Annotated in this window: 39 protein-coding genes and 1 pseudogene (1 of these 40 running past the window's edge); 16 read left to right on the plus strand and 24 right to left on the minus strand. The window is 66.7% G+C overall.

The window, feature by feature from the left end:
• Window positions 1-377 precede the first annotated feature (377 nt).
• Window positions 378-6,527, plus strand: coding sequence for a hypothetical protein (locus BLEFHOIH_RS26015; protein ID WP_125461535.1), 6,150 nt, complete (start codon window positions 378-380; stop codon window positions 6,525-6,527).
• A 306-nt stretch (window positions 6,528-6,833) separates the two neighbouring features.
• On the opposite strand, the gene BLEFHOIH_RS01235 is transcribed toward BLEFHOIH_RS26015, so the two are convergent.
• Window positions 6,834-7,874 (minus strand): alpha/beta fold hydrolase, encoded by a 1,041-nt coding sequence (locus BLEFHOIH_RS01235; protein ID WP_245296822.1) that lies wholly within the window; start codon window positions 7,872-7,874, stop codon window positions 6,834-6,836.
• A gap of 250 nt (window positions 7,875-8,124) precedes the next feature.
• On the opposite strand from BLEFHOIH_RS01235, the gene BLEFHOIH_RS01240 reads away from it, so the two are divergent.
• The 9 genes from BLEFHOIH_RS01240 to BLEFHOIH_RS01280 all read left to right on the plus strand — a co-directional run bounded on the left by BLEFHOIH_RS01240 (window position 8,125) and on the right by BLEFHOIH_RS01280 (window position 17,290).
• On the plus strand, window positions 8,125-9,084 hold the full coding sequence (locus tag BLEFHOIH_RS01240) for a sugar-binding transcriptional regulator (protein ID WP_088342686.1): 960 nt from the start codon (window positions 8,125-8,127) through the stop codon (window positions 9,082-9,084).
• Between the two features lie 157 nt (window positions 9,085-9,241).
• Window positions 9,242-10,555, plus strand: a complete 1,314-nt coding sequence (locus BLEFHOIH_RS01245) for a sugar ABC transporter substrate-binding protein (RefSeq protein WP_088342687.1) — start codon at window positions 9,242-9,244, stop codon at window positions 10,553-10,555.
• Between the two features lie 180 nt (window positions 10,556-10,735).
• Complete coding sequence (locus BLEFHOIH_RS01250; protein WP_088342688.1) at window positions 10,736-11,608, plus strand: sugar ABC transporter permease; 873 nt, start codon at window positions 10,736-10,738, stop codon at window positions 11,606-11,608.
• A gap of 3 nt (window positions 11,609-11,611) precedes the next feature.
• Window positions 11,612-12,442 (plus strand): carbohydrate ABC transporter permease, encoded by an 831-nt coding sequence (locus BLEFHOIH_RS01255; RefSeq protein WP_088342689.1) that lies wholly within the window; start codon window positions 11,612-11,614, stop codon window positions 12,440-12,442.
• 10 nt (window positions 12,443-12,452) lie between these two features.
• A complete protein-coding gene (locus tag BLEFHOIH_RS01260; RefSeq protein WP_088342690.1) occupies window positions 12,453-13,451 on the plus strand; it encodes an ABC transporter ATP-binding protein in 999 nt (332 codons plus the stop codon).
• Window positions 13,448-14,224, plus strand: a complete 777-nt coding sequence (locus tag BLEFHOIH_RS01265) for an L-iditol 2-dehydrogenase (protein WP_088342691.1) — start codon at window positions 13,448-13,450, stop codon at window positions 14,222-14,224. Before BLEFHOIH_RS01260 ends, BLEFHOIH_RS01265 begins: the two co-directional genes overlap by 4 nt.
• 13 nt (window positions 14,225-14,237) lie before the next feature.
• Window positions 14,238-15,014 carry a glucose 1-dehydrogenase gene (locus BLEFHOIH_RS01270; protein ID WP_088342692.1) on the plus strand — a complete coding sequence of 259 codons (777 nt, stop codon included), beginning with the start codon at window positions 14,238-14,240 and terminating at the stop codon, window positions 15,012-15,014.
• Window positions 15,014-15,691, plus strand: coding sequence for an HAD family hydrolase (locus BLEFHOIH_RS01275; protein ID WP_088342693.1), 678 nt, complete (start codon window positions 15,014-15,016; stop codon window positions 15,689-15,691). The genes BLEFHOIH_RS01270 and BLEFHOIH_RS01275 overlap by 1 nt, the downstream gene beginning before the upstream one ends.
• A gap of 12 nt (window positions 15,692-15,703) precedes the next feature.
• On the plus strand, window positions 15,704-17,290 hold the full coding sequence (locus tag BLEFHOIH_RS01280) for an FGGY-family carbohydrate kinase (RefSeq protein ID WP_088342694.1): 1,587 nt from the start codon (window positions 15,704-15,706) through the stop codon (window positions 17,288-17,290).
• A gap of 49 nt (window positions 17,291-17,339) precedes the next feature.
• Here BLEFHOIH_RS01280 and BLEFHOIH_RS01285 read toward each other — a convergent pair whose 3' ends face one another.
• Both BLEFHOIH_RS01285 and BLEFHOIH_RS01290 read right to left on the minus strand, forming a co-directional pair.
• Window positions 17,340-17,648: a putative quinol monooxygenase gene (locus tag BLEFHOIH_RS01285; RefSeq protein WP_088342695.1), complete on the minus strand. Its 309-nt coding sequence runs from the start codon at window positions 17,646-17,648 to the stop codon at window positions 17,340-17,342.
• A 92-nt stretch (window positions 17,649-17,740) separates the two neighbouring features.
• Complete coding sequence (locus tag BLEFHOIH_RS01290; RefSeq protein ID WP_088342696.1) at window positions 17,741-19,192, minus strand: acetamidase/formamidase family protein; 1,452 nt, start codon at window positions 19,190-19,192, stop codon at window positions 17,741-17,743.
• Between the two features lie 267 nt (window positions 19,193-19,459).
• Here BLEFHOIH_RS01290 and BLEFHOIH_RS01295 point away from each other — a divergent pair, with 267 nt between their 5' ends.
• Together BLEFHOIH_RS01295 and BLEFHOIH_RS01300 are read left to right on the plus strand one after the other, a co-directional pair.
• Complete coding sequence (locus BLEFHOIH_RS01295; protein ID WP_088342697.1) at window positions 19,460-20,650, plus strand: efflux RND transporter periplasmic adaptor subunit; 1,191 nt, start codon at window positions 19,460-19,462, stop codon at window positions 20,648-20,650.
• A gap of 24 nt (window positions 20,651-20,674) precedes the next feature.
• Window positions 20,675-23,854, plus strand: coding sequence for a multidrug efflux RND transporter permease subunit (locus BLEFHOIH_RS01300; protein ID WP_088342698.1), 3,180 nt, complete (start codon window positions 20,675-20,677; stop codon window positions 23,852-23,854).
• Between the two features lie 46 nt (window positions 23,855-23,900).
• Here BLEFHOIH_RS01300 and BLEFHOIH_RS01305 read toward each other — a convergent pair whose 3' ends face one another.
• From BLEFHOIH_RS01305 to BLEFHOIH_RS01315, 3 genes are all read right to left on the minus strand, one after another.
• Entirely contained in the window at window positions 23,901-30,806 is a 6,906-nt protein-coding gene (locus BLEFHOIH_RS01305) for a peroxidase family protein (RefSeq protein WP_088342699.1), read from the minus strand.
• Between the two features lie 475 nt (window positions 30,807-31,281).
• Window positions 31,282-33,423 (minus strand): TRAP transporter permease, encoded by a 2,142-nt coding sequence (locus BLEFHOIH_RS01310; protein WP_245296818.1) that lies wholly within the window; start codon window positions 33,421-33,423, stop codon window positions 31,282-31,284.
• Between the two features lie 74 nt (window positions 33,424-33,497).
• Window positions 33,498-34,439, minus strand: coding sequence for a TAXI family TRAP transporter solute-binding subunit (locus tag BLEFHOIH_RS01315; RefSeq protein ID WP_088342700.1), 942 nt, complete (start codon window positions 34,437-34,439; stop codon window positions 33,498-33,500).
• A 173-nt stretch (window positions 34,440-34,612) separates the two neighbouring features.
• Here BLEFHOIH_RS01315 and BLEFHOIH_RS01320 point away from each other — a divergent pair.
• Window positions 34,613-35,190 (plus strand): annotated as a pseudogene (locus BLEFHOIH_RS01320) (RNA 2'-phosphotransferase).
• On the opposite strand, the gene gcvA reads toward BLEFHOIH_RS01320, so the two are convergent.
• The gene (gene gcvA / locus BLEFHOIH_RS01325) at window positions 35,111-36,031 is read right to left on the minus strand and encodes a transcriptional regulator GcvA (RefSeq protein ID WP_088342701.1); all 921 of its coding nucleotides are present in this window, start codon (window positions 36,029-36,031) and stop codon (window positions 35,111-35,113) included. The pseudogene BLEFHOIH_RS01320 and the gene gcvA overlap by 80 nt on opposite strands.
• A 70-nt stretch (window positions 36,032-36,101) precedes the next feature.
• Between gcvA and BLEFHOIH_RS01330 the strand changes: the two genes are divergently transcribed.
• Entirely contained in the window at window positions 36,102-37,334 is a 1,233-nt protein-coding gene (locus BLEFHOIH_RS01330) for an MFS transporter (RefSeq protein ID WP_245296819.1), read from the plus strand.
• Between the two features lie 233 nt (window positions 37,335-37,567).
• On the opposite strand, the gene BLEFHOIH_RS01335 is transcribed toward BLEFHOIH_RS01330, so the two are convergent.
• Entirely contained in the window at window positions 37,568-37,942 is a 375-nt protein-coding gene (locus tag BLEFHOIH_RS01335; RefSeq protein ID WP_125461536.1) for a hypothetical protein, read from the minus strand.
• 197 nt (window positions 37,943-38,139) lie between these two features.
• Here BLEFHOIH_RS01335 and BLEFHOIH_RS01340 point away from each other — a divergent pair, with 197 nt between their 5' ends.
• Window positions 38,140-40,524 carry a glycoside hydrolase family 31 protein gene (locus tag BLEFHOIH_RS01340; protein ID WP_088342703.1) on the plus strand — a complete coding sequence of 795 codons (2,385 nt, stop codon included), beginning with the start codon at window positions 38,140-38,142 and terminating at the stop codon, window positions 40,522-40,524.
• 15 nt (window positions 40,525-40,539) lie between these two features.
• On the opposite strand, the gene BLEFHOIH_RS01345 is transcribed toward BLEFHOIH_RS01340, so the two are convergent.
• The 15 genes from BLEFHOIH_RS01345 to BLEFHOIH_RS01415 all read right to left on the minus strand — a co-directional run bounded on the left by BLEFHOIH_RS01345 (window position 40,540) and on the right by BLEFHOIH_RS01415 (window position 56,756).
• Entirely contained in the window at window positions 40,540-41,550 is a 1,011-nt protein-coding gene (locus tag BLEFHOIH_RS01345) for an ABC transporter substrate-binding protein (protein ID WP_088342704.1), read from the minus strand.
• Between the two features lie 22 nt (window positions 41,551-41,572).
• Window positions 41,573-42,367, minus strand: a complete 795-nt coding sequence (locus tag BLEFHOIH_RS01350; protein WP_088342705.1) for an ABC transporter permease — start codon at window positions 42,365-42,367, stop codon at window positions 41,573-41,575.
• Complete coding sequence (locus tag BLEFHOIH_RS01355; protein ID WP_245296820.1) at window positions 42,367-43,191, minus strand: ABC transporter ATP-binding protein; 825 nt, start codon at window positions 43,189-43,191, stop codon at window positions 42,367-42,369. The genes BLEFHOIH_RS01350 and BLEFHOIH_RS01355 overlap by 1 nt, the downstream gene beginning before the upstream one ends.
• A gap of 583 nt (window positions 43,192-43,774) precedes the next feature.
• On the minus strand, window positions 43,775-44,839 hold the full coding sequence (locus tag BLEFHOIH_RS01360) for an amidohydrolase family protein (protein ID WP_088342707.1): 1,065 nt from the start codon (window positions 44,837-44,839) through the stop codon (window positions 43,775-43,777).
• Between the two features lie 12 nt (window positions 44,840-44,851).
• Window positions 44,852-45,742 (minus strand): NAD(P)-dependent oxidoreductase, encoded by an 891-nt coding sequence (locus BLEFHOIH_RS01365; RefSeq protein WP_088342708.1) that lies wholly within the window; start codon window positions 45,740-45,742, stop codon window positions 44,852-44,854.
• Entirely contained in the window at window positions 45,739-47,859 is a 2,121-nt protein-coding gene (locus BLEFHOIH_RS01370; protein WP_088342709.1) for a molybdopterin cofactor-binding domain-containing protein, read from the minus strand. The genes BLEFHOIH_RS01365 and BLEFHOIH_RS01370 overlap by 4 nt, the downstream gene beginning before the upstream one ends.
• Window positions 47,856-48,350 (minus strand): (2Fe-2S)-binding protein, encoded by a 495-nt coding sequence (locus BLEFHOIH_RS01375; protein ID WP_088342710.1) that lies wholly within the window; start codon window positions 48,348-48,350, stop codon window positions 47,856-47,858. Before BLEFHOIH_RS01375 ends, BLEFHOIH_RS01370 begins: the two co-directional genes overlap by 4 nt.
• 8 nt (window positions 48,351-48,358) lie before the next feature.
• Entirely contained in the window at window positions 48,359-49,093 is a 735-nt protein-coding gene (locus tag BLEFHOIH_RS01380) for an ABC transporter ATP-binding protein (protein WP_348626020.1), read from the minus strand.
• Window positions 49,083-49,826 (minus strand): ABC transporter ATP-binding protein, encoded by a 744-nt coding sequence (locus BLEFHOIH_RS01385; RefSeq protein ID WP_088342712.1) that lies wholly within the window; start codon window positions 49,824-49,826, stop codon window positions 49,083-49,085. The genes BLEFHOIH_RS01380 and BLEFHOIH_RS01385 overlap by 11 nt, the downstream gene beginning before the upstream one ends.
• A complete protein-coding gene (locus BLEFHOIH_RS01390) occupies window positions 49,823-50,758 on the minus strand; it encodes a branched-chain amino acid ABC transporter permease (protein ID WP_088342713.1) in 936 nt (311 codons plus the stop codon). The genes BLEFHOIH_RS01385 and BLEFHOIH_RS01390 overlap by 4 nt, the downstream gene beginning before the upstream one ends.
• Window positions 50,758-51,624, minus strand: coding sequence for a branched-chain amino acid ABC transporter permease (locus tag BLEFHOIH_RS01395; RefSeq protein WP_088342714.1), 867 nt, complete (start codon window positions 51,622-51,624; stop codon window positions 50,758-50,760). Before BLEFHOIH_RS01395 ends, BLEFHOIH_RS01390 begins: the two co-directional genes overlap by 1 nt.
• 207 nt (window positions 51,625-51,831) lie before the next feature.
• Window positions 51,832-53,076 carry an ABC transporter substrate-binding protein gene (locus BLEFHOIH_RS01400; RefSeq protein WP_088342715.1) on the minus strand — a complete coding sequence of 415 codons (1,245 nt, stop codon included), beginning with the start codon at window positions 53,074-53,076 and terminating at the stop codon, window positions 51,832-51,834.
• A 67-nt stretch (window positions 53,077-53,143) separates the two neighbouring features.
• Complete coding sequence (locus BLEFHOIH_RS01405) at window positions 53,144-54,874, minus strand: CocE/NonD family hydrolase (protein WP_210191612.1); 1,731 nt, start codon at window positions 54,872-54,874, stop codon at window positions 53,144-53,146.
• Window positions 54,875-54,943: 69 nt separating this feature from the next.
• Window positions 54,944-55,747: an alpha/beta fold hydrolase gene (locus BLEFHOIH_RS01410; protein WP_088342717.1), complete on the minus strand. Its 804-nt coding sequence runs from the start codon at window positions 55,745-55,747 to the stop codon at window positions 54,944-54,946.
• A 130-nt stretch (window positions 55,748-55,877) separates the two neighbouring features.
• Window positions 55,878-56,756, minus strand: a complete 879-nt coding sequence (locus BLEFHOIH_RS01415; RefSeq protein WP_088342718.1) for an NAD(P)-dependent oxidoreductase — start codon at window positions 56,754-56,756, stop codon at window positions 55,878-55,880.
• A gap of 125 nt (window positions 56,757-56,881) precedes the next feature.
• On the opposite strand from BLEFHOIH_RS01415, the gene BLEFHOIH_RS01420 reads away from it, so the two are divergent.
• Complete coding sequence (locus BLEFHOIH_RS01420; protein ID WP_088342719.1) at window positions 56,882-57,325, plus strand: heme-binding protein; 444 nt, start codon at window positions 56,882-56,884, stop codon at window positions 57,323-57,325.
• A gap of 3 nt (window positions 57,326-57,328) precedes the next feature.
• Here the strand turns inward: BLEFHOIH_RS01420 and BLEFHOIH_RS01425 are convergent, their stop codons facing one another.
• Window positions 57,329-57,671, minus strand: partial view of a fused MFS/spermidine synthase gene (locus tag BLEFHOIH_RS01425; protein WP_088342720.1) — the end only. The gene runs 1,964 nt beyond the window's last position; 343 of the gene's 2,307 nt are visible here — the last part of the coding sequence; its start codon lies beyond the right edge, outside the window — the gene reads right to left on this strand; it ends in the stop codon at window positions 57,329-57,331.

Raw genomic sequence — 57,671 nt, forward strand, 5'->3', positions numbered from 1 at the left:
GCAAGTGGAGAGGCGAGTGGGCCCCGGCTCTAACGGCCGGGGCGAAGGAATCGAAGTTTTGCAAAGGTCTTCCATGGGAGAGGGGACTGGGCTGCGGAGTGGGTCGCTTGCGTCCAAACCGACCGTGCGCGTCCGCGCCGATCATTTGCACACGTCCTTTTCCCGGACCGGCCCGGAGGCCGTGCCGGCGGCCGCGCCCGGACCAAATCTTGGCGCGGGGTAGCCGACTGGATATGGGCCGCGCGACCTAGGTATCCGACCCTTCGTCACTTGTGGCCGGCGCGGCCCGAATGCTTCCATAACCTCGGATAGGACAAGCGGCGACGCTGCCCGGAGGCCCCCGCCTCCCGTGGCGTCAAGGTCACTGGGGATAGAACATGGTCACGAACATCACCGGCTGGGGCAACGACAACACGTTCGATTTCGTCATCGAACCGGGCGTCACGCCAGAAGGCACGCCGCAGCACAATTCGATCCCGATCGCCTCGGGCTCGGCTGAAGGCGGCCCGCTGGTCGCGTGGCTGTCCGACACCGGCGTCGAAGTGCAGTTCCTCGACATTCTCGGCGAGCCGCTGGTCGCCGCCGCCGAAGTCGCCAGCCGCGTCGTCGTCAGCGAGGGCGCCGAAGGCAAGAGCAACGTCCAGGTGGCCGATGGCGTCGCGGGCTTCGGCGTCGCCTGGGAGGATTCATCGAGCGGGCTCGGGCAGCTCAAGCTGCAAGGGCTGGGGGCAGAGGGCGGCGTCGCCTTCGGCACCCTGGTGACGGTCGGCGCGGAGGCCGGCGACGGCTTCGACAACACCGCCTTCAACAATCACTCCATGTCGGTCGCCGGTTATGATTTCTCGACCAATGTGCAGGTGACCGCGCCAAACGGCAATCTGGTCGATGCGGCGGCCTCCGGCGTCAACGTGGCCTGGGTCGCCTCGGTGCCGGGCGACACGTCCGGTTTCGGCCAGATCATGCTGCAGCGCTACCAGATCGTGCCCGACGCCGATGGCCAGGCGACCAGCCTGACCGCCGCCGGCATCGACGGGCAGGTCGAGGACCCGGTGACGCTGATCCGCGATCCGCTCGACCAGGCCGCCATCGACGCGCAGGGCGGGGCGACCGACGCCGCGATCCAGCTCACCGACCGCGACGGCAATCCCGCCATCGGCCGCGATCCCGTCGTCACCGGCCTGCATACCGGCGATACGCTGGTCTCCTGGATCGATCAGGCCGGCAACGTCCAGGCGCATCTGTTCCCGCCGAACGGCGTCGTCGTGCCTTCGGACAACACGCTGAACGGCCTCACCCAGGTCGAATATGACGCGGCCAACGCCGCGCTCGCAACCGAGCTTGGCATCGTCACCCATCCGGCGGGCGCCGTCGCCGATGCGCATGACATGCAGGTGGTCCAGCTCGGCGCGGGCAATTTCGCCATCGTCTGGGTCGCCACGGCGGCGGATGGCAGCCTCGAACTCGACGGCACCTATTTCTCGCTGCCGCCGGATGCCGGCGTCGGCGACGTGGTGCTGCCGGGCGGCAATGGGTGGACGCCGATCCCGCTCGACCCGATCCCGCTGCCCGACAGCTTCACCGGCCAGTTCAGCCTCGGCGGCATGGGCGAGGACAATCCCGATATCGTCATCACCTATACGGCGGGCGACCAGGACGGCACGGGCGTGTTCGCGGTGCATGTCGACGGCAATGCGACCGGCGTCGCCAACGAGACCTTTGGCCATAGCGACGCCTTCGCGGTCAACACCACGACCGAGGGCAATCAGAGCGGCGGCTCCGTCACCGGCACCATTAGCGACCGCGCCATCATCACCTATCTCGACGAGGCGACCGGCGATATCGTCGCCCGCATGGTCGATCTGCGCGAGCCCGGCCAGTTCCTGCAGGGCGACCGCATCCGCGACATCAACGGCAATGGCATCCTCGACGCCGGCGACCGCATCCAGGTGCGCGCCGACATCATCGTCGGCACCAATGGCGACGACCATATCATCGGCGACCTGCCCGATCCGGCGCTCGGCGGCATCACCGGCGTGCGCTACGACAAGGGCGAGGGGCTGGAGGACCAGCTTTTCGGCGGTCTCGGCAATGACGTCATCTTCGGCGGCGGCGCCAACGACATCATCGATGGCGGCCGCGATCTGACGACGCCCGGCGATATCGACGACCCGACGCTCGGCGCTTCGCCGCAGCATTATACCGACATGGCGGTCTACCAGGGCAATGCGCTCGACTACGCCATCTGGATCAATGGCGACGGCTCCTATTCCATCGTCGACGCCCATTTCGATGACGGCGACAACATCGTCGACCAGCTCGGCGGCGGGGGTGGCGGCGGAGGCGGTGGTGGTGGTGGCAATGGCGGCCCCGGCGGCGGCAATGGCGGCGGCGGCGCGGGCGGCGCGCTCAATCTCGACGGCCTCGACCTCGTCTCGAATGTCGAGAAATTCCTGTTCCTGAACGGCGACACCACCGCGCTGTTCAATCTCGGCTATAATGGCACGACGCCGTCGACGGACACCCATGTCACCATCGACTCCGTAAATTTCTACCATCTGCCCGATCAGGACGCCCGGGTGACCGGCAATGTCTCGATCGATCCCGCCAACCCGCTCGATCCCGGCACGCCGGAGACCACGCCCATCAATCCGGCGGGCGTCGAAACGGTTTTGACGCCGGTCGGCTGGGGCCTGACGCAGGAGACGGCCGATAATGGCTTCGCCGTCGCCGGCGCGGCAAGCCTGCTCGACGGCGTGCAGGACAACCCGATCGCGGCCAAGACGGAGGATTCCTTCGTCACCGCCTGGCAGACGCATAATGCCGACGGCACGGTCGGGCTGCATCTGACCATTTACGATCAGTTCATGGACCCGATCCCCACGGCGGCGGGGGCGGCGGTGATCGACGTCGTGAACAATGCGCTCGCCGATGTCAGCCCGGCCATCAACGCGGCCGGCGCTGGTCCCGTCATCGCCTGGGTGTCCGAGGATGCCGGCGGCCAGCAGCATCTCTTCGCCCAGGCCTATGACGCGGTCGGCTTGCCGCTCGGCACGCCCGGCGGCTTCGAGGTGCATCCGGATGCCGCGGCCGGCACCGAATATTCCTCGCTCTCCATCCTGGTGACCGGCCTGCGCGACGCCGTCGCCGACAATCCGGTCGATCCCACCGATCCGATCGAGCTCGACGACCAGTTCGCCATGGTCTGGATCGAGAATGCCGACGCCTCCGGCTACGGCAATATCTCGCTGCAGCGCTGGGTGCTGCCGCTCGCCGCCGACGGGCGGACGGTCGAGGCGCCGGTGGCGCTCGGCCTCGACGGCCTGCCGGACGGCAATGACGGCCCCGCCGTGCTCACCGATCCCACGACGCTCGCCCCGATCGTCGGCCGCAATGTCCACGCGGCGGGCCTCGAAGACGGCCATCTGATGGTGACCTGGGTGCAGGGCGATGGCGCGGGCCATGAGATCGTGCGCGGCACGGTGATCTCCGCCGTCGACGGCCATCAGGAAATGGCCATCGACCTGACCGGCCTCATGTCGCCCGACGGCATCGTCGCGGGCACCAACCCGACGATCCTGTCCGCCGGCGAAGCCGACATTCTGGTGAGCTGGGTGCAGGCGGACGCGGATGGCGGCTTCGACATCATGGCCGCCTATTACAAGACCACCGGCCCGGTCACCTGGGCCGCGCCCGAAAGCTTCGAGCTGAAGCATTTCGACACCCTGCCGAGCGAGTACAGCGTCGTCACGGTCGGCGAGACCACCGAGGACATCATCGTCACCTGGCGCGGCGATGACGGCACCGGCTTCAGCGCGAACGACATGCATGGCCAGCGCTATGCCATCACCGGCGAGGCGGTCGGCCATAGCTTCGACATCACGACGGGGCAGACGGCGGGCGACACCTCCGCCACGGTCGGCCTGCTCGACGGCCGGTTCGTGGTGGTCCACACCGCCCAGGACGGCACCACGGATGTCGATATCCGCGCCCGCGTGCTCGACACCAACAACGCCATCGATCCGGTGATCGAGCGCGACGCGGGCGGCGCCGCCGGCGCCGAACCCGGCACCGTCTTCGACGACATCATCGACGGGCGCGACCGGGCCGACATCATGCATGGCGGTCTGGGCAACGACGTGCTGATCGGCGGCGTCAATGACGACACGCTGTTCGGCGACAGCGGCAATGACGTGCTGGTCGGCGGCACCGGCACCGACTTCCTGGTGGGCGATGGCGTCGCCGACGCCGGCAACGACCTGCTGATGGGCGGCTATGGCCGCGACTACATCTCGGGCGGCGACGGCATCGACACCATCTCCTACAAGGGCGAATCGCGCCCCGTCACCATCGACCTGCAATCGGGCATCATCACCAGCGATCCCTTGCACAATGCGGTGGTGCTGCCGGCGGCGGGCGACATTGCCGGACTGCCGGCGGCGGCGCTCACCGACGCCAGCGTCGAGGATCTGATCGGCCGGATCACTATCAACACGCTGACCGAGGTGGTGAGTTTTACCTCCGAAGCGGGGACGATCGAGAACGCCGAGGGCAGCCTCGGCAATGACACCATCCTCGGCACGGCGGGCGCCAACGCGCTTGCCGGTCTCGGCGGCAATGACCTGCTGAACGGGCGCGGCGGCATCGACACCGCGATCTTCGACCAGACGGTCAGCCCGCTGACGGCGGCCAATTTCTCGGTCGTCGGCGGCAATTGGGTGGTGACGACGGGCACCGTCGAAGGCACCGACACGCTGGTCGGCATCGAGATCGTCGATGGCAACCGCTTCATCCTGGTCGGCGCCAGCAGCAATTTCGCCACCGTGCAGGATGCCGTGAACAGCGGCGTGCTGCGGGACGGCGATACCATCCTCCAGTACAACGGCACCAATGTCATCTCCATCGGCGTCCATGCGCCCGATGTGGCGGCGCTGGTCGCCAGCACGCCGGAGGATGGGCCGTTCAGCACCAATCTGCTGGCCGGCGCGACCGATCCGGACGGCGATGCGCTGAGCGTCGTCGGCCTCGCCACCACGGTCGTCACGGCGGGCGGCGTCACCTTGACGCTCGGCACCGACTTCGTGCTGAGCGGCTCGCAATTGACGCTCACCGCCGCAGGGCTGGAGAAGTTCAATCCGCTGAACGAAGGCCAGCACGACACCGCGATCTTCAGCTTCGCCGTGAGCGACGGCGCGCTGACCACGCCGAACACATTGACGCTGACCATCGACGGCGCCAATGAGGGCTTCCCCGGCGTCACCCTGACCGGCACCGCCGCCGCCAACACGCTCACCGGCGGGGAGGGCAACGACACCATCAGCGGCCTCGGCGGCAATGACACGCTGAACGGGTTCGGCGGCCTCGACCTGCTCGATGGCGGCGCCGGCGCCGACACCATCAATGCCGGCGCGGGCGACGACACCCTGCTCGGCGGCGACGGCAACGACATCCTGTTCGGCGATCTCGGCAATGATCTGCTCGACGGCGGCGCCGGTGCCGATACTATGCAGGGCGGCGACGGCAATGACGTCCTGCTCGGCGGCGCGGGCGTCGATACCATGGACGGCGGCAACGGCAACGACATCCTGACCGGAGGGCTCGGCAACGACATCCTTACCGGCGGGGCCGGCGACGACATGTTCATCTTCAATTTCGGCGACGGGGCCGACCAGATCAATGGCGGCCTCGGCACTGACAGCGTGCAGATCACCGGCACCGCCGCCGCCGATGTGCTCGACGTCATCTTCGATGGCATCTCCATCACCGGCTTCGAGGGCGGCACGGTGACGGGCGTGGAATCGATCACGGCCTCGCTCGGCGACGGCGTCGATACGCTGAACTACAGCGCCTCGACCGCCGGCGTCAGCGTCGACCTTGCCGCCGGGACCGCCTCGGGCTTCAGCTCGATCGCGGGCATCGAGAACGTCACCGGCGGCTCGGGCAACGACACGCTGGCGGGCGATGCCGGGGCCAACAGGCTGGCGGGCGGCGCCGGCGACGACACCTACTTTGCCGATAGCGGCGACACCATCGTCGAAACGGCGACCGGCGGCGTCGACACGGTGGTGACGTCAAGCGCCTCCTTCACGCTGGCCGCCAATGTCGAGAACCTGACCTTCAGCGGCACCGGCGCCTTCATCGGCTCCGGCAACAACATCGCCAACGTCATCACCGGCGGCGCCGGGGCGGACGTGCTGAGCGGCGCGGGCGGCGACGACACCATCATCGGCGGCGCGGGCAATGACGTGATGGACGGCGGGGCGGGCAACGACATGTTCGTCTTCGGCCCCGGCCATTTCGGCGCCGATGTCATCACCGGCTTCGACGCCAATGCAGCGAACGGCCAGGATCTCCTGGACCTGCATCTGCTCGGCATCACCGCCGAAAACTTCGACCAGCATGTGCAGATCGTCGATCTGGGGGCGAACACGCAGGTCACCATCGACGGGATGGACACCATCCTTTTGCTGAACGTCACCGGCACCGGCACCAATGTGATTACGGAGTCGGATTTCCACCTGCTGAGCTAAGCGGAGATCAGGAGGCCAAAGCAAGACGGCCTCCGCTTGCCGCAGCTCAACCTCTCCCTTGGGAGAGGTCGGCGCGGAGCGCCGGGTGAGGGGTTCGTGAGCGAGCCGTGAGGCACCAACCCCTCACCCTGACCCTCTCCCCAGGGAGAAGCAATCGGGCTGCGGCATGGCGGGGACACTTGATTAGCCAACGGCCCGCGCCCCGAAATTTCCTCGGCGCGCGGGCGAAAAACCCTTCCACTTCCTCTCTCTCGGAAGGCAGCCTGGGTACCGGCGGCTGACGCGGCGCCGGTACCCTTTTTCCGCCTACATCGCCCCGCGCGGCGCCGTCTGCAGCAGCTCCTGGAGCTGGGCCTTCCAGAATTTGGCGATGCCTGTCGTGCCGTGCCCGCGCGTGTCCTCGCTCGCCGGAATGAGATAGAAACGCGCCGCCTTGATGCGCTTCAGCTCGCGCTCCATGATGCCGAGTTCGGGCGGGTTGCGCTCATCGTCGGCCGAGTTGATCGCCAGCACCGCCGCCTGGATGCGGTCGAGGCCGGGCGCGGGGTTGTAGTCCCGCGAGGCATCCCATTGGTAGAGGAAGTCGTTGGCGTCGGCGGTGAACGGTGCGTTCACCCGCTCATCGACCAGCTTGTCGGCCAGCTCCCGCGTCGGCGCCGCCTTGTAATAGGCCTGCGAGCCGCCGCTGGTGGCGATGCCGAAGACGACATTGGCGGTCTGCACCGCGCGCGGCTGGGTGGTGTAATTGCCGTCCTTCCATTCGGGGTCCTTGCGCACCGAATCGACCAGCATCCGCCGCATCATCCAATTGCGCCCGGCCATTTCGGTCGGCTGCGAGGCCATCGGCACCAGCGCGTCCATGAAACCGGGATAGGTGACGCCCCAGATCCAGGCATGCATCCCGCCCATCGAATTGCCCAGCACCAGACGCAAATGCTTGATGCCGAGCCCTTCCGTCACCAGCCGGTACTGAGCGGCGACCATGTCGTCGTAATTATATTGCGGGAATTTCGCGCGCAGCCCGTCCGATGGCTTGGCGGATTTGCCCGCTCCGATGGCGTCCGGCAGGATGATGTAATATTTGCTGGCGTCGAGCGGCTGGCCGGGGCCGAACAGCTCGCCCGCGAAGGCCGGCGTCAGCATGTTGGTGCCGGAGCCCGCCGTACCGTGCAGGATCAGCACCGGCTCGCCCGTCGGCTCCCCGACCGTGGTGTAATGCAGCCGCAGCTCGGGCGCGACCTCGCCGGTGTGGAAGCGGAAATCGCGCGCCGTCCAATCGGCTTGCTTGGGCGCGGGGTATTCCGCCGCCGAGGCGGAGAATCCGAAGAGTGCGACGGCCACGCACATGCCCAGGCGCAAGCGCCTGCTGAAAACTCTCATGCAAACCTCCCTGATGACGTTCCTTGCCGGCCCGGGCCAATCGCTTGAGCGCTGGCCTCTTTTGCCGCCGGCATCCGAAATGATGCCTGCAAGACGGCCGGGCGGCAACGGCATCGTCGCGCGCACGGCATGGTTGCGCGGGGGGCGGAACATATGACAAATGGCCGATGCGGCGCCCTCAAGGCACTCGCGTCACCATCGGCCACGGAGCCCGGCTTTGAGCAGGCGGAAGGAGAACGGCGACAATCGCCTCGACGACGCGGCGCGCGCGGGCTGGCTCTATTACATCGCGGGCAATACGCAGGACGAGATCGCGGCCAAGCTCGGCATCTCGCGGCAATCGGCGCAGCGGCTCGTGGCGCTGGCGGTGTCGGAGGGGCTGGTCAAGGTGCGGCTCGATCACCCGATCGCCAAATGCCTCGACCTCGCCGCCCGGCTGAAGACACGCTTCGGGCTCGACTATGTCGAGGTGGTGCCGACCGATCCCGGCTCGGAGTCCACGGTACTCGGCGTCGCCAATGCGGCGGCGGCGGAGATCGAGCGGCGGCTCAGGTCGCCGGAGGAAACCATCATCGGCATCGGCACCGGGCGGACGCTGAAAGCCGCCATCGAGCTGCTGCCGCCCATCGATGCGCCGCACAAGAAGATCGTCTCGCTGACCGGCAATATCGCGCCGGACGGTTCGGCGGCCTTCTACAGCGTCATCTTCACAATGGCGGACGTCGTGAAGGCCCGGCATTTCCCGATGTCGCTGCCGGTGATCGCCTCCTCGCCCGAGGAGCGCGATTTGCTGCATGGCCAGCCGATGATCCACGCCACGCTCGCCCTCGCTGCGCGCGCCGATATCGCCTTTGTCGGCGTCGGCGATCTCGGGCCGAACGCGCCGCTGCATGAGGACGGTTTCGTCAGCCGCGCCGAGCTGAAGGCGCTGCAGAAGGCGGGCGCGGTCGGCGAGATCACCGGCTGGGCCTTCGACGCCAAGGCGCGGCTGATCCCCGGCCTCACCAATGAGCGCGTCGCCAGCGCGCCGATCCCGAAGGCGGGGCAATGCCTCGTCATCGCCATCGCCAAGGGCCGCGCCAAGCTCCCCGGCATCAAGGCCGCCGTGACCGGCCGTCTGGTCAGCGGCCTGATTACGGATGAGTGGACGGCGGAAAAATTACTCGGCCCGCGTTAACCGTCTGACTTGCTTGCAAAACCCGGCTTTCGCCGCGCCGCGCCATGGCGATCCTTGTGCGCCGCAGCATCGAAACCGGCTTGACGACCGCGCTTTCCTGGTGGGTAATTGCTCTCAACCTAAGCAAATGCTCAAAAAATTAGGTGGGAGGAAGCCGATGCATCTCAGACCCATGATCCTGGGCGCGTGCTCCATTTTGCTGATGGCAGGAAGCGCGCTCGCCCAGACCAAACTGACCGTCGCCACGGTGAACAATGGCGACATGATCCGGATGCAGAAGCTGACGGATGATTTCACCGCCAAGAACCCCGGCGTCACCGTCGAATGGGTGACGATGGAGGAAAACGTCCTGCGCCAGAAGGTGACGACCGACATCGCCACCAAGGGCGGCCAGTACGACATCATGACCATCGGCACCTATGAGGTTCCGATCTGGGCGAAGCAGAAATGGCTGGTCGGCCTCGACAATCTCGGCGCCGATTACGATGTCGACGACCTCATCCCCGCCATCCGCGACGGCCTTTCCAGGGACGGCAAGCTCTATGCCGCGCCCTTCTACGGCGAGAGCTCGATGGTGATGTACCGCAAGGACCTGTTCGAGAAGGCCGGGCTCAAAATGCCCGACGCCCCGACCTGGGATTTCATCGCCGATGCCGCCCGCAAGATCACCGACAAGCCGGGCGAAGTCTACGGCATCTGCCTGCGCGGCAAGGCCGGCTGGGGCGAGAACATGGCCTTCCTGACCGCCACCGCCAATTCCTTCGGCGCGCGCTGGTTCGACGAGAAATGGAAGCCGCAATTCGATCAGCCGGAATGGAAGCAGGTGCTCGATTTCTACATCAAGCTGATGAAGGATGCCGGCCCTCCCGGCGCCTCCTCGAACGGCTTCAACGAAAATCTGGCACTGTTCCAGTCCGGCAAATGCGGCATGTGGATCGATGCGACCGTGGCTGCCTCCTTCGTCAGCAACCCGAAGGAATCCAAGGTCGCGGACAAGGTCGGCTATGCGCTGGCGCCGGATAACGGCCTCGGCAAGCGCGGCAACTGGCTGTGGGCGTGGTCGCTGGCGATCCCGGCCGGCACCAAGAAGCAGGACGTGGCGGAAAAGTTCATCGCCTGGGCGACGGGCAAAGGCTATGCCGAGCTGGTCGCCTCCAAGGAAGGTTGGGCGAACGTGCCGCCCGGCACGCGCAAGTCGCTCTATGCCAACGCGAAATATCAGGAAGCCGCGCCCTTCGCCAAGATGACGCTGGACTCGATCAACGCCGCCGACCCGAACAAGCCGACGGTGAAGCCGGTGCCTTATACCGGCGTGCAGTTCGTCGCCATTCCTGAGTTCCAGGGCATCGGCACGGCGGTGGGCCAGCAATTCTCGGCGGCGCTCGCCGGGACCGCGACTGCGGATGTGGCGCTGAAGAATGCGCAGCAGCTCACCGAGCGCGAAATGACCAAGGGCGGCTATATCAAATAGCGCTCCGCCGAAGGGCCGCCCGGTCCCAGCCCCGGGCGGCCCGCTCACACCTCGATGTCATCCCCGCGAAGGCGGGGACCCAGTACGCCGCAGCGACCGCGTCCAGGCAGAGCCTGACGGCTGATGGCGCCCTTTACTGGGTCCCCGCCTGCGCGGGGATTACGAAAAGCGAGCACTCTCATGGCGACCTTGCACAGCCAGACCACCGCCCGATTCATGATGTCGCCGGCCGTCATCCTGCTGTTCGCCTGGATGATCGTGCCCTTGGCGATGACGCTCTATTTCTCCTTCCTGCGCTACAACCTCCTGATGCCGGGCATGGAGGAATGGGCGGGCCTCTTCAACTACCGCTATTTCCTCACCGACCCGGCCTTCGGCGCGGCGCTGACCAACACGCTGCTGCTGGTCGGCGGTGTCTTGCTCATTACCGTCGGCGGCGGGCTGTTCCTGGCGCTGCTGCTCGACCAGCCCTTTTACGGCCAGGGCATCGTGCGCCTGCTCGTCGTCGCCCCGTTCTTCGTCATGCCGACCGTTTCGGCGCTGGTTTGGAAGAACATGATGATGCACCCGGTCTATGGCCTGTTCGCCTGGCTCGCCCGCAATCTCGGGCTGGAGCCTATCGATTGGCTCGCCTCGGTGCCGCTGCTCTCGATCACGCTGATCGTCGCCTGGCAATGGCTGCCCTTCGCGACGCTGATCCTCTTGACCGCGCTGCAATCGCTCGACGAGGAACAGCGCGAGGCAGCCGAAATGGACGGCGCCAGCGCCCTGTCGCGGCTCGTTTACATCATCCTGCCGCATCTCGCCCGCGCCATCACCGTGGTCATCCTGATCGAGACGATTTTTCTGCTCAGCGTCTTCGCCGAGATCCTCGTCACCACATCGGGCGGGCCGGGCAATGCCAGCACCAACATCACCTATCTGATCTACACCCAGGCGCTGTTGCAATTCGACGTGGGCGGCGCATCGGCGGGCGGCATCGTGGCGGTGATCCTCGCCAATATCGTCGCGATTTTCCTGATCCGCATGATCGGCAAGAACCTGGAGAGCTGAGCCATGGCCCGCGCCGTCACCACCCAAAGGAAGCTCGTGTTCACGGCTATCGGCTGGAGCATCGGCCTCATCATCTTCTTCCCGATCCTGTGGACGTTCCTGACCAGCTTCAAGTCCGAGGGCGAGGCCATCGCCAACCCGCCCTCCTTCCTGTTCTTCCACTGGACCACCGAGAATTACGCCGAAGTGCAAAGCCGCTCGGACTATTTCAAGCACATGGCGAATTCGGTCATCATCTCCTTCGGCTCGACCTTGATCGGCCTCCTGATCGCCATCCCCGCCGCCTGGGCGATGGCCTTCTCGCCGACCCGGCGCACCAAGGACATCCTGATGTGGATGCTCTCGACCAAGATGCTTCCCCCCGTCGGCGTGCTGCTGCCGATCTACCTCATGTACCGCGACACCGGCCTGCTCGACACGCGGCTCGGCCTCGTCATCGTCCTCACCATGATCAACCTGCCGATCATCGTCTGGATGCTCTACACCTATTTCAAGGACATTCCCGCCGACATCCTGGAAGCCGCCCGCATGGACGGCGCCTCGCTCGGCAAGGAGATCGTCTATGTGCTGGTGCCGATGGCCATTCCCGGCATCGCCTCCACGCTCCTGCTCAACATCATCCTCGCCTGGAACGAGGCGTTCTGGACGCTGAACCTGACGGCCGCCAACGCCGCGCCGCTGACGGCGTTCATCGCCTCCTATTCGAGCCCGGAAGGGCTGTTTTGGGCAAAACTGTCCGCCGCCTCGACGCTCGCCATCGCGCCGATCCTGGTGATGGGCTGGTTCTCGCAGCGCCAATTGGTGCGCGGCCTGACCTTTGGCGCGGTCAAGTAGGGAGATCACCATGGGAAGCATCAGCCTCAGGAACGTCGCCAAGCATTTCGCCGGCCATGCCGTGATCAAGGGGGTCGATCTCGACATCGGCGACGGCGAGTTCGTGGTCTTCGTCGGCCCCTCCGGCTGCGGCAAGTCCACGCTTCTGCGCCTGATCGCCGGGCTGGAGGACGTCACCGGCGGCATGATCACCATCGACGGCGCTGACATGACTGGCCAGCCGCCCGCCAAGCGCGGCCTCTCCATGGTGTTCCAGTCCTATGCGCTCTATCCGCATATGAGCGTGTTCGGCAATATCGCCTTTCCGCTGAAGATGGCGGGCGAGGACAAGGCGACGATCGCGCGCAAAGTCGCCGATGCCGCCCGCATCCTCAACCTCACCGACTATCTCGACAGGAAGCCCCGCCAGCTCTCGGGCGGCCAGCGCCAGCGCGTCGCCATCGGCCGCGCCATCGTGCGCGAGCCGAAAGCCTTCCTGTTCGACGAGCCGCTGTCCAATCTCGATGCCGCCTTGCGCGTCAACATGCGGCTCGAGATCAGCGAACTGCATCATCAGCTCAAGACAACCATGATCTACGTCACCCACGATCAGGTCGAGGCGATGACCATGGCCGACCGCATCGTGGTGCTGAATGCGGGGCGCATCGAGCAGGTCGGCTCGCCGCTCGACCTCTACCGCACGCCCGCCAATCTGTTCGTCGCCGGCTTCATCGGCTCGCCGCGCATGAATTTCGTCAATGGCGCGGAGGCGAAGAAGCTCGGCGCGGAAACGGTCGGGGTCCGGCCGGAGCATCTGACGCTGTCGACCGATAGCGGCGCCTGGAAAGGCACGGTCGGCATCGCCGAGCATCTGGGCTCCGACACCTTCCTGCATGTGCGCGCCGACGGCATCGGCCAGATCACCGCGCGCGCCAATGGCGAGTTCGGCCTCAATCACGGCGAGACCGTCTATCTGACGCCGCGGCCGGACAAGATCCACCGCTTCGGCGCGGGAGGGGAGGCGCTATGACCGGGCGGCTGGCAGGCAAATCGGCCCTTATCACCGGCGCGGCGCGCGGCATCGGCGCGGCCTTCGCCAAGGCTTACGTGGCCGAGGGCGCGACCGTCGCCATCGGCGATGTCGACGTGGCGCGCGCCGAGGGAACGGCGGCGCAGATCGGCGCGGGCGCCTATGCCGTCGCGCTCGACGTCACCAGCGAAGCCTCGATCAACGAGGCCGTGCGCAGCGTCGAGGCGCAGGTGGGCGGCATCGACATCCTCGTCAACAACGCCGCCTTGTTCGACCTTGCGCCCATCGCCGACATCACCCGCGCCAGCTACGACAAACTGTTCGCCGTCAATGTCGCCGGCACGCTGTTTACCATGCAGGCCGCCGCCCGCTCGATGATCGCGCGGGGGCGCGGCGGCAAGATCATCAACATGGCGAGCCAGGCGGGCCGCCGCGGCGAGGCGCTGGTCGCGGTCTACTGCGCGACGAAGGCTGCCGTCATCAGCCTCACCCAGTCGGCCGGGCTCAACCTGATCGCCTACGGCATCAATGTGAACGCCATCGCCCCCGGCGTCGTCGACGGCGAGCATTGGGACGGCGTCGATGCGCTTTTCGCAAAATACGAGAACCGCCCGCTCGGCGAGAAGAAGCGCCTCGTCGGCGCGGCGGTGCCCATCGGCCGCATGGCGCGGGCCGAGGATTTGACCGGCATGGCGATCTTCCTCGCCAGCGCCGAGAGCGATTACGTCGTCGCCCAGACCTACAATGTCGATGGCGGCAATTGGATGAGCTGAAAGGCAGAACACCATGTATCTGGACAAGCTGAAACTGGATGGCCGCGTCGCCGTGGTGACGGGCGGAGGGCAGGGGATCGGCGCCGCCTGCGCGCAGGCGCTGGGAGAGGCGGGCGCGAAGGTCGTCGTCGCCGAGCTGATGCCGGATCGGGTCGAGGCGAGCGTCGCCGCGCTGCGGGCCCTCGGCATCGACGCGCATGGCACGGCGCTCGACGTCACCAAATCCGCCGATGTCGACCGGGTCGCCGCCGCCGTGCTGCGCGACCACGGCCGGGTCGATATTCTCGTCAACAATGCCGGCGTGGCGGTGAGCGACGTCCGCGCCGAGGACACCAGCGACGCGCATTGGCGGCATCACATGGATGTCAATGTCGACGGGCTGTTCTGGTGCTGCCGCGCCTTCGGCCGCGAGATGCTGGCGCAAGGCAAGGGCTCGATCGTCAATATCGGCTCGATGTCGGGCTTCATCGTCAACAAGCCGCAGCCGCAGAGCTTTTACAACGCCTCGAAGGCCGCCGTGCATCATCTGACGCGCTCGCTGGCCGCCGAATGGGGCGCGCGCGGCGTGCGCGTGAATGCCGTCGCCCCAACCTATATCGAGACGCCGCTGACCGCCTTCGGCATCAAGGAAAATCCGGAAATGTACAAGACCTGGCTGGAGATGACGCCGATGGGGCGGGTCGGCCAGCCGGACGAGATCGCCTCGGTGGTGCATTTCCTCGCCTCGGACGCCGCCAGCCTGATGACGGGCGCCATCGTGCTCGCCGATGGCGGCTATTGCTGCTGGTGATGGCGCTGCCTCCTGGGCTGATCATCTTCGATTGCGACGGCGTGCTCGTGGACAGCGAGCCGCTGTCCATGCGCGTGCTGCTGGAGACCATCGCCGAAGCCGGCGCGGTGATTGACGTGGCGCAGGGCTATGAAAGCTTCCTCGGCCGCAGCCTCGCCAGCACCACCGATACGCTGCGCGACGATTACGGCGTCGATCTGGGCAGCGATGCGCTCGACCGGATGCGCGAGCGGCTTTACGCGCTGTTCCGGCGGGAATTGCAGCCCGTGCCGGGTGTCGCCGAGACGCTTGCCGGGCTCGCGCTGCCATTCTGCGTCGCCTCATCCAGCCAGCCGGAGCGCATCCGCCTGTCGCTCGACGTGACGGGGCTGCGGCCGTTTTTCGGCGACCATATTTTCAGCGCCTCGATGGTCACGCATGGCAAGCCCGCGCCCGATCTTTTCCTGCACGCCGCGCGGGAGATGCGCATCGCGCCTGCCCGTTGTATCGTGATCGAGGACAGCCCAGCGGGCGTCGATGCGGCGAAGCGGGCAGGGATGCCGGTCTTTGCCTTTACGGGAGGAAGCCACGCGCAGGCGCCGGCCCATCGCCGGTTCATCGAGAGTTTGGGGCCCGATCGGGTCTTCGAGCGGATGGCCGACTTGCCGGAGCTGCTGCGCGGATGGGCGGAAAAATAAAAGGGGTTCGTCATGCGAGACCTCGTCGTGGGAGTGGACGTCGGGACGGGAAGCGCGCGGGCGGGCGTGCTGGATTACTCCGGGCGGTTGCTCGGACGCGCCGAACATCCGATCGACATGCACCAGCCGGAGACCAATCACGCCGAGCATGATTCCGAGCAGATCTGGGCGGCGGTCTGTGCGGCGGTGCGGGGCGCACTGGCGGCGGCCAAGGCGGATGGCGCGCGCATCGCCGGCATCAGCTTCGACGCCACCTGTTCGCTGGTGCTGCGCGACCGCGACGGCGGCCAGCTCAGCGTCTCGCGCGAAGGCGGCAGGCGCTGGGACACCATCGTCTGGCTCGACCACCGCGCGCTTGGCGAAGCGGAGGAATGCACCGCGACCGGCCACCGTGTGCTCGATTTCATCGGCGGCGTGATGTCGCCGGAGATGGAGACGCCGAAGCTGATGTGGCTGCGCCGCCATCTGCCGGAGCGCTGGGCGCAGGCGGGCTATTTCTTCGACCTCGCCGATTTCCTGACCTGGAAGGCGTCCGGGTCGCTTGCCCGCTCCCAATGCACGCTGACCTGCAAATGGGCCTATCTCGGCCATGAGGAGCCCGGCTGGCAGCAGGATTTCTTCGCCAGCGTCGGCATCCCCGACATGGTGGAGCGCGGCCGGCTGCCGGAGCGGCCCAGCCCCATCGGCCAGGACCTCGGCCCCCTGACGCCGCGCGCGGCGGATGAGCTTGGGCTTACCGTCCATGCCCGAGTCGGCGTCGGGCTGATCGACGCCCATGCCGGGGCGCTCGGCGTGCTCGGCGCCTATGCGGACGACCCGCAAGGGCTCGACCGGCATCTGGCGCTGATCGCGGGCACGTCGAGCTGCGTGATGGCGCTCTCCGCCGAGGCGCGTCCGACGCCGGGCGTCTGGGGTCCCTATTACGGCGCGGTGCTGCCGGATTGCTGGCTGAACGAGGGGGGCCAGTCCGCCACCGGCGCGCTCCTCGACCACATCATCCGCTGGCACGGCGCGGGCGGCACGCCCGACGCTGCCATGCATAAGCGCATTGTCGACCGCGTGATGGAATTGCGCCGCGCCGAAGGGCTCGACCTTGGCGGCCGCCTGCATGTGCTGCCCGATTTCCACGGCAACCGCTCGCCACTCGCCGATCCGCAGGCGGTCGGCGTCATCAGCGGGCTAACCCTGGACGCGAGCTTCGACAGCCTGTGCCGTCTATATTGGCGCTCGGCGGTCGGCATCGCGCTCGGCGTGCGGCACATCCTGGAGACGCTGAACGCGCGCGGCTACGGCATCGACACGCTGCACGTCACCGGCGGTCATCTGAAGAACCCGCTGCTGATGGAGCTCTACGCCGATGCCGCCCGCTGCACCGTCATCGAGGCCGATGGCGATGCCGTCCTGCTCGGCACCGGCATGGTCGCCGCGACCGCCGCCGGTTTCTACCCTGGCCTCGGCCAAGCGGCGGGCGGCATGCGTCTGAAGGGCCGCAGCCGCGCCCCGAACCCCGCCGCCAGCGAGCGCTTCGACCGCGACTACCGCATTTTTCTCGAGATGCACGACCAGCGCCGCAGGCTGGACCGGCTCGGGGGCGGCTGACCGTTCACAGCACGATTTTTTTGGCATCCCCGCGAAAGCGGGAATGACATCAAACCGGGGCGAGAACGTGGATGGCGCGGGAGACCACCAAATCCTTCACCCGCGCCGCATAGGCGGCCATGTGCGGGGACGCGGCGTGGGCCATCAGGGTCACCTCGCATTCCCATTTCTCGATCACCATGAAACTGTCGGGGCCGATGCGGGTCAGGTGATCCGGGCCGCCATCGACATCGATCACCGGCACATATTCGATGCAGCCCTTTTCCGCGAGGACGGCGGGAAGGTTTTCCTTGAAGATGGCCAGGACCTCGTCCCGCTTGCCGGGCTTGGTGGTGATGATGGCGACGACATGGAGCATGGACCGTTTCCTCGCGTTCTCAGTTTGCGAGGCATCTTAACGCGGCGCGCCGCCCCGGTGCAGCGGAATTGCGCAGGCACCGGGGCCGCCGTTCAGACGGTGCCGGCGAACAGATCCTTGCGGATGATCGCGTGCACGCCCCAATTGCCGTCGACGACCTGGGTGATGCCGAAATCCACCGCGATCGACATCAGCGAAATCGCCTCGTCCTCGGTGAGCCCCTTCGTCGTCATCAGGAAGGCGCGCATCTTGCGGAACGCGTCGCGCAGGGCGAGGTCGACGGAGGATTTGGTGTAGATGTCGCTCTGCGCGCTCGGGCCGAGTTCGGCGAGATAATTGGCGAAGCTGAAGCCGTGGACGAGCCACTCGTTCTGCGTCTCCAGCATCGGATAGTCGAGCTTTTCGAGCGGCGTTCCGGCGAGATTGGCCTTTTTATGCAGCACGAGCTGGAAGGTGCCCGTCAGCGAACATTCGATGGCTGTGCCGCATAGTTCGCTGTCGCCCTGGCTGGCATGCGGGTCGCCGGCCGACAGCAGCCCGCCCTCGACCGCGACCGGGTAATACATGATGGCGCCCTTGCCGATGCGCCAATTGTCGATATTGCCGCCGGTGTAGCTGGGCGGAATGGTGTCGACGAATTCGGCCTCCTTCGGCGCAAGGCCGAGCGTGCCGAAATGCGGGCGGATCGGGATGCGCACGCCTTTGAGAATGTCGTAATTGCGCTTGGTCTTGGCGTGATCGACGGGCACGCCGGGATAGTCGATGGTCTTGTGCACCACGCCGAACGGATCGGTCTGCGGCACCCATTGGAAATTATAGACCGCCTGCGCCCAGTTGCGGCTGCCGGTCGTGTCCACTTCGTAAATCGTGATGACTTCGCGCGGCTTCGGCTCCGTCAGCAGATCCTTATAATGAAAACCCCACCAGGCGGCGGCATTGCTGCCGAAACTTTTGCCTTTGAAATCCGGGTTTGCACAAGGACGCGGCGCCACGTCAATGATGCGCACCTCCAGAATGTCGCCCGGCTCGGCGCCGCGCACATAGACCGGGCCGGTCATGATGTGGACGCCGAAGCCTTCGCCCGCGCCGCGTCCGTGGATCGAGGCATCCATCGGCCCCGCGCCGCGCCGGTTGACGCCCTTCTTATCCTTGGTCCACAGGTAAACGCTTTCCGCGCCCGGATCGCCCTTGACCATGCGCTCCAGATCGTCGGCGGCGTGATGGGTGAGCGTTTCGATGGTGACGAAATCGCCGCTGTCGATTTCCACGCGGGGTTTGAGGGTTTTGCTGAAATAGCCCCAATGAACCGTTTCGGCGGTGGCGGGCAGATAGTGGTAGGCCCGCTTGGCCGGCTGATTGTCCCGCGAGGCCTGCGCCAAGGCAGGCGTGACCAGCGAAATCCCGCCCGAGGCCAGCGCCGCCGCGCCGCTGGTCGCCGCAAATCCCGATTTCAGGAAGCTGCGCCGCTCCGCATCCAGCTCTCCTTTGAACTGCCGGGCATGTTCATCGAAATCCGGGCAGGACGCATCATCACCTCTGCACATGTTCCGCTCCTCTGTAACGGCCCCGATTTAGGCCCCCTCGGAAATCAGCCATTACTTACAACAAGCAAGCTTCGTGCCAGCGGGATGCTGCCTTATTTCAAGGCAGCGGCGGCGATAGACAAAAAGCGCGGCAATTTGACCACCGGTTAAGCTACTTCGTGGCTTATATAATCCGCTCGTTCACAAACGTGCGAGCGCATCTGGCTATGGACGTGGCCGAATGCCCATATCGCGCCGGGGCCTCGGCCTGACCAATTCGGGAATCCTATGACACGATTGATATCGGCGCGCGCCTTGGCGCCGCTTTGCGCGGTGCTCGCGCTGGCGGCCTGCAATGACAGCCAGCCGACCGCGCAGAGCCCCGCGCCGCCGCCGCCGCAGGTGACGGTCGCCACGCCGGTCAAGAAGCTCGTCACCGAGCAGGACGAATATGTCGGGCGCTTCGTGGCCGTGGATTCGGTCGAAGTACGCGCCCGCGTCTCCGGCTATCTCGACGCCATCCATTTCAAGGACGGCCAACTCGTGAAGAAGGGCGATCTGCTCTTCACCATCGACCGGCGGCCGTTCGAGACCAGCCTGCTCCAGGCCCAGGCCGGTCTCGCCCAGGCGCAAGCCAATCTGGCCTATGCGCAAAGCGATCTGGCGCGCGGCCAGAACCTCGTCCGCGGCAGCACCATCACCGAGCAGACCTACGACCAGCGCACGCAGGCGAAAGCCGTCGCCGAGGCATCGGTCGCGGCGCAGGAGGCCGCCATCCGGCAGGCCCAGCTCGATCTCGACTTCACCGAATTGCGCGCGCCGGTTTCGGGCCGCATCGGCGACCGCCGCGTCTCCATCGGCAATCTGGTGACCGGCGGCACCGGGGGCACCACGCTGCTCGCCACCATCGTCTCGACCGATCCGATCCGCTTCGAGTTCACCTTCGACGAAGCCTCCTATCTGCGCTATACGCGCGCCGCCAAGGATGGCGGCTCGGCGAGCCGCGGCGTCGCCTTGCCGGTCAAGCTCCGGCTGATCGACGAGACGGCCTTCACGCATGAAGGCAAGATGGACTTCATCGACAACACCATCGACCAGACCTCCGGCACCATTCGCGGCCGCGCCGAATTCGCCAATCCCGACGGGCGCTTCACGCCGGGCCTGTTCGCGCGCATCCAGTTGCCTGCCGGCCCGCCCGTCGAATCGCTGCTGGTCCCGGATGTCGCCATCGGCACCGAGCAGGTACGCAAGATCGTCCTGGTGGTCGATGCCGACAATGTCGTGCGCTCGAAATATGTGACGCTCGGCTCGGTCGTCGACGGCATGCGGGTGATTACGGCAGGCCTCTCCCCCGATGACCGCGTCATCGTCAACGGGCTGATGCGGGCCCGCGCCGGCGCCAAGGTCACGCCGCAGGAGGCAGGCGCGCCGGCCCCCGCACCCGCCTCGGCGGGTGCCGCCAAAGCCCAGACGAATTAGCGCAAGCAACGGAGCGCCCGCCAAATGCGCATTTCGCATTTCTTCATCGACCGCCCGATCTTCGCCGCGGTGGTCTCGATCGTTTTCATGATCCTTGGCGCTGTGTCCTTCGGCCGGCTGCCGGTCGCGCAATATCCCGAGATCGCGCCGCCCGTCATCAACGTCACCGGCCAATATCCCGGCGCCAGCGCCGACGTGGTCGCGGCGACCGTCGTCGCCCCGCTCGAGCAGCAGATCAACGGCGTCGAGAACATGCTCTACATCTCGTCGAATTCGACGGGTGACGGGCGTTTCGCCATTGCCGTGACCTTCGAGCTCGGCACCAATCTCGACATCGCCCAGGTGCAGGTGCAGAACCGCGTCGCCATCGCCCAGCCGCGCGTCCCGGCGGATGTGCGCAATATCGGCGTGACGGTGGCGAAAGCCTCGCCCGACCTGATGATGGTCGTGCATCTCTATTCGCCCGACAAGTCGCGCGACACGCTGTTCATCTCCAACTACGCCAACGTCCAGGTCACCGACGTCCTGAACCGCGTCGACGGCGTCGGCTCGATCACCGTCTTCGGCAGCCGCGACTATTCCATGCGCATCTGGCTCGATCCGGACCGGATGCAGTCGCTCGGGCTGACCTCGAACGATGTGGTGGCCGCGCTCCAGGCGCAGAACGTGCAGGTCGCCTCCGGCGTGCTGAGCCAGCCGCCGGTCGACAATCCGCGCGCCTTCCAGGTTGCGGTGCAGACGCTCGGCCGCCTCGCCGACCCGGCCGAGTTTTCCAACATCCTGGTCAAGCAGACCGACAATGCCGTGGTGCGGCTGAAGGACGTCGCGCGCGTCGAGCTGGCCGCGCTCGACTACACCACCAATTCCTATCTCGACCGCGATCCGGCCATCGGCCTCGGCATCTTCCAGCGGCCGGGCTCCAACGCGCTGGCGACCGCCAAGGCGGTGCAGGCGCAGATGGACCAACTGTCGAAGGATTTTCCGGCCGGGCTGAAATACACCATCGTCTACAACCCGACCGAATTCATCCAGCAGTCGGTCGACGCCGTGAACGAGTCGATCTTCGAGGCCATCCTGCTCGTGGTGCTGGTGGTCATCATCTTCCTGCAGACCTGGCGCGCCGCCGTCATCCCCATCGTCGCCATTCCCGTATCGCTGATCGGCACCTTCTTCTTCATGGGGCTGTTCGGCTTCTCTCTGAACAACCTGTCGCTGTTCGGCCTCGTCCTCGCCATCGGCATCGTGGTTGATGACGCCATCGTCGTCGTGGAGAATGTCGAGCGCAATATCGAGAACGGGCTGTCGCCGCGCGAAGCCGCGCATAAGAGCATGGATGAGGTCGGCGCGGCGCTGATCGCCATTTCGCTGGTTTTGTGCGCGGTGTTCGTGCCGGCGGCCTTCATCACCGGCATTTCCGGCCAGTTCTACCGGCAATTCGCCCTCACCATCGCCGGCGCGACGATCATCTCGCTGGTCGTCTCGCTCACGCTCTCGCCCGCCATGGCCGCGCTGCTCCTGAAGCCGCATAGCGACAAGCATCGCCCGAGCCGCTGGTGGGAAAAGCCCTTTACCGGCTTCTTCAGGGCCTTCAACTGGGCCTTCGACAAGCTGTCCTTCGGCTATGGCTGGCTGACCGGGCGGCTCGTCCGCTTTGCCGTGCTGATGCTGATCGCCTATGCCGGCATCATCGCCTTCGGCCTCAACGAGTTCCGCAAGGCGCCGGGCGGCTTCATCCCGCAGCTCGATGCCGGCTATCTGATCGTCGTCACCCAATTGCCCGGCGGCGCCGCGCTCGCCCGCACCGACGCGGTCAACCGGCGCATCGTCGATACGGCGCTGAACGTGCCGGGCGTCGCCCATGCCGTGAACATCGTCGGCTTCTCCGGCGCGACCTTCACCAATGCCCCCAATGCCGGCGCCACCTTCGTCGTGCTCGATCCGTTCGAGGCGCGTGCGAAAAACCCGCAGCAATCGGCGGCGGCGCTGCAGGCGACGCTGACCCAGAAACTCTCCTCGATCCAGGAAGGCCTCATCGTCGTGGTGCGGCCGCCGCCCGTGCGCGGCATCGGCAATGCCGGCGGTTTCCGCATGATGGTCGAGGATCGCGGCGGCCTAGGGCCGGAGGCGCTGCAGGGCGCCGTCCAGGCCATGACGGCTCGCGCCGCGCAGACGCCCGGCGTCGCCCAGGTCTATTCGCTGTTCGAGACCTCGACGCCGCAGCTCTATCTCGACATCGACCGCACCAAGGTACAGTTGCTCGGCGTCCGGATGGGCGATGTGTTCGCGGCCTTGCAGACTTTCCTCGGCTCGACCTATGTCAACGACTTCAACCTGCTCGGCCACACCTACCGCGTGACGGCGCAGGCGGATTCGGCCTACCGGCTCGACCCCAAGGACGTGCTGAAGATCCGCGTCCGCAATTCGGCGGGCGAGACGGTGCCGCTCGGCTCCTTCACGACCTTGCGCGACATCTCCGGCTCCTACCGCGTGCCGCGCTACAACCTCTACCCCGCCGCCGAGCTCGACGGCGCGGCTGCCCCCGGCTATTCGGCCGGGCAGGCGATCCAGACCATGCAGCAGCTCGCCGCCGAGACCCTGCCGCAGGGCTTCAGCTACGAATGGACGACGCTGGCCTTCCAGCAGATCCGGGCGGGCAATACCGCGACCTTCGCCTTCATCCTGGCGGTGGTGTTCGTGTTCCTGGTGCTCGCGGCGCAATATGAGAGCCTGACCTTGCCGCTGGCGGTCATCCTGATCGTGCCGATGTGCCTGATCGCCTCGATCACCGGCGTGCTGCTGCGAGGCCAGGACAACAACATCCTGACCCAGGTCGGCTTCATCGTGCTGATCGGCCTTGCGGCGAAGAACGCCATTCTGATCGTCGAATTCGCCAAGCAGCTCGAGGATCAGGGGCGCGACAGCCGGACCGCCGCCGTCGAGGCCGCGCGGCTGCGGCTGCGGCCGATCCTGATGACCTCGCTCGCCTTCATCTTCGGCGTGGTGCCGCTGGTCTGGGCGGTCGGCGCGGGCGCGGAATTGCGCCAGACGCTCGGCACGGCGGTCGCCTCGGGCATGATCGGCGTGACGGTGTTCGGCCTGATCTTCACGCCGGTGTTCTACGTCATCAGCCGCTGGCTCGCCAATCTCAGGCGCAAGCCGCAGCCGGCGCCGGGGCCAGCCCCGACACCCGCTCCGGCGGAATAAGGCTCATGCGGGCGGCGGCAACGCGCCGCCCGGATCGCAGCAAGCCTCAGCCGACGATGCCGATGAAATCGGCCTCGGTGATCAATTGCGCGCCGCTGCCGCTGACCCCTTGCAGGTGGATGCTGGCGCCGTGGTCGATGGTCACCAGCATGTCGGCGCCGAGGTCGGCGATGGTGACGCGGGCGGCGAAATCCGCCGCGTCGATGCCGAAAGCCGTCAGGTCGATCAGATCCTGGCCGCCGGCCGGATTGGCGTCGAAGCCGATGATGGTGTCGGCGCCGAAGCCGGGGCCGAACACGAACATGTCGTTGCCCGCGCCGCCGTTCAGCACATCATCGCCCAGGCCGCCGATGAGCACGTCATTGCCCCCGTCGCCGTTCAGCGTGTCGGCGCCGTCGCCGCCATTGAGGGTGTCGGCGCCGCCGCCGCCGCTCAGCACGTCATTGCCGCCGCCGCCGGTGATGACATTGGCGAGGCCGTTGCCGGTCGCGGCGAACGCGCCGGTGCCGGTGAAGCTCAGATTCTCCACATTCGCCGACAGGGTGTAGGCGCTGCTCGCCGTGAACACGCTATCCACGCCCGCATTGGCCGCCTCGGTAACGGTGTCGCCGGCATCGGCGTAGTAGGTGTCGTTGCCCGCGCCGCCGGCCAGCCTGTTGGCGTTCAGATTGCCCGCGAGCGTGTCGTCGCCGCTGCCGCCGGTGACGTTCTCGATATTGGCGATGGAGGCGAAGCCCGAGGCGGTGGCCGCCGCCAGATCGACGCCGACGGCCGCCGACGATCCGGCATAGTTCAGCGTGTCGCTGACGCCCAGCAGATCGGCGGTGACCGCTTCGACGCCGATGATCGAGCCATTCTCGAAGCTCGTTAGCGCGGTGCCGTCGAAGAACACGTTGAGCACGTCGTTGGCCGCCGTGCCGGTGATGTGCAGCGTATCGAAACCCGCGCCGCCATCGACGAGATCGGCGCCGTCGCCGAAGCCGTAATGGAAGACATCGTCGCCATCGTCGCCGAACATCAGGTCCGCCGCCGCCCCTCCGGTGATCGTGTCATTGCCGGTGCCGCCATGCAGGATGTCGGCCGCCGCGCCGCCTTCGATGCTGTCATTGCCGGCGCCGCCGTCGATGATGTCGAGGCCCGCGCCGCCGATCAGGTGGTCGGCGCCGGCCAGGCCGTTGATGATGTCATTGCCGCCGGCGCCGTCGATGGTGTCGGCGCCTTCGGTGCCGGTCAGCGTGTTGGCGGCATTGGTGCCGGTGAGGGTGATGCCGGGCAGGGGCGAGACCGCCGCCGTGGCGCCGCTCGCCGCGCTGTCGGCGAAGCCCTGGCCGTCCGTGTAGGCCGCCGAGACCGAGATCGCATGACCGACATCATCGGCGCCCAGCAGCAGGGTCGAGCCCGTTGCGCCGCCGATGGCGACGCCGTCGCGCAGCCATTGGTAGCTGGCCGCGCCGCCCGCCCCGTCCGGATCGGCGCCGAGCACCGCCGACAAGGTTTGCCCCTGCGCGGCGGTCCCCGCGATGGTCAGCGCCGCCGCGCCGTCATCGACCGCCGCCACGCTGAGCGAGACGGTCTTGGCCGTGCTATCGAGCGCGCCGTCATTGACGACATAGGAGAAGCTTGCCGCACCGGCGAAATTGGCCGCCGGGGTGAAGATGTAGGTGCCGGTCGCCGGATCGATGCTGACCGTGCCGTGGGCGGCGCTGTCGGGCACCAGCTTGAAGGTCAGCGCATCGCCATTGATGTCGGCGCCGGGCAGCAGCACGCCGGTGATGGGCGTATCCTCCGTCCCACTATTGGCTTCCGGCGTCGCCGACACTGTCGGTGCGGTGTTCAAGGGCGTGACCGCCCCGGTCGGCGCGCTGGTGACGGCTTCGGCAAAACCCTGGCCGTCGACATAGGTCGCCTTGGCGGCGATGACGTGGCCGACATCGCCCGCGCCGAGCGTGAAGCTCGTGCCATGCGCGCCCTGGATGACGGCGCCGTCGCGCAGCCATTGGAACACCGGCGTGGTGCCGGGGCCGTCCGGGTCGGGGCCGAGGATCGCGGTCAGCGTCTGGCCCTCCGAGGCGGTGCCGGCGAGGGTCAGCGCGGCATGGCCGTCATTGGTGGGCAGCACGTTGATGATGAAATTATCGGTGACGGAGAGGCCGCCGGCATCGGTGACCTTGACCCGCACATCGATCGGCCCGGCGAAATTGGCGGGCGGCGTGCCGGTGACGCGGGCGCCGGTGACGAGGCCGGTCGCGTCGGTCAGCACGGTGAAGGTGAGGCCCATCGTCGAGAGCGGGTCGCCATTGGCGAGGGTCGCGGTGTAGACGAGCTGGTTGGCGGGCGTCAGGTCATCGGTGAAGGTCGTCAGCAGCGACAGGAAGATGCCGGGCCGCGTCGCCGTCCCGAGCGGGGCGTCCTCATGGCCGGTGGTGTCGGGCAGGCCGGGCTGGGCGACCTGGCCCACCACGGTCGGCGCGTGGTTGACGACGGGGTTGGTGACCAGCAGCGCGGTCGGCGGCGAGACGATGGTCTCCTTGACGCCGAGCCCGTCGATGAAGCTGGCGACGACCCGCAGCGGCGTCCCGACGAGGGCGTCGGTCGGGGTGAAGGTGAGGCCGTTGGCGCCCTGGATCGAGATCCAGGTGGGCGGATTGCCGCCGACGCCGAGCTGTTCCTGATATTGCCACTGGATGGTCAGCTCGTTGACGGGGATGTCGATGCGCTCGAATCCGGCCGTGGCGGGATCGAGCACGCCGTTGACGCGCACGCCTTCGAAATCGTTGATCGCCGCCTGGAAGGTCAGCGTGTCGCCGACCGTGACCGCTCCGCCCGCCCCCACCGGGGCGCCATTGTCGAACAGGGTGATGGTGCCCTCGGCGACGAAGTCCGGCAGGTTGAAGTTGAACGGGTTGTCCAAGGTCACATCGGCGAATTGCAGGCGCTCGATATTATAGAGCGTGTCGATGCCGTCATTGGTGACCGCCGCCGCGCCGCCCCCCGCGCCGCCGCCGCCCGCCACCGGCACATGGGTGACGCGGAGTGCGACATTGCCGTCGCTGCCGAAGATCAGCTCGCCGGTATTCGGGTCGGTCGCCAACTCGATCAGATAGTTCGCCGAAACGTCGGAGAACACGGCGGTGTCGATGTCGCCCGCCGTCAGCGCCGCGCCAGTTTCGGGATCGAAGGTCGGGCGCACCGCCTGATCGTAGAGGATTTCGCGGACGATCTGCGCCCCGGCATGGGCGCCGCCGAGCAGTTCCACATGCAGGCGGGCGTCGCCGTCGATGATGTCGTTGCCGCCGCGCCCCTCGATGAAGTCGCTGCCGCCGCCCCCGAACAGGATGTTGCCGTCCGAGAAGGAGACCGGGCCCTCGGGGAAGTAATCGGCGAGGCCGGTGATCAGATTGACGTTGTTGAGGACGTTGAACGGATCGGCGAGGGCATTGTTGGTGCCCTGGATGATGTCGTCGAAGCGCGAGCCGCTCGCCGCCTCGGTCTCGACGAAGACGTCGCGGATGGCGTCGCCCCCCGGCGCGCCCGGCTGGGCGATGAATTCGCGCAAGGTCATGTCGATGCTGACGCCTTGCGTCTCGTTTTCCCAGGAGGCCCAGTCGAAGCCGAGCCGGCCCTCGAACTTGTCGAAGCCACCGAGGCCGAGCATGATGTCGTCGCCGCTAAAACCCTGCATGCGGTCGCCCTGCGCGCCGCCGTCCAGCACGTCATTGCCCTGGATCAGCGGCACCTGGCCGGTGGGCGCGCCCTGGTCGCCGACCAGCAGGTCGCCGCCATTGCCGCCCGCCACCCAGTCATCGCCCTCATTGCCCTCCAGCTCGTCGTCGCCGTCGCCGCCGAAGATGATGTCGTTGCCGAGGCCGCCGAGCGCGTTGTCGAGCCCGGCCGGGCCGGAGAGGCCGGTATCAATGAAATCGTCGCCGTCGCCGCCGAAAATGATGTCATCGCCGATGCCGGCGTAGATGGTGTCGTTGCCGGCATCGCCGTGGATAGTGTCGTCGCCGGCGCTGTCGCTGATGGTGTCGTTGCCGGTGCCGCCATAGAGGAAGTCGTTGCCGTTGCCGCCGTCCAGCCAGTCGTTGCCGCCATCGCCCCAGACGGTGTCGTCATCGGCCTGGCCGGACAGCAGGCGGTCATCGCCCTCGGTGCCGCCGAGCACGATGGTGTTGCCGAAGAAATTGTCGTCGCCGATGAAATGCACGGTGCCGTCGGCCAGTTTCTCCACCAGCAGCGCGCCGGTGACGGGGTTGCGCAGCCAGGTCGCGGGATCGTCGGTGACGGCGCCCGCCTCGACCGTATATTCCGGCGTCAGGAAGATGCTGGCGGGCAGATGCTTGGCGCCGGTATTGGCCTGGATCAACTCGGCGAAGGAATTGGCCTCGATCTCGCTGCCGAAATGGGTGCCCTCAAGCCGCGGCAGGTAATAGAGCCGGTCGCCGTCCTGCAGGCTCTCCATCTGGGTTTCGAAGATGAAATTGAAGGTCGAGCCGAGCAGGCCGCCGAACAGGTTCTGCTTCTCGGCAAGGCCGCCGATCCACAGATCGACCGTATCCAGGCCGGTGATCGAGCCTGTGCTCCATTCGGCGTGGACGGCGAGCGGGTTGTCCAGATCGTTCGCATAGGCCCCGAGGCTATGCATGAAGTCATAGGCGTCCTGGCTGAATGCGGGATTGGCGTGGGTCGGATCGCTCGGGTCGAGCAATTGCGAATGCAGGATGAGGTCGAGCGCCGCCGCCCGCTTCTCTTCCAGCGTCGTCGCCGAGGTGATCGAGGAATGGGTGCCATAGGCGGCGATGAAATTGACGATCGAGGCGTCGTGCTTGAGAAACTGCCGGAATTCGTCCCAATTCTCGTAGGGCTTGAGCGTCGTGTCGTGGGTCTGGCTGTAGATCTCGTTGCGCAGGAGATTGAGCGGGGCGACGCCCGTGTCGCGGCCGCGCGCGATATTGAGGGCGGCAAGGTCAAGCGGCAGGCCGAGCAGATTGTTGCGCAGCGCGCCGGTGACGAATTCGTCGATCTCGGAGCCGACCTGATGCGTGGTGCCCTGCACGATCTCCGCCGTCATGTCGGCGCCGCCGGAGGCGAAGAGCAGCGGGTTGGTGAAGGCCTGGATCAGCCCGGCATTGGTGACGATGGGCTGGCCGTTGGCGTCGAGCTTCGGGGTGCCGTCCGGATTGAGCTCGAAAATCGGCACGTTCTCGTCGAGCATGGAATGGCCGAAGCGGTAGACCGCATTGGCGAATTCCGAGACGATGGCCGCGTCGAGATGGATGTCGGTATTGCCGAAGACGTGCACGGTCGGCGCGATCTTCCGCGCGAATTCCTCAAAGACCAGATGCTGATATTGCGTCTCGGTGCCGAATTTGGCGACCTGGAACAGCCGCTCGCCGTTCCACTCATTGTCCTGGATGCCGTCGGCCAGATTGGCGCCGGGCAGCACCCAGTTCAGCGCGAAGGAAACATCGCCATTGGCGAGCTCGGTCTGGATCAGGTCCTTCACCTGCTCGATCAGCCGGTTGTGCTCGTCATGGAAGATGGTGTGGACGGCAGTCAGCGCGATGTTCTCGTTCGCCCGCCCGTCGCCCGCGACGTAATGGGCGTCGAGCAGTTCATTGTCGTAGAAGCCGGCGGCGGGCGTGTTGCCGGCGACGCTGTCATCGTCGGCCTGCAAGGCGGCGCCGGTCTGCTCGTTGAAGGGCAGGGCGAAATGGGCGGTGTCGTCGATGAAGGCGTGGCCGGTATAAACCACATGCGCGTCCGGATCGTTCGGATCGGGATGGGTAAGGTCGAGCCCTTCGGCGGTCCCTTCGACGAGCGTGGTCGAGCCGTCAGCGTGCTGCACGACGACCTGCGCGTAGCCATTCGCTCCGGGGATGAAATTGCCGTAGGCGTCCGTCGCCAGCAGCGGCACGTCGCGGCTGTTGTAGTCGGTGAGGATGATGCCGAGTTTCAGCGCATTGGCCTTCAGGTCGGCCCAGGTGGCCATGCCGCTATTGTCGTCGGCGGTGCCGTCGATATTGTCGGGGCCGGCGGCGTGCTGCAGCAGCTTGCCGCTCGAATGCAGATTGCCGTCCGAGCCGGTCATGTACTCGCGCAGGAAGACCTGATGCGAGGGATGCGAGGAGTAGGTCTGGTTCTGGTCGACGAAAGGCGTCGTGGTGTTGAGGTTCTGGTGGATGTCGTCGGCGGTGCCGGTGATGCCGTCGGCGCCGGGCAGCACGGCGATGTCGGTGGCGCGCGTCAGCACCATGAAATTGTTCGGGCTGCCCTCGACATAGAGCGGGTCGTCCGGCAAGAGCGGGATGAACACCGTGCCGTTGCCGCCCTTGGCGATGGAATCGAGGCCGTGGTCGAAGAACTGGCCGAAGAAGGTGGTCCAGGCATTGAATGGCGCGGACAGGCCCGCATCCGGCGTAATGTTGCCGATGAACAGGTTGGAGCCATCGGCGGGCAGCACGTCGTCGGCGGTGCCGTAGACGCCATCGGCGCCGGGCATGGTCAGGCCGGTCGGGTTGGTGGGGAGGACGGTGTAGCCGTCGCCGAGCTGGGCGCCGAAATGCTGCGCCGCCTCGACGGCGGCCGGATTGTTCGAGCTGAGGTCCGAGATCAGGTTCGAGATCGTGCGCGGTGCGGTATCGACGACGATGTCGCCGGGTTCCGTGCTGGCATAGGACGTCGTCATCGTATCACCGGCGACGCCCGGATTGGGGTCGAAGATGGTGCCGTCGATATTGACCTGCACGGTCTGGAAATATTGCGTGGTCTGGGTCGGGAAGGGCTGGTCGGCGGAGCCGTAATCGCTCTGGCCGGGAACGGCGTTGTTGTCGGTGCCGGCGACTTCGCGCAGTCCGAAGGGCAGATGGGGGTTGACCGGCGGCTGCCCGGACTCGGCCTGCAGGATTTGCGTCAATACGAATTGCAGATCGGACTTGTTAAACGCGACCATTTTTCCCCCCAACAGGATTTGCGGTCATGCGCGACCACTCGCCAATCGCGCCCGTCCACGGCGAGGTCTGAGACCTGGTCCGAAGCCGTGCCCGACTTTGGCCAAAAATGACGCAATCGGAGCGTCGGCAAAACCGATCAATGTCCCAATGGCGGGTCTGACTGAGGTCCCTGAAGGTACTTCGGTACCAGGATAAAACGTGCGGGGTCAGCCGCCGGATAGATCAGGCGGGCGCTTGATTTTCCGATCGGACCAAAGTCGGACAGATGGATTTTGGGCGGGCACAAATGGCGAAGATAAAATGCAAGGATGCCATCCCAAGCGCACCCCTCGCCGTCGTCCCGGACGCCGCGCAGCGGCGAGCCGGGACCCAATCATCTGCCCGCGAATGCTGCGGCAAGAGGTGAGGCGAGTGGGCCCCGGCTCTGACGGCCGGGGCGACGGGATTAGGGGTTTTGCGAAGCCCTATCCGGCCTTAAATGCGCAGGTTCGGCGTCCGGTCGGCGGCGCCTGCGCTGGCGAGCTTGCCCGGCTCCTGGCCCTGATATTGGACGGCGATCATGAGGCTCATCAGCGCGAAGCCGATGATGTCCGTGGTCAGCTCGGGCGCGACCAGCAGCAGCGCGGCGATGATCGCGATGGCCCGCTGCCAATAGGGCATCGGCGTCAGCAGATAACCGTGCAGCCCCGCCGCCAGCATCCCGATGCCGATGCAGGAGACCAGGAAGCGCCAGACGATATTGGGCCAGTCGCCGATCATCAGCAGGGCAGGCTCGTAGACGAACATGAAGGGCACGACGAAGCCCGCCGCGCCGATCTTCACCGCCGCCCAGCCGGTGCGCCACAGGTTGGATTTCGCCAGCCCAGAGGCGGCATAGACCGCGAGCGCGACCGGCGGCGTGATGGCCGAGAGGATGGCGAAGTAGAAGGCGAACATATGCGCGGCGGGCCGGACCACGCCGAGCTTTACTAGCGCGGGCACCAGGAGCGACACCATGATGATATAGGCCGGCGTCGTCGGCATGCCCATGCCGAGCACGATGCCGGCGGCCATGGTCATCACCAGCGCCACGATCAGCGTGTCCTGCGACAGCCCGACCACCCATTGCGAGAAGGTGATGCCGAGCCCGGTCAGGATGACGATGCCGATGATGATGCCGGCGCAGGCGCAGGCGAGGGCCACCGGCAGCGTGTTGCGCGCGCCGTCGATCAGCGCGTCGACGATGGGGCGGCCTTCAATCTTGAGCAGGATGATGGTGTCGCGGACGCGCCAGAGCCAGAGCGCGATCAGACCGGTGAACAGCGCCGCTTCGGCGAGCGGCGGGAGGCCGAACAGCGCCGGGATCAGCGCCGGAACGGACGAGACGGCCGGCAGCAGGATCAGCGCGGGCACGATGACCAACACCACCGGCCCGAACCACGCCACCGGGAAGCAGAGCAGTGTGCCGGTCAGCGCTGCGAGCGGGGCGCTATAGCCGGAATACATCACGAACAGGATCGACAGCACCGGGATGAACAGATGGCCGCGCGCGGCCATGGTCGTGCCGAGCCGGGGGAGTTCGGAGCGCGGCACGCCGAGCAGCCCCTGGCGCTTGGCCTCGAAATGCACCGCCGCGAAACAGGCGATGTAATAGAGGATGGCCGGGATGGTCGCCCAGATCACCACCTGCGCGTAGCTGACACCCTGGAACTCGGCCATGACGAAGGCGGCGGCGCCCATGATCGGCGGCATGATCTGGCCGCCGGTCGAGGCGACGGCTTCGACGGCGGCGGCGAAATGCGGCTTGAAGCCGGTGCGCTTCATCAGCGGGATCGAGATCGGCCCGTCCACCATCACATTGGCGACGGCGGAGCCCGAGATCGTGCCGAACAGCGAGGACGAGACGACCGACACCTTGCCGGGGCCGCCCGCCGTGTGTCCGGTCAGCGCCATGGCGAAATCCATGAATAATTGCCCGGTGCCCGTGCGTTCCATGAACGCGCCGAACAATACGAAGATCATCACATAGGAGGCTGAGACCGCCAGAGGCTGGCCGAAAATGCCCTCGGTGGAGAGGTAGAGCTGATCGATGAAGCGATCCGCCTCGATATGCGTGCCGAGCGCGGCGTAAGCCATGAAGGCGATGGCGGTGAGCGGCAAAGCGGGGCCGAGCACCCGTCGCGTCGCCTCCAGCACCAGCAGGATCAGCGTGACGCTGAGCACCTTGTCGGCGGCAGCCATGTCGTCGACATAGATGATGCGGTTAATGATGTAGTCGTAATAGACGAAGATATAGCCGACCGCGACGATGCTCGCCGCCACCAGCGCATAGTCGAGAAGCGTTGCGTCCCGCGTCTTGCGCTCGAGCGCGGCGCGCTCCTCGGGCAGCAGCATCGCCAACTCGTTGTCGGTCGCCGATTTCAGGCGGAACCACAGGAAGCTCAGCACCAGCGCGAACAGCAGATGGATGCCGCGGAAGATGTAATCCGTCGGCGGCCCGCGAAACACCTCGCGCAGCGAGGGCGAGATGAAATCCATCGGCGGGATGATGACGCAGATGTGGTAGAGCGCCATGGCGAGGGCGACGGCGGCCGCCAGCCTGCGCGAAAAATCCTGCGTCGGCACGCGAAAATTCATCGATGCGTTTCCTGCCCCAGATCGGAAAGACCGGGGGCGGCTCGGCGTCCGCCCCTCATTGGTGATTTGCCGGTTCAGTTCACCGAAATGCCCTGTTCCTTGTACCATCTGGCCGCGCCGGCATGGAACGGCACGCCGATATCCTGGGACATGATCTGCGGCGTGAGCTGGCCGATCTCCTTATAGACGGCGGCCATCGCGTCCTTGCTCGGCATGAAGGCGGCCGTCATCTTGTAGATCATCTCTTCCGGCAGCGAGCAGGCGGCGATGATGTGGGTGTAATAGCCGATCACCTGCACATCCTTGTCCTGCTTGGGGTAGGTGCCCTGCGGGACGGTGACCAGCTTGTAGGCGGGGTTGAGCTTCTTCATGTCCTCGTAGATGGCGGCCATGTCGAGCAGGCGGATGTCGCGCGCCGAGGCCAGGTCCATGATCGAGGAGGCCGGGATGGCGGTGCCGAGCGCGAAAATGTGCACCCGGTTGTCCTTCATCTGCTCGACGCTGTCCGTATAGCTGTTGGTGAAGCTGGCCTTGACGTCGTTATAGGTGAGGCCCGAGACCTTCAGCACATGGCGGGAGATCAGCTCGCCGGTATTGCCCTTGACCTGGGTGGCGAAGCCCTTCCCCTTCATGTCCTTGAGCGTCGCCACGCCGGAATCGGCATTGGCGACCATCTGGAAATATTGCGGATAGAGCGTCGCGACGTTGCAGACCTTGGAGTGTTTTTTGTCGAGTGGCGGCTCGCCCGTCCCGGCGACGGCGTCGGCCGTGCTGATGGTGTTGGCGAAGCCGACATCGGCCTTGCCTTCCTCGATGCCGCGCACATTGGCGATGCCGGCGCCCGGCGTTGCCTGCACCTTGAGGTCGGGGATGGATTTCTCCCAAATATCCTTGAGCTGGCCGCCCAGCGGCACCCAGATGCCGGCCTGAGGACCCGTCATCAAGCGGATCTCGGCAGCCTCGGCGGTGCTCGTCAGCACCATGGCAGCAGCCACGCCTAATAAGACGTTGCGCATACTTAATCCTCCCATATTGTTTTCAATCTTGCTCTGATTGTATTTTTTGATTGTAACCCGCAGCGGTCGAACAAGCCAGCTTGTCGCATCCGTTCGCGTGAAAAGGCGGGGGCGGCAATGTTCAGGTTCCGGGCCGTAGAACCGTGGAAGAATCGTGAATACCGAGGGCGAACATGAGTAAAGAGCTCGTCGGCAAAAGCAAATTCTTGAGCTATGTCTTGCGCCACGCGCCGGAGAGTATCGGGCTCAAACTCGATGAGAATGGCTGGGTTGGCGTCGACGATCTGCTGGCGAAAAGCGCGGCAGCCGGAAGGCCGATCGACCGAGCAACGCTCGAGGAGATCGTCGCAACCAGCGACAGCGCTTCACCCTGTCGCCGGATGGGGCGCGAATCCGGGCGGCGCAGGGGCATTCGGTCTCCGTCGCGCTCGGCGTCGAGGCAGTCGAGCCACCGGAGTGGCTCTATCACGGCACGGCGACGCGCTTTCTGGATTTAATTCGGGCCGAGGGCCTGAAGCCGGGCAGCCGCCAGCAGGTGCATCTTTCGGCGGATGACGTGACGGCGACAGCGGTCGGCCAGCGGCATGGCAAGCCGGTCGTACTCCGCATCGCGGCGGGCGAAATGCACCGGCGGGGTCACCCCTTCTACCGCGCCGATAACGGCGTTTGGCTCACCGATCACCTGCCGCCGGAGTTTCTGACGGAATTGGCGCAGGGCGATCTTTCGCCAGCCAGTCGCAAAAGGCTCTGATGCGCGCGTCGTTCCGCATCGGGTCGCGCACATAGGCGCAATAGGAGCGGGCAGGCAGGACGAGATCGGGAAAGGGCGTCACCAGCCGCCCCGCCGCAAGATCGGCGCCGATCAGCGCGCTCGGTCCCATCGCAACGCCGAGGCCGCCCGCCGCCGCTTCGACCGCCAGATAGAAATGATCGAGCACCAGATTGCCCGCCGCTTCGAGGCCGGGGACGCCGGCATGGGTCAGCCACTCATCCCACAGCCGCGCCATGTTGGAGCTGTGCAGCAGCGTATGCGCGCGCAGGTCGGACGGGGCCGCCAGCGGCAGGTTTTCGAGCAGCGCCGGATGGCAGACGGGCTGGCGCGTCTCCGTCAGGAAGACGCGCGTCTGGTAGCCGTGGATGGTGTCCGGACCGCCGCGAATGACGATATCAGCCGCTTCGCCCGCCAGATCGACCGCGTCGTTGGAGGTGGTCAGCGCCACGTCGATCTCGGGATGGGCATGCCGGAAATCGGCGAGGCGCGGCAGCAGCCAGCGCACGGTGAAGGTCGCCAGCGCATTGACATGCAGCGATTTGCGGCGGCGGCGCTTGCGGGCGTCGTCCGTGGCGCGGGCGATGCGCTGAAAGGCCGGCGCGATCTCGGCCAGATAGGATTGGCCGAGTTCGGTCAGCACCACGCGCCGGTTGTGGCGCAGGAAGAGCGGCGCGCCGAGCCAGTCCTCCAGCAGCCGGATGTGGCGGCTGATGGCGCCATGGGTGACGCTCGCCTCGGTGGCGGCGGCTTTCAGACTGCCGAGCCGGGCCGCCGCCTCGAAGGCGCGCAGGGCGTTGAGAGGCGGGATGGCTTGCGTCATCTGTCAGTTTTCCGCACAAAATCCGGCAGATTATAGCCTTGATGCGGCTCCGATCTCCAGGGAAACTGACGTGAAGCATGGCAGAAGCGAGGTGGAGATGGCAACGGAGCAGATCGAATTGGCGGCCGCCACGGGACCTACGCCGAAAAAGGTGCTCGCCGTCACCTGCGGCAACCACGCGGTGCATGACGGCTATTCCGACACGCTCTATCTGCTGCTGCCGCTCTGGCAGGCCGAATTCCAGCTCAGCTATGGCGCGGTCGGCGTGTTGCGCGCGCTCTATTCCGCCGCCATGGCCGGACTGCAAGTCCCCGCGTCGAGCCTTGCCGCTCAATACAGCCCGGTGGCGCTGCTGGCTGCCGGCACCGCGATTTCCGGCCTCTGCTACATGCTCGCGGGCGCGAGCGCCGGGCTGACCATGCTGGTCATCAGCCTGCTGCTCGGCGGTATCGGCGCGAGCACGCAGCACCCGCTCGGCTCCGACCTCGTCGCCTCGGCCTTCCCCGGCGCGTCAGCCCGCGCGGCGCTCGGCACGTATAATTTCGCCGGCGACATCGGCAAGATGGCGTTTCCGGCCGGCGCCTCGCTGCTGCTGTTGTTCCTGTCCTGGCGGCAGACGGCGATGGTCGTCGGCGGCATCGGCATCGCGGCGGCTGTCGCGGTGCTGCTGGTGCTGGCGCACGCCCATCCGCGCCATCAGCCCGCCGCCGAGAGTCCGGCCGAGACCGGCGACAACCCGCCACTGTCCGCCATGAAGGGATTTCGCACCCTGCTCGGCGTCGGCATCGCGGACAGCTCGACCCGCATGGGTTTCATGACCTTCCTGCCCTTCCTGCTCGCCGCCAAGGGCGCGCCGCCCACCATCACCGGGCTCGCGCTGACGCTGACCTTCGCCGGCGGCGCCTTCGGCAAGCTCGCCTGCGGCCTGATCGGGGCAAGGCTCGGCGTCACGCGCACCATCATCGCGACCAAAGCCGCGACCGCCGCGCTGGTCGCCACCGTGCTCGTGCTGCCGGTGACCGGGATCCTGGTGGTGTTGCCGCTGCTGGGGACGATGCTCAACGGCACCTCCTCGGTGGTCTATGGCAGCGTGCCCGATTTCTGCACGCCGGCCGCCAGGGGGCGCGCATTCGGCGTCTTCTACACGGCGACCATCGGCGCGGGGGCGATCGCCCCGATCCTGTTCGGCGCGCTCACCGACCATATCGGCATCATTTCCATGATGCTCTGCATCGCCCTCACCGCTTTGGTGACGCTGCCGCTCGCCATCATGCTTCCCGCAACGCCCGATCCGGCGGTTTGAGCGCAAAGCGCCGGGCGGAGTGGATCGGGGTCGGGAGATTGGGGCGCGCCGCGCCGCCGGGATTGGCTCGGCTGGGACCGGCGCCTGTGCCGGACGGGCATGGCCGGACGATGCGGGGCCTGGACCGGGCGGGCTGTTCGCTGCCAGCGCCCGGGCGGACGGTCGCGCGTTGCGCGATGGCGCCTAGCCAAGCCTGCGGACCGGGCCGGAGAACACTCCGCCTTTCGCTGCGCTCATTGGATGCCGAAGCGCAATTTGGCGTCGTCGAGCAGTTTTAGGCAGGCGGTGTCCTCGCCTTTGGAATCGAGATCGCGCGCTTTCGCCAAGGTCGCGGCGACGCCGGTCTCCGCCGCCTTGGTCGCCTGCTCGACCGATTCCGGCGTCGGCTGATGGTGCAATTGCGCGCCGATCGTCTGCTTGCCGCTCGGCACGCTGTCCATATAGCGGGTGGAGTCTTCGAAATGCGCGATCTCAGGCGTGCAGAGACCGGCCTGGACGGCCGGGGACGCCAGGATGAGCAGGCCGCAGGCCGTCAAGGACGTGAGGAGGGGCCGCGCCGGGCGCATTCGCCGGGCGGGAGAGGCCTTGTTGTCGTTGCTTGTGAACATGGAGCGTGCTCCTTCTGGGTCGGAGTGTCATGATCGCCGCTGAAGACAGTGATCATGGAGCCGTTACCGCACCGTAAAGCCCGCCTCCCGAATTGTTCCGGCCGAGGGAAACGAGCCGAATCCGGCCAGGAGAGGCCGCTTGCCTTGGCCGCGCGCTTCCGATTCAATGCCCGCGCGGGGGCAGGAAGGCGAACATCATGCAAACGCTGACGGGCGCGCGCTTGTTGCATCGGACGGGTTGCGGCGTCGAAATCGGCCTGGATCGCGGTTTCCGGCTGTGGCTGTTCGTGCTGGAGGAGCGGCTTGCGCGGATGGTCATTACCCGGCCGGCGGGCTTGCGCATGGCGCGGAGCTGGTCGCTGTCGCCGGAGCTTGCCGGCCCGCCGGGCGACGACGCCATCGCGGGGCGCGACCGGCTGGACCTGAGCGGCTTTCCGGGCGCGGAATTCGCTATTGCCGAGACCGCCGAGGCCATTCGTGTCGAGTCGCGGCATCTCCAGATCGACATAAGCCGCGCGCCGCTCGGGCTCTCCTGGTCATTCTGCGATGCCGCCGGCGAGCCGTTCCGCGCCGTGCTCGAAGACCGTGGGACCCAGCCCTACCGCTTCGCCCGCCCTGGCCCGCAATTCGTCCACGCCTTGAAGCGCGATGCCGCCGAGCGCTATTACGGTTTTGGCGAAAAGACCGGCAATGCCGACAAGCACGGCCGCCGCCTGCGCATGGGCACCACCGACGCGCTCGGCTATGACGCGGAAAGCTCCGACCCGCTCTATAAGCACATCCCGTTCTATATCACCGTGCGGCCCGACCTTGGCGGCGCGGCGGCCGGGCTGTTCTACGACAATCTGGCGCGCGCCGCCTTCGATCTCGGCCAGGAAATCGACGCCTATCACGGGCCTTACCGCGCATTCGAAGCCGAGGACGGCGACCTCGACCTCTATGTGATCTTCGGCCCCGCCATCCGGGACGTGGTCGCCCGCTTCACCGCGTTGACCGGGCGCGCCGCCTTCGCGCCGCGCTGGAGCCTCGGCTATTCCGGCTCGACCATGCAATATACCGACGCGCCGGACGCGACCGCCCGCCTCGACGGCTTCCTCGACCTGATCGCCGAACACGGAATTTCCTGTGGCTCCTTCCACATGTCGTCCGGCTATACGCTGATCGTCGACAAGCGCTACGTCTTCACCTGGGACCGCGCCCGCTTTCCCGACCCGAAGGCGCTCGCCCGGCGTTTCGCCGATGCCGGTGTCCGGCTGATCGCCAACATCAAGCCGGCCATGCTGCTCGACCATCCGCGTTTCGCAGAAGTCGAGGCGTTCCAGGGTTTTGTCCACGACGGCGACGACCCGGCGCGTCCGCATCTGGCGCAATTCTGGGGCGGCGAGGCGGCCTATCTCGATTTCACCAATCCGCTGACGTCGCAATGGTGGTCGCGCCAAGTCGGCGAGCAGTTGCTTGATAACGGTATTACCGCGACCTGGAACGACAATAATGAGTTCGAGATCCGCGACGACGAGGCCGGGGCTCATGCCGGGCCGATGGCCTGCCTGCGCCCGGTGCAAACCGCGCTGATGCTGCGCGCCTCCCGCGCCGCCCAGATCGCCCACGCGCCGGGGAAGCGCCCTTTCCTAGTCTCGCGCTCGGGCGGGCCGGGCTTGCAACGCTACGCCCAGACCTGGACCGGCGATAACCGCACCGACTGGAAGACGCTGCGCTATAATCTGCGCATGGGGCATGGGCTGAGCCTGTCCGGGCTGTTCAATTTCGGCCATGACGTGGGTGGTTTCGCCGGACGCAGACCGGAGCCGGAGCTGTTCATGCGCTGGATCGAGCAGGGCATTTTCTGGCCGCGCTTTTCCATCCATTCCTGGAACGACGACGGCAGCGCCAGCGAGCCGTGGATGTATCCCGAATTGCTGCCGATGATCCGCGCCGCCTTCGCCTGGCGCGAACGGCTGGTGCCGTATCTCTACACGCTGCTCTGGCGCGCCCATGCGCATCACGAACCGATCCTGCGGCCGCTCTTCTACGATTTCCCCGCCGCGCCGGAATCCTATGCCGAGGAGGACAGTTTTATGGTCGGGCCCGATGTTGTGGTCGCCCCGGTGCTGGAGCCGGGCACGACGCGGCGGCGCCTGTGGCTGCCGGATGCTGCGGGCGGCTGGTTCGATCTGCGGGATGGCACTCCGTATCCGGGCGGCGGATGGATCGAGACCGAGGCCCCGCTCGGCGCGGCTCCGGCCTTCGTCCGCGCGGGCGCGATCCTGCCGCTCGGCCCGTCGCGATCCTGGGCGGATGGCCCGCTGACGCTGCGCTTATATCCGGGCGATCCCGCCGCCACGACGATCTACGACGATGACGGCGAGAGCCATGTCGACTGGCGATCGCCGCCCTGCCTGATCGAGGCCGAGGCGCGCTGGTCCGGCGGCGCGCCCTTGCTGAGCATCCGCCGCTCAGGCCCGCACGAGCCGCGCTGGTCCGAAATCCGCTTCGAGGATGCGGCGGGGCAGGGGGTAGAGGCGAGCGTCAATGGCGCGCCTCCTGCATCCGCCGTTCCCTTCGATGCCATCGGCCCGGCATAAGCGCCGGGCCGTCCGCTACTGCATCGCCTTCAAAAACCGGTCATCGACCGTCTTCGTCAGATCGATCGCCGCCGCGTTGAATTCCGGATCGGTCTTCACGACGAGGTCGAGCGCGTTCTTCATGCCCTCCGGCGTGATGACGCCGGTCAGCGAATAGGTCTCGCGCGTCGCCTTGATGGCGCTGATATAGAGCGCCTTGTCGCCGAGCCAGAATTCCTCCGGCACGGTGTCGGCGATCTGCTCGGGCGTGGCATCCTTCAGCCATTTCAGCGTCTTGCCGAAGGCGTTGGTCAGCGCCTGCACGGTTTTCGGGTTGGCGTCGATGAAGTCCTTCTTGAAATAGAGCACCGCCGCCGGGTTGGTGCCGCCGAACACCGCGACCGTGCCGTCCGTCGTGCGCGTATCGACCACGACCTTGATGGCGTCCATCGATTCCAGCTTCGAGATCACCGGATCGAGATGCGAGAGCGCGTCGATCTCGCCCTTCTGCATGGCCGCCACCGCCGACGCCCCGCCGCCGACGCCGATGAAGGAGGCATCGTCCGGCGTCAAGCCCGCCTTGACCATCAGATAGGTGACCAGCAGATGCGTCGAGGAGCCGGGCGCGGTGACGCCGATCTTCATGCCCTTGAGGTCGGCGGGAGACTTGAAGGCGGCGGCCTTCTCCTTGCGCACCGCCAGCACGACACCCGGATACCGGCCGAGCTCGATCACGGCGCGGATGTCCTGGCGCTTGGCCTGCATCCGGATGGTGTGCTCATAGGCGCCGGTGACGGCATCGACCGAGCCGCCGATCAGCGCCTGCAGCGATTTGGCGCCGCCGCCGAAATCGTTGATCTCGACGGTGAGCCCCTGCTCCTTGAAATAGCCGAGCCGTTCGGCAAGCGTCAGCGGCAGGTAGTAAAGCAGCGGCTTGCCGCCGACGCCGAGCGTGATGTTCGGCTTCTCGAGCGTCTGCGCGGATGCGAAGGCCAGCGGCGCGGCGAGGAAGGCGCAGGCGAGGAGCAGGCGTTGCAGGCGTTTCATGAGTCCTCCCAAGATTGTCTTTCTAGGGCTGTCCGGCGGTGCTTTGCGGGCGCCAGACCAGCAGCCGGTTTTCGATGCGGGTGACGGCCCAGTCCATGATCAGCACGAAGGCCGACAGGATGAACATGCCGGCGAAGACGCCGGTCGTGTCGAACACGCCCTCGGCCTGATGGATGAGATAGCCGAGCCCCGCCGCCGAGCCGAGATATTCGCCGACCACCGCCCCGACCAGCGCGAAGCCGACCGAGGTATGCAGCGAGGAAAACACCCAGGACAGCGCCGAGGGCCAGTAGACGTGCCGGAACAATTGCCGCTCGTTCATGCCGATCAGGCGCGCATTGGCGAGGATGGCCGGGCTGACTTCCTTGACGCCCTGATAGACGTTGAAGAAGACGATGAAGAACACCAGCGTGACGCCGAGCGCCACCTTCGACCAGATGCCGAGGCCGAGCCAGAGCATGAAGATCGGCGCCAGCACGACGCGGGGCAGGGCGTTGATCATCTTCACATAGGGGTCGAAGATGGCGGCGAGCAGCGGCTTCCGCGCGAACCAGAAGCCGACCGCGATGCCGCCCGCCGCGCCGATGGCGAAGGCGAGCGCGGTCTCGGTCAGCGTGATCCAGAGATGCTTCCAGATCGTGCCGGTGACGAAGAGCTTTATGATGCGCTGGCCGACATCGAGCGGCGTCGAGAAGAAGAATTCCGGCAGCAGATAGGTGCCGCCGATCGGCACTTGCGAGCCGATATGCCAGAAGGCGATGGCGCAGACGCCGACCAGGATCTGCAGGGCCAGCAGTTTCATGCCGCTGCGGGTCATCACACTCTCCCGCTGTCATAGGTTTTGATGACTTCAGCTTTAAGCTGCGCCCAGATCGCCTTATGCAGCGCGTGGAAGCGCGGATGCAGCCGGATGTCGGCGGCGTCGCGCGGGCGGGGCAGGTCGATGGGGTAGTCGCCGATGATGCTGGCCTCCGGACCCGCCGACATGATGACGACCCGGTCGGAGAGCGCGATGGCTTCTTCGAGGTCGTGGGTGACGAACAGGACCGCCTTGCGGTCGACGGCCCAGAGGTCCAGGAGCAGCGTGCCCATAATCTGGCGCGTCTGAGCATCGAGTGGGCCGAAGGGCTCGTCCATCAGGAGGATTTTCGGCTCGCGGATGAGCACCTGGGCAAGGCCGACGCGCTTGCGCTGGCCGCCCGAGAGCTGATGCGGATAGCGGTCGCCGAATTTGGCGAGTCCGACCGTGGTGAGCCATGCGAGCGCGGCGGCCTCCGCCTCCGCGCGAGGCGCGCCGCGGATTTCCAGCGTGATCGCGACATTGTCGAGCGCGCTTTTCCACGGCATCAGGCCATCCTGCTGGAAGAGATAGCCGGCCTTCAGGTTCAGCCCGGTAAGCGGCTCGCCGAAAATTTCGACCCGGCCCGTGGTCGGCTTGAGCAGTCCGGCGGCAACGTTCAGCAAGGTCGATTTCCCGCAGCCGGTCGGGCCGACAATGGCGACGAACTCCCCTTCCGCCACGGCGAGCGAGGTCGGCGCGACCGCCTTGTAGGTCGCATGACCGCCGATCGCGAAGTCGATGCTGATATCGGTCAGCGCAACGGCGCCGCCCGTCCGACCCGCAGCGTCCGCTGTGGGCATCGGTACTGCCATCCGGTTTCCTCCAAGGCGCGAGGCTTTTGTTTTTATTGCTTTATCGACGCAACATCCAGCGCCCGGACGCGCGCAGCGGCAAGCGCCCGCGCGGGCCCGCCGCCGGATGCCCCGATGATAGCCGGAAGCTCCGCGCGCGTCGATGGCGGCCGCTCGCCGGAGCATTCGGCGCCAGACGCGGCGTCCGTTCGGATCGCAGCGGCCCGCCCAAACGTGTCATCACCGCGAAAGCGGGGATCCAGTAAAGGGCAACAATCGCGGCGGGACTCCGACTGAAATAAATGCGCTGCGGCGTACCGGATGCCCGCTTTCGCGGGAATGATAAGAAGGGGGGCGCGATGACCGGCCATGGCTAGAGCGGGACCTCTCAGATAGGGGGCAACGCGCCGAACCTTGCCGCAGCCCAACCCTCTCCAAGGGGAGAGGGTGGCGTGCGTCAGCACGCCGGGCGAGGGGTTGCGGATTCAACGGCTCGCTCACGAACCCGTCATTCCCGCCCTCTCCCAAGGGAGAGGGAGTCCGGCTTCGGATCGTGGAGAGGCCGCGCCCATGTCTAAAGAGCGATTACGCCCTACAGACCCAGCAGGCGCGCGGCATTGCCGCCGGTGATGGCTTCGAAATCGCGCTGGTCGAGGCCGATGCCGGCGACATGGCCGACTGGATTGTATTCCGCCATGTCGAACGGGTAGTCGGTGCCCATCAGGATGCGGTCGGGGCCGAACAGCTCGATCAGATAGGCGAGCTGGTGGTAGGAAAATACCACCGTGTCGAGATAGACTTGGCGGAGATAGGTCGTCGGCGGCAGCGGCAATTCGCCGTGGCAATCGTCGCGCGCGCCCCAGGCGTGGTCGATGCGGCCGGAATAGCCAGGCAGATAGCCACCGCCATGCACCGCCATCAGCTTCAGCTCCGGGAAGCGGGCGAGCGTGCCGGAGAAGATCAGATTGTGCAGCGCCATCGTCGTGTCGAGCGGGTTGCCGATGATGTTGCTGAAATAGAATTTGGTGAAGCGCTCGCCATGGGTGAAGCCGTTCGGGTGCATCATGACGAAGGCGCCGAGCTTTTCCGCCTCGGCGAAGAAGGGGCGGAATTTCGGATCGGACAGTTCCTGGCCGTCGACATTGGTGAGGATCTGCACGCCTTTCAGCCCGCAATGGCCCATGGCGTAGCGCAGATCCTCGATCGCCTGATCCGGCGCCTGCAGCGTCACCGTGCCGAGCCCGACGAAACGGTCCGGATGCTTGCCGCAAAATTCGGCGACGCCCTCGTTGACGGCCTTATGCGCCTCGGCGGCGACACCGGCATCGACGGCGTAATAGCACTGGCCCGGCACCGGCGCGACGACCTGGATGTCGATGGCCATGGCGTCGAGGTCGCGGAAGCGCTTGTCGTAGCTGGTCATGACCTCGGCGCGGTCTTTTTCCTGCTGCGCATTGAGCTGCGTGGTCGCTTCATCGGCGAAATGGGCGAGCGGGATGCGGGTGGGATCGAGATGCGGCTGGGCGATGCGCGCGCCGCCGGGGACGAAGATATGCGCGTGGATGTCGACGGTCGGCGTCGAGGGGCGGCGGGCGCGGCCATCCGCGTCGTGGATGCGGGCGGCGGTCAGGCCGTAGCGGTTTTTTCCGGTGATCATGGGGTGTCCTTCCTAGATGCGTCCGCCGCGCTCCGACCAGAACACAGGCAGATTGACGGGATCGGCGGCGGCAAGGCCGGCATTCATCGCGGCCTGATAGCAGGCCGTCGCGGCCTGCGTGACCGGGACGGCGACGCGGAGCTGTTCGGCGAGGGCGGTCATGGCGACGAGGTCTTTGGTTGCCGCGCCGAGATCGAAGGCGGGCTGTCCGGCGGGCGCTCCGGCGAGCAGGGCGGCGATGCTGGGTCCGCGCAGTTTCATGGCGGTCGGCGTGCCCGAGGTGTCGGAGAGGATGTCGATGACGCGCTCGGGCAGCAGGCCGAGCGGCTTGCAGAGCGACAGCGCCTCGCCGAGCGCCTGCCAATAGACCATCAGCGGCAGGTTGACGGCGAGCTTCATCTTGGCCCCCGCGCCGACCGGCCCGACATGCTCGACGCGGCGGCAGAGCTGGTCCAGCAGCGGGCGGGCAAGCGCGAAATCGGCGTCGGCGGCGCCGGCGAGGCCGAGCAGCTTGCCCTCCCGCGCGGGACCGACCGTGCCGCCGACAGGGCATTCGACGAAACGCCCGCCGCGCGCCGCGACATCGCGTCCGAGTGCTTCCTCGATCTCGGGCAGCACGGTGCTCATGTCAATGACGAGCTTGCCGGTGATGTCGGCGGAGAGGACGCCTCCTGCTCCGCGATAGACGGCATCGATGGCGTCAGCATTCAGCAGCACACTGATGATGCAATCCACGCCGCCTGCCAGCACGCCGGGCGACCCGGCGGCAACCGCGCCGAGAGCCGTCAGCGGCTCGGTTTTCGCCGCGTCGCGGTTCCAGACGGTGACTTCGTGGCCGACCTCGAGCAGGCGCTGGGCCATCGCGGCGCCCATGCGGCCAGTGCCGCAAATGCCGATCTTCATGTCGTCTCCTCGGAAAGCGCGTGGATCGCGGCGGCGATCCGGTCGGGGGTGAGAGGCATGTCGCGCACCCGCACGCCGAGCGCATGGGCCACGGCATTGGCGATGGCGGCGGCGACCGGACCGGCGGCGCATTCGCCCGCGCCGAGCGGACGCTCGCCGGCCGGGGCGAGGACGATAGTCTCGATGACTGGGGTCTCGCTGAAGCTGAGGATGGGATAGTCGGCCCAGGAGCGGGCGGCGAAACCGTCCGGCGTCCAGCGCGCGGCTTCCTTGAGCGTCCAGCTCGCGGCCTGGACGATGCCGCCTTCGACTTGGTTGATGAGCCCGTCGCGGTGGATGACCTCGCCCGCGTCGATGGCGGCATGGACTGTCAGCAGCCGCACCTTGTCCGAGACTTCGACCGTGGCGACGCAGGCGAAATAGGCGGCGAGGTTCTTGTAGCGGGCAAAGCCGATGCCGCGCCCGCGTCCCTCGCCGCCGGGATCGGAGGCGTCCCAGGAGGCGGCGGCGCTGGCGGCTTCGATGACGGCGCGGCCGCGCTGGTCGTCCAGATGGTCGAGGCGGAAGGCGACGGGATCCCGGCCCGCCAGCAGCGCCAGTTCGTCCATAAAACTTTCGATGGCGAAAATGTTGCCGTGGCCGCCGAGCGTCCGCATGGCCGAGCTGCGCAAGGGGCCCTGGTGCAGCAGATGGTGCGTGAGGGTCCGGCGCCCGAGAGTATAGAGCGGCACGGAATTGCGGTCGCCGCCGCCTTGCGGGCGGGCGGCATCGGTGTCGGCGGAGGAGGCGTGCGGGCTTTGCAGGGAGCGGGCGGCGAGGAGATTGATGCCGTCGCCGATGCCGGGCCGGGCAAGATGCGGCGGGCTCCAGACGTCGTAGCTCCATTCGGCGATGCGGCCGGATGGGTCGAGGCCGGCAGAGATCTGCATCCGCATCGCCGCGCCGAAGGGCGACCAGCTCAACTCGTCGGCGCGGCTCCAGAGGCACATCACCGGCGCGCACACGGCGCGCGCGAGCAGGGCGGCGTCAAGGGCGACATCGTCGGCGCCATTATGGCCGTAGCAGCCGGAGCCGTGGGCGTGGGTCACGTCGACCGCCGAGGCATCGAGGCCGAAGACGCGCGCGAGCTGGCGTTTCAGCGGATAGATCCCTTGCGTGTGCGACCAGACTTTGAGCCGCCCGTCCGTCCATTCCGCCACGGCGCAGGATGGACCGATCGAGGCATGGGCGAGATAGGGGCGGGTGTAGCGCGCGGCGTGGCGCCGGGCGATGGGGCCGGGGGCCGTCTCGTCGGCGATGAAAGTGGTGCTGCTTTTCGGGACGACGCCGTCAATCCAGCCATTGCGGCCGTCGTCGGCGGGCAAGGTTTCGGTGCGCCAAACTGCCGTGCGGGCGGCGACCGCGACGGCCTTGGCGGCCAGCTCATCACGCTCGGCGACCACGCCAGCGAATTCGCCATCGCGGACCACCGCGACCACTCCGGGCATCGCTTGAACGGCTGCCACGTCGAACGACTCCAGACGCTGCCTCGGATGCGCCGGACGCAAGACGCGCCCATAGAGCATCCCGGGCCGCGTCATGTCCTGGATGAAGGCCGCGCCTGACAGCTTTTGCGGCAGGTCGGGGCGCTGCAATCCCTCATGATCGACGCTGCCGCCGCGCAAGGCCGGCGCAGGCAGGTCCAGCGCCGAGCGTTCGAGGTCTATCGCGTCGCGCAATTGCCAATAGCTGACCGTCTCATTGCGTCCGCGCCGCCGGAACAACCCGTCCGCGACCTCGATTTCCTCCGCAGGGGCCCCGAGCTGCCGCGCGGCGGCCCCGGCGAAAATCTCTCGCACCGCCGCCGCCGCCCAGCGCATCGCCGACCCGCCTTGCTCGATCGAATAGCTGCCTGCCGTTATGCCTTCATCGGGCGCGTCGATCGTGCTGGCGGCGGCGATACTGATCTGGTCGAAGCGCAGCCCGAGTTCAGCCGCCGCGATGGCCGCAATCCCCGTGGTCGCGCCTTGCCCCAGCTCGACCTTGCCGCTGTGTACGGTCACCTGCGCCGGTCCATCGATGGAAATCCAGCGCGACAGCAGCGGGTTCGCCTTCAGATTGGACGGAAGCTCGCTCATGCCCGGCCTCCCGCCAGCGTCGCCATCGCACGGTCGAGCGCGCGCAGCACGCGCGCATGCGAGCCGCAGCGGCACAGATTGCGCTCGTCGAGCACCGCGATGATGTCGGCCCGGCTGGTCGCTGGCTGGCGCGACATGAGGCCCGTCACCGTCATGATGATGCCGTTGGTGCAGTAGCCGCATTGCGCGGCCTGCTCGGCGATGAAGGCCTGGCGCACCGCCTCGCCCGCTGCCGTCGACGCCACGCCCTCGATGGTGGTGACAGCGCGTCCGGCGGCGGCTTCGAGCGGCATGGCGCAACTCTGCACCGGATTGCCGTCGAGCAGCACGGTGCAGGCGCCGCAATAGCCTTCGGAGCAGCCGATGCGGCTGCCTTTCAGATGCAGATCCTGCCGCAGCACCGCCAGCAGCGGCGTATCCGCGCCGGCCGTCACGCTCACCGCCCGCCCGTTGACCGTCAGCGCCACCGCGCTCTCATTCGCTTCGTCCATATTCCGCCTCATGCCGCGTGATGCGTGCCGATCACGCCGAGATTCTGGGCGATCAGCGCCTCATTGCCAACCACCTCCGACACCCGGCCGTCAAATGTGACGCGGCCGGTATTGAGGATGACCACATGATCGGCCAGCGAAAAAGCGAGCTGGCTGTTCTGCTCGACCAGGATGATCGACTGCCCTTCGGCCTTCAGCCGCGCGATGGTGCGCCCGACCTCCGCGACGATCAGCGGCGCCAGCCCCTCGGACGGCTCGTCGAGCAGCAGCACGCGCGGATTGCCCATCAGCGCGCGCCCGATGGCGAGCATCTGCTGCTCGCCGCCCGACAGCGTTCCGGCGAGTTGCGACCGCCGCGCGCTCATCGGCGGGAACAGCTCGAAAATGCGCTCCAGCGTCCAGGGACGGTCCGTGGTGGCGGCGCGCTGGCGCGCCACGGTGAGATTTTCCAGCACCGAGAGCGAGGGGAACACCCGCCGCCCCTGCGGCACCAGCCCGACGCCCGCGTGTGAAATCGCCTCGGGCGGCAGCCCGGCGATTGCCTTGCCGAACAGCGCGATGCCGCCCGAGCGCGGCGGCAGCAGGCCCATGATCGAGGAAATGCAGGTGGTCTTGCCCGCGCCGTTGCGGCCGAGCAGCGCCAGCACTTCGCCCGCGCGCAAGGCGAAGGAGACGCCGTGCAGAACGTGGCTGTCGCCATAATAGGCTTCGAGCGTGTCGATGCGCAGCGCGTCAGTGGCCAAGATAGACCTCCCGCGTCTTGGGGTCGGCGATGACGGCGTCGCGCGGGCCATCGACCAGCACGCGGCCGTAATGCAGCAGCGTCACGGTCTCGGCGAGGTCGAGCGCGGTGTCCATGTCGTGCTCGATCATGATGACCGTGGTGTCGCGCGGGATCGCCGCGATGAGCTGCTTGATGGTCGCCCGCTCCTCGCTGGACAGGCCCGCCAGCGGCTCGTCGAGCAGCAAAAGGCGCGGCTTCTGCGCCAGCGCCATGGCGATTTCCAGCCGCCGCTTCTGGCCGTAGGCGATCTCGCCGACCCGCGCTTCGGCCAGCGCGCCAAGGCCGACGCGGTCGAGCATGTGCCGCGCCTCGGCGTGCAGCTCGGCGTAAAAGCCGAGCGGGCGGAACATGTTCCAGCGCGCGCCTTTGAGGCCCATCAGCCCGAGCACGACGTTATGCGCGACGCTGTCCTGCGGAAACAAGGTGATGATCTGATAGGTACGGGAGAGGCCGAGATGGGCGCGGGCGTGCGGGGTCAGTCTGGTGACGTCCTGGCCGAACAGCAGGATTTTTCCGGAGGTCGGGCGGAAATCGCCGGTGATCTGGTTGAACAGCGTGGTTTTGCCCGCGCCGTTCGGGCCGATGATGAGCCGCCGCTCGCCGGGCATGATCTTCAGCGAGACGTCCTGGGTCGCCGGGATGCCGCCGAAATGTTTGACCAGATGGACGATTTCGAGCGCGGGCGCGGTCATGGCTTGCCGCTGCCTTTGCGTGAGAGCAGGCGCCTCACCCCGGGGACGATGCCTTCGGGGATGACCAGGACGATGAACAGGAAGACGAAGCCGAGCAGCATGTTCCAGCGCTCGATATAGGCCGAGGCGTAGTTCTTCAGCAGCACCAGCAGCCCCGCGCCGATGACCGGCCCGCCGAGCGTCCCCGAGCCGCCCGCGATGACGCCGAGCAGCCCCTCCGCCGAGGTGGTGATGGAGAGCGAGGTCGGGTGGATGTAGCGGTGGTAATAGACGTAGAGCAGGCCCGCCACGCCGCCCCAGAAGCCGGCGTAGACGAAGGTGATCCAGCGGATCAGCCAGACATTATAGCCGAGCGCGGCCATGCGGCGCGGCTGGTCGCGAGTGCCCTTCAATGCCGAGCCGAAGGCCGAGGACACGAATACCGCCATCAGCGTGAAGGCGGCGGCGAAAACCGCCAGGGTGAACCAGTAATACGCGCCCGCGCCATCGAGCGCGATGCCGAAGGGCGCGGGCCGCCCGGCGAGCGTCAGGCCATTATCGCCATTGGTCAGCGAGGCCCAGCGATAGGCGAGGCCCCACAGCACCTGCGACAGGGCGAGCGTAATCATCAGGAAGCCGAGGCCGGTGGCGCGCAGGGCGATCAGGCCGAAGCACGCCGCCATTAGCGTCGTGGTCGTGATCGAGAGCAGCGCGGCGGGCGCAAAGCCGAGGCCGAGATTGGTCGAGGCCCAGGCCGAGGCGTAGGCGGCGAAGCCCAGGAACGAGGCATGGCCGAGCGAGGTCAGCCCGGCATAGCCGACCAGCAGATTGAGGCTGAGCGCGAAGATCGCGGCGATCAGGATCTGGCTGGCGAGGTTGATGTAGAACGTGCCGGCAAAGAGCGGCAGCGAGGCGAGCACCACGGCGGTTAGCAGGAGAAGAACGGTCCGCATCACGCGCGCAGCCTTCCGAAAAGCCCCTGCGGGCGGAATGCGATGACGACGATCATGGGCAGGAACAGGATCACATAGGCGAGGTCGGGCAGCAGGGCTGTGCCGAACGTGTAGATGAAACCGATGATGAAGCTGCCGACGAAAGCGCCGAGCAGGCTGCCGACGCCGCCGAGGATGACGACGATCAGGGCGAGCGGCAGCATGTCGGCGTCGAGGCCGGGATAGGCGGAAAGGATCGGGCCGCCGAGCACGCCGCCGGCCCCGGCAATGCCCGCGCCGAGACAGAACACCGCCGTGAACAGTTTTGACACCGGGATGCCGATGGCGCGCGCCATGTCCATGTCATCGACCCCGGCGCGGATCATGGCGCCGATACGCGTCCGCTCCAGCAGCAGATAGAGGCCGAGCGCGGCGACGATGGCGCAGGCGACGACGGCGAAGCGGTAGGCCGGGAAGGCGATGCCCGCGAACAGGATCGGCCGGCGCAGATAGTCGGGCGCGGGCATCGGGATCGGGTCGCCGCCCCACAGCATCAGGCAGGCATCGGCGATGATGAAGGAGATGCCGAGCGTCACCAGCACCTGCCCGAGCGGGTTGCTGCCGAGGCGCCGGAGCACGAGCCGTTCGAGCAGCCCGCCCGCCGCCGCAACGGAGAAGCCCGCCAGCAATGCAGCCGACCAGAGGTCGAGGCCGGGAATGCTGCGGATGGCCGCCGCGCCGAGATAGGCGCCGAGCATGAAGAAGGCACCATGCGCCAGATTGGCGAGCCGCATCAGCCCGAAGATCAGGGAGAAGCCGGAGGCGAGCAGGAACAGCAGGCCACCGAATGCAAGACTGTTCAGAGTTTGAATGATCCAGAATTGCATCGTCCGTGGTGCTCCGCCGGGGTCCGGCTGGGTTTCTCTGTGGTCGGCGCCGTAAAGCCCCCTCACCCACCCGCCTTACGGCGGGAGCCCTCTCCCTCGAGGGGAGAGGGCAAGTAGGAAGCCGCTTTCCTTTTCTAGCCCTCTCCCCTCGAGGGAGAGGGCCGGCGCGCAGCGACCGGGTGAGGGGGACGCTGGCTCCGCCTCTCCCTAATTCTCCAAATTCGCCGCCGGCGGATAGTCGCGCGAATAGACCGGCGCCTTCAGGAAGGCGTCCGGGTCGTAGGTCCAGAACTGGCTGACATTGGGGTAGGTCTTGATGACCTGATTGACCAGCCGCCCGTCCTTGCGCACGACCTTGCGGATATAGACGTTGCCGACGACATTGCCGTATTTGTCGAATTTCACCGGCCCGCGCGCGGTCTCGACCTCGGTGGCCTTCAGCGCCGCCATGAAGGCCGCCTTGTCGTCGACCTTGCCGCCGGTCTCCTGCAGCGCCGCTTCGAGCACGGCGGCCTCGGTATAGGTCGCGGCGGCGTAGAAGCCGGGGTCGTAGCCGAATTCCTTGCGGAAGGCGGGGGCGAACACACGGTTGATCGGCTCGTCATAATCGGCGGAGTACCAGCAGGTGGTGACGATGCCGAGCGCCTCGTCGCCCATATTGCGCAACACCGCCTCATCGAGCGCGGTCATGCCGCCGATCACGGCGAGCTTGTCCTTCAGGCCATATTCGACGAGCTGGCGCACGAAGCGGAAGCCGTTCGAGCCGGCAAAGCCGAGGAAGATGGCGTCGGCGTTCTTGAGCTGGGCGATATAGGTGCCGTAATCCGGCGCGGTCAGCGGCGGGAACAGCTTTTGCACGATCTTGCCGCCGTTTTCCTCGAAGGTGCGCAGGAAGCCGGCGCACATTTCATGGCCATAGGCGATGTCGTCGGCGATGGTGATCATGCGCTTGTAGCCGAGCTCCTTGGCGCAATATTCGCCGAGCGGATGGGCGCATTGCGAGGAGGTCGAGGTGGCGCGCACGAACCAGGGATTGGCCTTGCGCTGCGTCATGTCCTCGGCGGCGGCGACGGAGAGCGTCGGGATCTGCGCCTGCCGGATATAGTCGTCGATGGCCAGCGCCTCGAAGGCGGCGAGCGGGCCGATCAGGCAGTGGACATTGTTCTTCTCAACTAGTTCCTGGGTCTTGGTGCGCGCCGTCGCCGGGACGCCCGCCGTGTCGGCGACGATCAGCTCGACCTTGCGGCCGGCGAGCGTCGAGCCCTTCTCCTTCAGGTACATTTGCAGCGCGCGTTCCATATCGATGCCGCCGGAGGCGAGTGGTCCGGTCTTGACCGTCAGGAGGCCGACGCGCACGGCCTCCGAGGTCTGGGCGAGAAGGGTGGGCGCGGCGACGGCGGTCAGCCCCGCCCCGGCGATGCCCTTGATCAGAGTGCGGCGTGAAAGTTTCATCTCCCGGCTCCTTTTAGCGTTCCATCCCGATATTGTTTTTTGCGTTTTATGCTTGGGCCTTGGGGCCTCATTTTATGATTGGCAGCAGCAGGTAGTTCGCCTCCGCCGCGTCCAGATGCAGGCTGACTTCATTGTCGAAGATGGCCGCCGGACGGTCGCGCGGATCGTCATGCAGGAACGGCCCGCAGCCGCGCAGCTCGTTCTTGAAGTTGGACAGTTTCGCGCCCGTCTTGGCCTGCCACTCATAGTCCCGCCCGCGCACGCTCAGCGCGATGCGGCAGCCCGCCGGGACGACGATGGAGGTCGGCCAGATCTCGATATCGGTCTCGACCGGCTGGCCGGGGGTAAGTGCCTGCACCGCGTCATGGCTGTGATAGGGCCGCCAGGGCTGCGACAGCTCCGGGTCGAGCTTGCGATGGGAGGCGCGCAGCCAGCCTTGCGCCACCGGCGTGTGCGGATCGATGGCCCCGGCGAAGGTGATTTCGCGCAGGTCGGCGGTGAAGACGCGCAGGACCAGGAACAGGTCGGCGTCGCTGGTGGATGAGGAGATCTTTAGCCGCGCCGCGATGGGGCCGGTGATTTCCGTCGCCTCGGCGAGAGGTTCGGAGAGGAAGCTGAGGCCGTCGCCGAGGGCGCGGTAGGTGAGCGTTGCGGACCTGGCCGGCGGGGTCGGTGAAAGGGTCTGCCGCTCCGGGTCGAGATAGAATTTCGTCCACGCGGTGCGCGGGATCGGCCAGGCGTCCTCGAACCGCTCCTCGAAGCGGTCGGGGTGGCGCACTTGCAGCCGAACTTTCGGCTCGGCGTCCCAGCCGTTTTTCTCGCCCTTCAGGTAGAAGTCGAAGAAGCGCTTCTGAATCCCCCGGCCATAGTCCGTATAGAAATGCGTCCAGTGCTCCAGGCCGTGCGCCTCGAGCCATTTCTCCTTCGACGCGGCCCGCAAGAACCCCTCGAAATTGCCGCGCGGATGCAGGCCTTGCCCGCCCCAATTCGCCGCCGACAGGAACGGCACCGTGACCTTCTCCCATTGCGGCGAGCGGGCCTTGTGATAGGCGTCGTCGAGCGGGTGGGCGAGGATGTCGTCGCCGAAGCTGCAGCGGTTATTCGCCAGCTCATTGTCGGAAAGTGTCTCGTCGCCGCAGACCAGCGTGCCCGTCACCTTCGAGCGCGGCCCGCGCTCGCCGAGGCCGTGTTGCACGGTTTTCACCTGCATGTCGTACCAATTGGCCCAAAAGGTCGACAGGATGCCGCCATGATGGGTCATGTCGCGATACCAGTCGGCGGCGCCCTCCCAGATGCACATGGCGGCCAGATGCGGCGGCTGCAGCGAGGCGACCTGCCACTGGTTGATGCCGTAATAGGAGATGCCGTTCAGGCCGACCTTGCCGTTCGACCAGGGCTGTACGCCGGCCCATTCGATGGCGGCGTAGAAATCGCCGGTCTCGCGCGGCGAGAAATGGTCTATGAAGCCCGGCGAGCGCCCGGTGCCGCGCGAATCCACCCGCACGCAGACATAGCCCTCCGGCACCCATTTTTCCGGATCGACGACTTCCCAGTTCTGATAGCGGTTGGTCGAGCCATGCGGCACGTCCGGCTGGGCGGCGATCATCAGCGCCCAGGCGCTCGGATAGCCGTCCTGGAAGGCGAGGCCCTTGGCATAGGGGCCGTAGGTGAGCAGCACCGGGTAGCGGCCCGCGGCGACCGGGCGGAACACATCGGCGCGCAGGACGAGGCCGTCATCCATGACGATCTCGGCGTCCCAATCGATGGCCATGCCGTCCTGGACGGCGGTCCTTGTCACGGTCTTCCTCCTCCCATCATCCGGGCCGGTCTCTGACGGACGGCCTTGCGGATCGCTTTGGCGGCGGCCTCAGTCGAGGCCGAGGAATGCTCCTATCGCGGCGTTGAAGTGCTTGCTGTTGTCGACATTGGGCAGATGCGCCGCGTCGGGGATCTCTGCATAGGCCGAGCCCGGCGTCGCCTCGGCCATGGCGCGCATCACCGGCGGCGGCGCGCCGAGATCCTTGGCGCCGACGACATAGAGCACCGGCAGGGCGATGCGGCCGAGATCTTTCAGATAATCCAGGCGTTTGAGGGCTTCGGCGCAGCCCTTGAAGCCGGTGACGGAGGTGGCGAGATAGGTGTCCTCGAACGCCTTCAGCGTGTCCGGGTTGGCCTTGCGCCAGGGCTCGACGAACCAGCGTTCCATGCTGCCGCCGACGATCGCCGTCAGCCCGCCCTTTTCGATGGCCGCCATGCGCTCGTCCCAGCTCTGCGCGAAGGGCGGGGGCGCATCGGCCCGCGCGTCGCAGCAGATCATGCGCCCGAAGCGCGCTCCATGATTGATGGCAAGGCCGAGGCCGGTCATGCCGCCGAGCGACAGGCCGAGATAATCGGCGCGGCCGATACCGAAATGGTCCATTAGCGCGATGACGTCATCGCAGAGATCGTCGAAGCTGTAGGGGCCGGCCGGCGCGCCGGAGGCGCCGTGGCCGCGCGTGTCGTAGCGCAGGATACGATAGCGGCGGGCCAGCGGCTCGAGCTGCGGCTCCCACATCATCGCCGCCGCGCCGAGCGAATTCGACAGCACGATCCACGGTGCGCCTTCGGGGCGGCCATCGATCCGCGCGGCGAGCCGGAAGCCGCCGCGATCCACCATCACCGCCTCCGTCATGCAACCATGCCCGGCTTTGCACCGCGTTTCATTGGTTGTTTCCTCCCTAGACTTGCCGATCTTATGGCCGCGCCGGAGGGCGCAAAAATGATTATTCCTACTGTCCGCGATCAGAAATCCTAATGCGGCCTCAGCGCTTGAAGCCGCCCATCGCCTCGATCACCCGGCACACCGAGGCGGTGTCGAGATCGCCCAGATCCATTGCCAGGCCCTTCTCGTAAACCTCGTTGGAGGCGGAGAACAGCGGCGTCGGGCAGCCCAGCCCATCGGCGAATTCGCCGATGATGCTCATGTCCTTCTTCCAGGTCGACATGCGCATGGTCGGCGGCGCGTAGCGGTCCTCGGCCATCATCGGCGCCCGCAATTCGAAGATGCGCGATCCGGCCGCGCCCGGCCCCACGACCTCAATCACCTGGCGCGGGTCGAGCCCGGCCTGCATCCCCAGCACCATGGCCTCGGCGGTGGCGACATTGTTGATGGCGACCAGATAGTTGGCGACGAACTTCATCCTGCTGCCATTGCCATAGACGCCGAGATCGGCCAGTTTCTTGCCGAAATCGAGGAATAGCGGCTCGAGCCTCGCGATGGCGGCGCTGTCGCCGCTGGCATAGATGACGAGGTCGCGGTTTTCGGCCTGCGAGCCGGTGCCGCTCAGCGGGCAGTCGAGCGGCGTGTGGCCGGCGGCCTCGAGCGTTGCGGCAAAGCTCAGCTTGTCGGCGAGCGACAGGGTGCTCAGTTCGACGACGATGCGGGGCGGCGCGCCGGAGCCCGCGATATCCTCGGCCACGGCCAGCACGGCGCGCGGGCTCGGCAGGCTGGTCATGATGACGGGCGCGCGGCGGGCGGCATCGGCGGGCGAGTCCGCGATCTGGATGCCGGCGGAGGCCAGCGCATCGCATTTGGCGCGGTCGATATCATAGCCGATGACGGTCCAGCCGCGTTCGGCGAGGTTGCGCGAAATCGCGCCGCCCATGATGCCCAGTCCGATGATGCCGACGGTTTTGTCCATGCTGTCTCCTCCCGCGATGGGGCTTGCGGCTTTTGTTGGCTCTGCTAATTATCAACTGATAAGTAAGCCGCTGACAAGAGCGATTGCGGGTTCGCGTCGCCGTCATCCGAGGGAGGAGCACAAGCATGAGCGCATTGACGCTGGCACAAGCCGAGACCATCGCATCCGCCGCCCTGGCGAAAGGGCGTGAGCTGGGATTTGCGCCGCTGACCGTCGCCGTCCTCGACGCGGGCGGGCATATAGTCGTTGTAAAACGGGAGGATGGTTCGGGCATCGTGCGGGTGGAGATCGCCAGGGGCAAGGCCTGGGGCGCGCTCGGCATGGGGCTCGGCTCGCGCAATCTGGCGGGGCGGGCGGCGAAGATGCCGGCGTTTTTCGCGGCGCTCTCGACCGTCAGCGACGGGCGGATGGTGCCGGTCCCGGGCGGCGTGCTGATCCGTGACGCGGGCGCGGCGGTGATCGGCGCGGTCGGCATTTCCGGCGATACGTCCGATAATGACGAGGTCTGCTGCCTCGCCGGGATCGAGGCGGCGGGGCTCACCGCCGATCCGGGCGCGCCGTTCGCGTGACGCTCAGCGCGCCCAGTATTTGGCGATCAGGGCGGCGAGGACATTCGAGAAATCGTCGGTCCAGGGCTGCAAGGCGGCGATGGACTGCGTCTTGCCGATATAGGGCAGGCGCTCGAGCTGCTCGAAGGCGGCTTTGCTCTTGGTCGCGTAGATGACGGCACTGCCGAGCGCGTCAAGCTCGGCAGGACGCTCCAGATCGGCGGCGACGGTGAAATGGACGCCGGGCAAGGTGGCGAGCGTGCGGGAGGCGACCGAGAGCAGGTCGAGATGCCGGTTGGAGAGATGCAGCACCAGGACGCCGTCCGGCTTCAGCTTCGACAGGTCGAGCGCCAGCGCCTCGCGGGTG

Source organism: Rhodomicrobium sp. R_RK_3 (genome assembly GCF_002198715.1).
Classification (GTDB): domain Bacteria; phylum Pseudomonadota; class Alphaproteobacteria; order Rhizobiales; family Rhodomicrobiaceae; genus R-RK-3.

Bases quoted from the DNA above. Each gene is read 5' to 3' on its own strand.
- BLEFHOIH_RS01350 (WP_088342705.1), bottom strand. From the start codon at position 42,367: ATGACCCGCAGCGGCATGAAACTGCTGGCCCTGCAGATCCTGGTCGGC.
- BLEFHOIH_RS01310 (WP_245296818.1), bottom strand. From the start codon at position 33,423: ATGAATTTTCGCGTGCCGACGCAGGATTTTTCGCGCAGGCTGGCGGCC.
- BLEFHOIH_RS01360 (WP_088342707.1), bottom strand. From the start codon at position 44,839: ATGATCACCGGAAAAAACCGCTACGGCCTGACCGCCGCCCGCATCCAC.
- BLEFHOIH_RS01245 (WP_088342687.1), top strand. From the start codon at position 9,242: ATGCATCTCAGACCCATGATCCTGGGCGCGTGCTCCATTTTGCTGATG.
- BLEFHOIH_RS01335 (WP_125461536.1), bottom strand. From the start codon at position 37,942: ATGTTCACAAGCAACGACAACAAGGCCTCTCCCGCCCGGCGAATGCGC.
- BLEFHOIH_RS01285 (WP_088342695.1), bottom strand. From the start codon at position 17,648: ATGCTCCATGTCGTCGCCATCATCACCACCAAGCCCGGCAAGCGGGAC.
- BLEFHOIH_RS01260 (WP_088342690.1), top strand. From the start codon at position 12,453: ATGGGAAGCATCAGCCTCAGGAACGTCGCCAAGCATTTCGCCGGCCAT.
- BLEFHOIH_RS01415 (WP_088342718.1), bottom strand. From the start codon at position 56,756: ATGGACAAAACCGTCGGCATCATCGGACTGGGCATCATGGGCGGCGCG.
- BLEFHOIH_RS01395 (WP_088342714.1), bottom strand. From the start codon at position 51,624: ATGCAATTCTGGATCATTCAAACTCTGAACAGTCTTGCATTCGGTGGC.
- BLEFHOIH_RS01315 (WP_088342700.1), bottom strand. From the start codon at position 34,439: ATGCGCAACGTCTTATTAGGCGTGGCTGCTGCCATGGTGCTGACGAGC.
- BLEFHOIH_RS01300 (WP_088342698.1), top strand. From the start codon at position 20,675: ATGCGCATTTCGCATTTCTTCATCGACCGCCCGATCTTCGCCGCGGTG.
- BLEFHOIH_RS01305 (WP_088342699.1), bottom strand. From the start codon at position 30,806: ATGGTCGCGTTTAACAAGTCCGATCTGCAATTCGTATTGACGCAAATC.
- BLEFHOIH_RS01270 (WP_088342692.1), top strand. From the start codon at position 14,238: ATGTATCTGGACAAGCTGAAACTGGATGGCCGCGTCGCCGTGGTGACG.
- BLEFHOIH_RS01385 (WP_088342712.1), bottom strand. From the start codon at position 49,826: ATGACCGCGCCCGCGCTCGAAATCGTCCATCTGGTCAAACATTTCGGC.
- BLEFHOIH_RS01410 (WP_088342717.1), bottom strand. From the start codon at position 55,747: ATGACGGAGGCGGTGATGGTGGATCGCGGCGGCTTCCGGCTCGCCGCG.
- BLEFHOIH_RS01345 (WP_088342704.1), bottom strand. From the start codon at position 41,550: ATGAAACGCCTGCAACGCCTGCTCCTCGCCTGCGCCTTCCTCGCCGCG.
- BLEFHOIH_RS01235 (WP_245296822.1), bottom strand. From the start codon at position 7,874: ATGTGCGTGGCCGTCGCACTCTTCGGATTCTCCGCCTCGGCGGCGGAA.
- BLEFHOIH_RS01290 (WP_088342696.1), bottom strand. From the start codon at position 19,192: ATGTGCAGAGGTGATGATGCGTCCTGCCCGGATTTCGATGAACATGCC.
- BLEFHOIH_RS01370 (WP_088342709.1), bottom strand. From the start codon at position 47,859: ATGAGCGAGCTTCCGTCCAATCTGAAGGCGAACCCGCTGCTGTCGCGC.
- BLEFHOIH_RS01295 (WP_088342697.1), top strand. From the start codon at position 19,460: ATGACACGATTGATATCGGCGCGCGCCTTGGCGCCGCTTTGCGCGGTG.
- BLEFHOIH_RS01280 (WP_088342694.1), top strand. From the start codon at position 15,704: ATGCGAGACCTCGTCGTGGGAGTGGACGTCGGGACGGGAAGCGCGCGG.
- BLEFHOIH_RS01365 (WP_088342708.1), bottom strand. From the start codon at position 45,742: ATGAAGATCGGCATTTGCGGCACTGGCCGCATGGGCGCCGCGATGGCC.
- BLEFHOIH_RS01375 (WP_088342710.1), bottom strand. From the start codon at position 48,350: ATGGACGAAGCGAATGAGAGCGCGGTGGCGCTGACGGTCAACGGGCGG.
- BLEFHOIH_RS01255 (WP_088342689.1), top strand. From the start codon at position 11,612: ATGGCCCGCGCCGTCACCACCCAAAGGAAGCTCGTGTTCACGGCTATC.
- BLEFHOIH_RS01250 (WP_088342688.1), top strand. From the start codon at position 10,736: ATGGCGACCTTGCACAGCCAGACCACCGCCCGATTCATGATGTCGCCG.
- BLEFHOIH_RS01265 (WP_088342691.1), top strand. From the start codon at position 13,448: ATGACCGGGCGGCTGGCAGGCAAATCGGCCCTTATCACCGGCGCGGCG.
- BLEFHOIH_RS01355 (WP_245296820.1), bottom strand. From the start codon at position 43,191: ATGCCCACAGCGGACGCTGCGGGTCGGACGGGCGGCGCCGTTGCGCTG.
- BLEFHOIH_RS26015 (WP_125461535.1), top strand. From the start codon at position 378: ATGGTCACGAACATCACCGGCTGGGGCAACGACAACACGTTCGATTTC.
- BLEFHOIH_RS01420 (WP_088342719.1), top strand. From the start codon at position 56,882: ATGAGCGCATTGACGCTGGCACAAGCCGAGACCATCGCATCCGCCGCC.
- BLEFHOIH_RS01340 (WP_088342703.1), top strand. From the start codon at position 38,140: ATGCAAACGCTGACGGGCGCGCGCTTGTTGCATCGGACGGGTTGCGGC.
- BLEFHOIH_RS01400 (WP_088342715.1), bottom strand. From the start codon at position 53,076: ATGAAACTTTCACGCCGCACTCTGATCAAGGGCATCGCCGGGGCGGGG.
- BLEFHOIH_RS01390 (WP_088342713.1), bottom strand. From the start codon at position 50,758: ATGCGGACCGTTCTTCTCCTGCTAACCGCCGTGGTGCTCGCCTCGCTG.
- gcvA (WP_088342701.1), bottom strand. From the start codon at position 36,031: ATGACGCAAGCCATCCCGCCTCTCAACGCCCTGCGCGCCTTCGAGGCG.
- BLEFHOIH_RS01275 (WP_088342693.1), top strand. From the start codon at position 15,014: ATGGCGCTGCCTCCTGGGCTGATCATCTTCGATTGCGACGGCGTGCTC.